The following is a 57,671-nucleotide window of genomic DNA, read 5'->3' on the forward strand; positions in this document are numbered from 1 at the left end:
AGGCTATGGGGAGTGTTTATGTCGCTATGATTACCGGCAGTTTATTGTCAGCTCATAGAATTTTTATATGTCTTAGGCTTCCTGAGCGATTTTCTTGAAGTCATCGAGGCTGACGGTCTGCTTGTCGAGGCTAACGGCGTTTTCGATGGCATCATAGAGCTTGGAAGTGAGAACCTGCTGGGTGAGCTGGTTGCGGATCTCCGCCTTTTCGAGCTGTTCCTTGGCGTAGCGGGTGATGATTTCCTCGTCGATACCGGCCATGCCGTACTGAGCAAACTGACGGGCGGTGAGGAACTTGGCCATTTCAAGGACTTCATCGGCTTCAACCTTGATTTCAAGAGCCTTGAGAAGGTTGGTTTCGATGATTTCATGCTTGATGCCGTTTTCCTGAGCAGCATAGGCTTCATCGGGATTCTCAGCTTCTGCGAAGAAGAGTTTCTTGATGGTCTCTGCGGGGAGGGTCATAGAACCATACTTCTCCATCATAGCCTTGTCGAACTGGTTGCGGAAAAGGATGTGGCTGTTCTGCGAAAGCTCATTGGCAATCATTTCCTTGACGGCAGCGCGATATTCCTCTTCATTGTGAACCTTGTCTTCGCCGAAGACCATCTTGTAGTATTCCTCGCCGAGTTCTGCGGGCACGCTGACGATGATTTCAGAAATTGTCATTTCGAAGTCGCCCTTGATGTCGCCTGCGATAGCCTTGTCAACGTGGAGCATGGAAGCGAGTTCGCCTGCATCGCCGCCTGCTGCTTTCCAAGGATTGAAAACAACTTTGTCGCCGGGCTTCTTGCCAGCGAACTTGGCTGTTTCTTCCTTGTCCTTGAAGTAGAGGGGGAATACAATGCCGTCGGTCACCTGAATTGCACCTTCTGCTTGGCTGACATTGCCGTTTTCGTCAAGCTGCATGATAGCACCCTTGACTACACCGTCTTCTGTCATTTCCTGACCGGGCTCCTGCTTACCGAAACGCTTGCGCATGTTCTTGTCCTGCTCGTCGATCATTTCGTCGGTCACTTCGATTTCATAGAAAGGATAGTGGTCGTCCTTAGAGGGCTTGATGTCGAGCTGTGGAACGAGGGCAAGATCATATTTGAATTCCTGATCGCCTTCTTCGAATGCCTCCTTGATTTCAACGGGCACCGGGTGACCCATCACGGGAAGATTGTTTTCAGTGATGAAATCAACCACTGCACGATAGACGGTGTCATTGATGACATCGCTTGTCATCTGTTTGCCGAAACGGCGTTTGAGTTCGCCGAAGGGCACGTGACCCTTGCGGAATCCGGGGATGGAGTGGGTGCGGCCAAGCTCTTTGAGTTTCTTGTCACATCGTCCTTATAGTCGTTTTCTTCAATCGCCACGGTAAGACGGACGTCTACGGGTGAAATCTCTTCCTTGGTAATTTTCATTTGGTAATGTATCAGTTTTTTATTAATATTTACTCTTTTCAGCGCTGTCCCTACGGACTGCGTTCAATCAAGGTGCAAAATTAACAAAAAATTCCCGAAAAGCAAAGATGGTCGCTAAAAGGGGTGTGAAAATTCATTAAACACACGTTTTTTACATAACTGCCACTTTGACAGCGTTTGAGTCGACAACGACAATGTAGATGCCCGGTTCAAGGTGAGATTCGGTTGGAAGGCTCATGCCGCTGAGCGTATATATTGAGAACGAAGTGTAGGGGCTGAGCACTCGGATGTGGCCTCCGTCGGTAACGACAACAGGACGTGATGCGGCTTCGCCATTGGTGATGATGTCGGTTATTCCCGATTTCGGACCTGAGACGTAGACAGCAAAAGCCCCGGCAGGGAGTGTAATGCCGTTGGCTGTCATTGATGGTGTGACATCGGCGCTCGCGGCGACAAGGCTATATTTGTTGTCGGAGAGGAATGCGGTCGTGCCAGTGGCGGGATTGGTCGGGAAAGGTATTGTCGCGCTTTCAGTCACTTTGGCAGAGGCCGGGTTGACCACAAGGTAAAGTTCAGAAGTCCCGTCGGTCAGGGATATGTAGCGGGCTGTGGTAGAGCTAAGCTCGACACCGGCTGTCGCATTTTCACGGAAAAGTGCAGGATAGTCGGCGCGGATGCCACAAAGGGCCTTGAATGTGGCGAGCAGACCCTGACGTGCAGGCGACGAACTGATGTCCCAAGTAACTTTCTTAGGGCTTGTATCGTTGCCGGAATTGTTTTTGGTGGTCTGGTTGTTGGCTATTTCTTCAAATTGCCATATCATGTGTGCGCCGGGCGACAGGAGCATCTGGGCGGCCATAGAGCCGATGCGCTGGCAGAGTGCGGTAAAATCGCCTTTGACCACTGATGTGCCGCTTGTTGTCCCGTAGGCCACGCGCTCTTCATCGTGACTCTCGGCATAGCTGACGGTCGAACCCCATAGACGGTTGCCGTCTTGCGGTGCATAGAATCGGCTCAGAGATGTGTCGCCTGTGCCCATGACATAGTTGCGGGCACTCCAGTTGACGTTTGCCCAGTTGATTTCGCCGTCGCGTGCCATGTCGTTTTCCTCTTCGCTTCCGGCAAGATTCTCGTTGATGAAGTAAGCATCAGGATTAGTGAGCATCATACTTTTATGGAGGGCTTTCATGCGGGCTACACGTGTGGCGTTGAAACGGTTTGTATTGTTGTCGTTCGGAGTGCCCCAAGTGTTGGTGGCAGCGTCGAAGGTGTTGCCGTATGAATCGTTGTTGCCGAGTCCTTTCACAAGGTCAAAACGGAAACCATCGACCTTATAGGCCGTCATCCAGTAGTCGAGAGCGTCGCGCCACTGTTGCTGCACCAGCTCGCAGTCCTGATTCCAGTCGTTGAGCACACTGTAGGCATGAGGTGCAGAGCCGTTGTAGAACGGTGAGATGTTGCGGCGCACCATGTCAAACCACGGGTGTGCCCCGTCGCTCTGGTTGAACACGATGTCGAGAATCACGGCCATGCCTCTTTCGTGAGCGCCGTCGATGAGTGCACGGTAGTCGTCGGGAGTGCCGTAGGCTTTGTCGGGAGCCATGTAGAAGTTTGTGTTATAGCCCCATGAGTTGTTTCCTGCGAATTCCATTATCGGCAGCAGCTCGATTGCGTTCACTCCGAGTTCTTTCAGATAGTCGAGTTTTGAAATCACACCTTTAACAGTGCCCTCGCCGAGCGCTTTGCCTTCAGTGCCTGTAAAGTCTCTGATGAGAAGCTCATAGATGATAAGGTCGCTTTGCGGGACTCCTTTGAAGTCGGTCACTTTCCAGTCGTAGACATCGCGCTCGCTGTTGAATATAGCCAGAGGCACGCCGGTGATTTTTTTAGACGGATATGCCGGAAGGCCGGGAAAGACTGAGCTTGAAATATATTGGTCGTTGTTTGGATCGAGCACAAGACGCGCGTATGGGTCTCCGACATTGATGCTGCCGTCTATATTATAATAATATATGTAGTCCTTTCCTTTTTCAAGATTGTCGAGCGTCAGCCAGAAGTAGCGGTTGCCGTTGTAGTCCTGATAGTTCATCACATATTCCGGAGCTGCGGTATAGTCGTTCCACGAACCCATCATGACTGCATTGGTCTTTCCGGGAGCGGCGATGCAGAATGTCACAGAACCATCGGCATTGATTTCCGTTCCCATCTTGGGTGTGCCGCCGGATAGACAGCTTCTTTTGATGCGGGAAAATTCTTGGGGAATACTTGTACGAATATGTCGCCTCCGCAACCGGTCTTGCACTCTGAACTGCCGTCGGAGTTACGGAATACGAAAGCAAGTTTCTCGATGTTCTCATTGGAAGCCGTGATGTTATAATATTCGCGCAGGTCGGGAATGCGCATTTCCCATGTGAACGGACCGGTGTATGTGAGCTTGTATTTCTCGGTGTTTGTACCCCAAGTGGGTGCATTTTTCCACTGTCCGTCGCTGAGGTTGGTAATGACACCCGTATGGGCGTAGATGCCTGTAGAAGCCGAAGCGCCGACAAGACCTCTGTTTCCGCCGTCAGAGTGAAAGGTGATTACAATGTCTTTGGAGTCTTCAGTGATGATTGCCGGAGAGGTCGTGATGCTCTGCGCGGATACGGCGACGCTTGCACTTATGGCAGACATCGCCCAAAGGTGGCGTAGATTTAATCTCATGTCTGGAAAGATTGTTAAGAAATGTTTAATTGAAAAGAATGTCTTGTAGGTATGATGTATGGAAATGTGTGTCGTGGAGGAGAGATGGAGTTTCGTTGCAAATAATTTAAGTAAAAGGAGAGTGGGAGAGACTGTTTTTCAGAATGGAGCAGGTCAGATGATCATCGGGTCAAAATCGTCGGCTGCTATGTTGTCGGCCGATTTCAGAGCGTGGATGATGTTTTTGAGATTTTCCATATATCCGATCACCATCGAGCCGGTTGCGGCCGGTGTTAGTCGGAACATGGCGCTGAGTTCGGTATTGCTGTGCTTACGTCGGTAGGCACGGATGGATTTCAGTATATCCTGTGCTTCGTCAAGTGCTTCTTCCCGTCGGCCGAGGCGCACGAGACTCATCAGGAACGGGAATGATATGGCAGGGAGGAAAGGCCACTGGCCTAAGCGGTATTTCGCATGGTAGAGCCTGACGACATCTTCAAACCGAAGGGCGAAATAGCACACTTCGAGCATGAACGCGATGTCGTTTTCAAATCCTTTTATTTCATCATAAGTCAGGCAGACAAGGGCTGCCGATCCAAACTGCCCGTGGACAACATGCCCGCGCGCCCATTCGACAGCATCTTTTTCGGTTATGAATCCGGCCGATATGATGCTGCGCACGTATGGTTCGGCTATATTGCGGTCAAGGACAAGAAGCACGTCTATGGCCAGACGGGAGTGTAAATGCTCTTTGAGATATGATGTCAGCATTGCTACGGCCTCAGTCTGACGGCCACACTCGATAAGTGCGGCTGCATAGGTCGAGATGTCCGTCTCCTCGGCTTCTGACGATTCGATTACTTTGCCATAGATTGAGGCGACGACTTCCGGTCCGCGTTCGAGTCGGTAGAGGGCTGCGCCTTTTATGCGTAGCGCCATTATCGAGCTCGCGTCTATTGCGAGTGCATATTCTGCTGACGAGAGCGCTCCTTCGTAGTCCTCGCGGTTTATCTGGACGGTCGCAAGACGCAGCCAGAAGTCGAGGGTAAAAGGTTCGAGCATGGTAAGTTCCTCGAAGAGCTGTGCGGCAGTTTCAAGGTCATCGTTTTCTTCGGAACGGTCGGCGAATTCGTAAAGGAATGTCTGTGGATAGGAGCACTTTGACTGAATGCGTTCGCGGTTTGACTTCAGCCAGTCCTCAAGGTGCATCTCCATCGCATAGTCAGTGAACTGTATTATCTCCTCATCTTCAAAGTCGGTTGTGGTGTCAAGAATAGCTTCGAGTTCGGCAATTATTTCCTTAGAAGTCATGCTGAGGTCTGAATTGCGGGCACGCAGACTTAACAGTTTGTTAAGGATACCTTCCTGACTGACGCGGTTGTTGAGTTCGGTCGTCACTTCGACATCACCGAATGAATAGTATAGCCATGCACGGCGTGTGGCCAGAGCTTCGCTCTTGGGATAGTGGACAGCTCCGTAGAGCAGCACCTCCATCTTTACGATATAATTGTCATAGTCAGATGCGTAGTCAAAGATTTCCACAAGGTCTGTTTCGTCGAAAAAAGCCTCTGTGTTGCCTCGTTTGACCACTTCTGATTCAAATTCTTCGTATAAGTCGCGTCGGTCGTTGCGTTCGTCCATGTAGATGGTTAGAAATGTTAAGTATAAAGTATAAAGGGGAAAAGGATTGAGTGTTATAGGAGGGCACAAGGCCGGATGCTCCTTGTGGCTTTAGAGGATAAAGTATCGGACTACCGTTGTTTAGTCCGATACTTTATTATCAGTTTTCAATCCTAATGCTTTATCCAGTGGATTTTTATGCTTTCCAGCTGTCTTTAAGGGCGATTGTCCGGTTGAAAATCAGTTCTCCGGGTTTCGAATCCTGATCGAGAGTGAAATAACCGATACGCTGGAATTGCAAAGGAAATCCCGGTTTGGCGATTTCCGCAAGGTAGGGTTCAACCTTTATGTGTTCTACGACTTTCAATGAGTCCGGATTGAGCATTTCGCGGAAATCACGTTCTGTTTCAGCGGCCGGATTCTCGACGTTGAACAGACGGTCATATATGCGGGCGGTAGCGTCGATTGCATGTTCGGCGGAAACCCAGTGGAGGGTACCTTTGACCTTACGTGCGCTTCCGGGCAGTCCGCTGCGGGTATCGGGATCGTATGTGCAGTAAATTTCCTCGATGTTTCCGTCAGAGTCTTTCTTTACGCCGGTACATTTGATGATGTATGCGCCTTTCAGACGGACTTCGCCGTCAGGTGCGAGACGGAAGAATTTCTTGGGCGGATTTTCCATGAAATCATCACGTTCGATATAGATTTCACGGCTGAATGGCATCTGGTGTGTGCCTGAACCTTCTTCTTCAGGATTGTTTTCCATCTCGACTGTCTCAACCTGCCCTTCAGGATAGTTTGTGATGATTACCTTGACGGGATTGATGACAGCCATGCCTCTGGTAGCAACCTTGTTCAAGTCGTCACGGACGGCATGTTCGAGCAACGAAATGCTGTTGAGGGCTTCGTATTTTGTATATCCGATAGCGTCGATGAAGTTTCTTACGGCACGTGGCGTGAAACCGCGACGGCGCAGACCCGAGATCGTCGGCATGCGGGGATCGTCCCATCCTGCCACGAGCCCTTCTTTCACAAGCTGGAGCAGCTTGCGCTTCGACATGACCGTATATGTAAGGTTGAGGCGGTTAAATTCAATCTGACGGGGGCAGTAGCTTTCGTCGGCAAGTTCTTTTACGAAATATTCATACAGCGGACGGTGAGGAACAAACTCAAGTGTGCAGATAGAATGTGTGACCCCTTCGAAATAGTCGCTCTGTCCGTGTGCGAAGTCATACATCGGATAGACCTTCCACGTAGTGCCTGTGCGGTGGTGCGGAGTCTTGATTATGCGATACATGATGGGGTCGCGGAAGTGCATGTTGGAGCTTGCCATGTCGATCTTGGCACGGAGCACACGTGCGCCTTCCTCAAACTCTCCTGCGTTCATGCGCTGGAAAAGGTCAAGATTTTCTTCTACCGAACGGTTGCGGTAAGGGCTTTCCGTTCCGGGTTGTGTCGGTGTTCCCTTCTGGGCTGCGATCTGCTCAGATGTCTGGTCATCGACGTATGCCTTTCCCTCCTTGATCATGCGTATGGCGAGATCGTAGAGCTGGGGGAAATAATCGGATGCGTAATATTCACGGTCGCCCCAGTCAAATCCGAGCCAGTGGATGTCTTCGCGGATTGAATCTACATATTCAACGTCCTCCTTTACAGGATTGGTGTCGTCGAAGCGTAGGTTGCATGTACCGCCAAACTTTTCAGCGATACCGAAGTCCATGCAGATGGCTTTTGCGTGGCCTATATGGAGATAGCCGTTGGGCTCGGGCGGGAAGCGGGTGTTGAGGCGTCCGCCGTTTTTTCCTGCCTGAAGATCCTCAAGGACGAGCTGTTCGACAAAATTAAGGCCTTTCGGCTCTTGTGGGTTGGTGACTTGACTATTATTTTCCATTTACGGGAGAATGTTAAAAATATGGTTCTGTCTGTATTTAATATGCAAAGATAGTCACAATTTTTTGAAAACACCCAACTTGGGGCATAAAACCTGTTTAAAGCTATTGATGAAGTTATATTAGGAGGTTTTCAGGTAGGGATTATAACTATGGGCAGTGATATTTCCCCGGTGGATAAAACAAATCAGTGTTTCAGCGTGTTAAATTTATGATAATTTCATGAATTTTAAGGCGGGACATGCGTCCGGCCTGTGGTAAACCTGAATAAAAACCAATGAATAGATTCAGTTCATCTTTTTGCAAGGCTCAGGCCGTTGTGCTCGCCGTTGCAGCAATCTTCACGGGATGTGTACAATCAGAAAAAGCTGACGTCGCACCTCCGGTCAAGGTAACAGTGCAATCTGTGAGTTTAAGCAGCTATGATAACCCCGTATCTTTCTCAGGGACTGTTGAAACAGCTGAGACATCCACTCTCAGCTTCTCAGTGCCCGGGACTATAACCGGGATATATGTCGAGGAGGGCCAGCATGTGACGAAAGGGCAGGTGCTCGCCCGGGTCAAGAGTGATAATTATGTCAATGCAGGAAATATCGCGGATGCCGAACTCGCCGAGGCTCGTGATGCCTATGCCCGTCTGAAAAAGCTTCACGATGCCAATGCTCTGCCGGATATCAAATGGGTAGAGGTCCAGAATAAACTCAAGCAGGCCGAGAATGCCGCCGAGATGTCGAAACGGGCTGTGGCCGATGCAACACTCTGTTCGCCTGTCAGTGGAGTTGTCAGCCGCAAGTTTGCCAACGTGGGCCAGACTGTCATAGCGGCAGCTCCAGTAATCGAGCTTGTAGCTGTGGGCGATCTCCGTATAAATGTTTCTGTCCCGGAGGGGAGGATAGGAGAAATTTCAGAAGGGCAGAAAGCTATGGTTAGTTTCAAGAGTCTTGGCATAGATTCGGTTGTCGGACAGGTGGCCCGTAAATCGGTGGTGGCTGATCCACTTACACGGGCTTATGCCGTTAAGATTGCAATTCCTGCCGGTGGCGGACGTATTCTTCCCGGAATGGTAGGTGATGTCTCCATCGATTTATCAGCCAAGTCAGACACTGTTGCTACGGCAGATGTGCTGCTTCCTTCCCAGTCGGTACTTCTCGGTTCGGACAATCGCACGTTTGTCTGGGTTGTGGAACACGGAAAGGCTGTCCGTCGAATTGTCAAGGCTGATGAACTGGCCTCCGGAGGAATACTCGTGACCGATGGACTTTCGGCCGGTGACAGCGTGATTGTGGCAGGCATGCAGAAGGTCGGGACTGGAACTCCTGTCGTTGCAGAACTACAAAGGACTGAAAACTAACACCTAAATGCCCGTCTGAATATGGCACAGCAATCAACTCCACAAAATTCCGTACCGAAACCATTGGCAAAACCTTCGCCTATCGTTTTGGCAGGAATGAAATACAGCAAAGAAATTATACTTATAACCTGTATTTTCATCGCTTTCGGAATCTATGCTCTGAAAGTGATGGATAAAAACGAGTTTCCGTCATTTACTATCAGAGAGGGAGTAGTCGGAGCAGTTTATCCCGGCGCTTCTGTCGAACAGATTGAACAGGAAGTGTTGAAACCTCTCGAGGATTATGTGTTTTCCTACAAAGAGGTCAACAAGAAGAAAACCCATTCGCAGGTTTCCGGCAGCACTGCAATAATTTTTGTAGAGTTAGACGATGATGTTGACGATGCTGACAGCTTCTGGAATGAGTTTAAAATCGGAATGGAAGCTGAAAAGCTCAAACTTCCGCCGGGAGTGCTCGGGGTCGAGACTCTAAGTGACTTTGGCGAGACATCGGCGTTGCTTATAACCATGCAGAGCAAGGATAAGACATATCGTGAACTCGGTGAGTACATGGATGCTCTAAAGGACCGTCTGCGGACAATCGAGAGCGTGGGGACAATGTCGGTCACAGGTAAGCAGACCGAACAGATAGCCGTGTATTTCAATCCTGAAAAGCTCCAGCACTATGCTCTGTCGGAGAAAACCGTCGGTGCTACTCTTCTCGCGCAAGGATTCCAGACAACAGGCGGTGCACTTCGAAACGGCAGCTATACACAGCCGATAATTGTCGCGCGTCCTGTAAATTCAGTTGCAGACGTGGCCAATATGGTTGTGTTCAGCTCTCCTGACGGTAGTGTTGTCCGCCTCGGAGACGTGGCCGAAGTCAAAAAGGAATATCCAGAGCCTGACAGTTATATTACGAATAACTTTGACAAATGTATATTGCTGAGTGTTGGGATGAAGGATGGCTACAATATCGTCGAGATGGGCAAGGAGGTTGACGCGCAGCTTGAAAAAGCCCGCGCTGAGATGCCGGAATCTGTCACGCTGTTCAAGATAACGGATCAGCCTGTGGTCGTCAACAGCTCGGTAAACTATTTTCTTGTGGAACTGCTGATAGCCATAATCGCAGTGGTGGTCGTAATCATGATTCTTCTTCCTCTGAAAGTTGCGCTCATTGCCGCTGCCACTATCCCTGTGTCGATATTCATTTCACTTGGATTGTTCTATGCGTTTGACATCGAGCTTAATACTGTGACTCTCGCCTGTCTGATTGTCTCGCTTGGAATGATTGTGGATAATTCAGTTGTGATTATCGATGATTATGTCGAATTAATCTCTGAGGGAATGGACCACATGTCGGCGACGCTTCGTTCAGGGACGGAGTTCTTCAAAGCTATCTTTTCGGCTACACTTGCTATTTCGGTTACATTCTTTCCATTTCTTTTGACTGTCACCGGCATGTTCAGGGACTTCCTGACTGATTTCCCTTGGGGTATGACTATAATTCTCTTTGTCTCTCTCATGATAGCGGAGCTCCTCGTCCCATTCATCCAGTACAAGCTGATAAAAGAACCCATATATAAGGAACAGCAGGAAGCGCTTGCGTCGGGAAAGAAAAAATTCAGTTTTTTCAATTCCATGCAGAAAGGCTATGACATTCTGATCGGATGGTGTTTCAAATGGCCTAAGACCACTATACTTCTTGGTGTATTATGTGTAATCATAAGCGCATGGATGTTCATTTCCACTCCACTCCAGCTTATGCCCATCGCCGAGCGCAACCAGTTTGCCGTCGAAATATTCTTGCCTCAGGGAACTTCTGTCGAACGCACGACTCTGGTTGCGGATTCGCTTGAACGCATCCTTGCCGCAGATGAGAGGGTTGTGTCGATCGCTTCGTTTCACGGCTGCTCCTCGCCACGTTTCCAAGCGACATACGCCCCGCAGGTCGGTGGATCGAATTTTGCCCAGTTCATTGTCAATACCAAGAGCAATCAAGCTACGATTGATGTGCTTAACGAATATACCGGGAAGTATGAGAGCTGGTTTCCGGACGCATTTGTACGATTCAAGCAACTCAGTTACTCTACGGCCGACTATCCTATTGAAATTCGTTTCACCGGGGCTGACGAGGCTACTCTCCGCAGTGTCTGTGACTCGATGCTTCAGGTCGCCCGGCGTGTCCCGGGACTGAGAAATGTGAGGTCGTCACTTGACAATCCTATGGCTGCAGCTGTGATTAATCCGGACGTGACACGCGCATCCCGTCTGGGGCTAAACAGTGTGCTGCTCGAAACCACTCTTGCCATGCGTTACAGTTCCGGTCTGCCTGTCGCTACAGTATGGGAAGGTGATTATGGTATCCCTGTCACGTTAAAGACTAAAACATCTGACCGTGCGACGGTTGAAGATCTTGTCAATGAACCTATGCCGGTGATTGGTTTCGGCGATGTCCCACTGAGTCAGATTGCAGATGTCAGACCCGAATGGCATCCCGGCATGCTCACCCGTTACAGTGGTGTGCCTTCGGTATCGCTGATAGCCGAGGTGCAGCGCAATGTCAATGTGATTGACCGCACAGAGGCATTGATGGACAGTATCAGCCATTATGATATTCCAGCTGATGTCGAACTTACCCGTGGTGGAGAATGGGATAACACTATGAGCACTCTTCCCCAGATTCTCGGCGGATTGGCTATAGCGGTGGTGATAATATTCTTTATCCTGCTTCTGCATTATGCAGCGGCTGATACGGCACTCCTGTTGCTGGGCTGTCTATTGCTTTGTATTCCCGGTGCGGCTGCGGGTTTGCGTATTCAATCTACTGATTTGTCTCTGACCTGTGTGCTTGGATTGGTTTCCCTGATGGGTATACTTGTCAGAAATGCGATTGTCCTTCTTGACTATGCCGAGGAGCTACGCAACGATGGCGAAAGTGTGTTTGATGCGGTGTTTAACGCTTCAAAACGACGTATGCGCCCGATTTTTCTGACTTCAGCCGCGGCTACTATGGGTGTCCTCCCGATGGTAATGGGCGACAGCGCTTTATGGAAACCTATGGGTGTCGTGATTTTCTGGGGTACACCGATTACAATGATATTCATTCTCACAGTAATCCCCGTGGCCTACTGCCTGATGAAGAACCGTAAGAAGAATGCGGGCAAGCCACTTGACGAACCGCTCGAAACCCATTTGCTTTAGTTTCACCAACAATAAATTTCAATCACAGATGAATAATCTTAAACTTGCAGTATTAGTGATATCCTTGTCGGTTATGGTTGGTGTCAGGGCTGCTGAGACAGATTCGATACTGACTCTGGAGCATTGTATAGAGGAGACTCTTGCCAATAATGCGGCAGTGCGTAATGCGGCCAACAATACAAAAGCGGCTGTAGAGTTGCATCGGGAAGCTTTTACGAAATATTTTCCTGAGGTTTCGGCTACTGGAGTGGCGTTTTGGACTCATAATGACGTTTTTCAGTATAACCTCCTTGATATTATTGAAATAGGATTTATCAATAAGGGCAAGATGGCCGGAGTGCAGGCGATGCAGCCCGTATTTATGGGTGGTCAGATTATCAGTGGGAACAAGCTTGCTGCTGTCGGAGAAGATGTGGCCCGTCTGCGTCAGCAGCAGAGCAATGATGAACTCCGGCTTACCACTGAGTCTCTTTATTGGAAACTGGTTACTCTGAAAGCTACACGTTGTGCACTTGAGGCGGCTATAGCTACTCTTGATACACTCGACAATCAGGTGAAAGTGGCTGTGGACGCAGGCGTGGCTATGAACAATGACCTGTTGAAAGTGCAGCTTAAACGCAACACGTATCGTACGGAGATGGTCGACCTCGACAACGGGATCAAGCTTGTCAAAATGTTGATAGGCCAATATATGGGCAAAGGTACAGACTGGAATTTCGATGTCGCATCCACAGTGCCCGAAATGATTCCTGACTTTCCGTCAAAGCTTTATATCCCGGGGGCTAATGCGTTGCCGATGACGGTCGATTATAAGCTCCTGCAGAAGAATGTCGAGGCAAAGAAGCTTGAAAAGCGCATCGAGATCGGAAAGAATCTACCTCAGGTCGCACTTGGGGCAGGATGGTTCTATCACGATCTGCTTAAGCAGAACCACAATTTCGGCGCATTGATGATTGGTGTGAATATACCTATTTCCGGTTGGTGGGGTGGCTCACATGCAATAAAAAGAAAGTCTCTTGCACTTGAAAATGCCAGAAATGAGCTTGAGGATCTTGGCGAAAAGCTTGAGATCAGCATGCAGGACAAGTGGAACAATGTGACAGCGGCACATCGTAAGATGGAGATTGCCAAAGAAGGAGTAGGGGAAAGCACCGAAAATCTCCGGCTCAACCGATTGTATTATGAGGCCGGTATGTCAACGATTACCGATGTGCTTGAAGCGGAAGCGAGCCATAAGGAATCGATTGACCGCTATATCTCTGCCTACGGGGAATTTCGTGTTGCCTGCTCTGCCTATATCATAAGCACCGGACAAACGGATGAAGATTGTAAAAAAATGAGTAACAAGTAAGACTAATAAAGCGACTTGGCCACAGCTAAGTCGCTTTATTAGCCTGTTTATAGGAACAATGATTCGGTAAAAATCGCGGAAGTAAGTGAAAATTAAGCGTATGGGATAATGTCATAGATACAAATGAATCGCCAAAACGTTCAATATAAAAACATTAGACAATATGAACGGATTGAAGATTCTCAAAGACTTCACCTATCGGTGTGAGTCTATATTTGAAAATACTATTTGAGTTACCTTTGTAATCGTATTCGGGTTGAACCGCGTGGGCGTTGCCTGCAAAGTTGCCTGTAATAGTAATTTTAACTCTAATAATCTCTCCAATGGCGACATTCAGATTTGAACTCAACGGACGACCGACCAGGAACAAGACGTACGTGGTGTATCTTCGTGTGACGGTAGGCGGCAAAAGAAAACTTATCAAGACGATGGTCGAGATTGCCCGTCCATGCGATTTTAATGCAAAATGCAAAGGTGAGAATTGGATACGTGGCGGTGTCCGCGACGCAAAGGTGCTCAATGCACAGCTGGCTGATATTCTCGCCAAGGCGAAGGAAACGTATAAGGAACTCGACAAGGAGGGTGAGGTCACGACCGTCGCGCTTGCCAAGGAGATGAACACAGAGGTTGTTTCTCCTTCATTCATGGCTTTTGCGCGCGAGCGGGCTCAGATGATATACGATAATGGAGGCTGGCGCAACTGGCGTAAGTATTGCGGGCTTATCAATAAGCTGGATGCATTCCGAAAGAAGCGCCGTATGGCTGACATTACTGTTGCCGACATGACGGTTGAGCTACTGACTCGCTTTGACAACTTCCTCCATAAATGGGAAAATGAGCGCGAGCCGGGAAAACTATTGCATCCAAACACTATCGAAGTGCAGTTCAATATCCTTCGCACGCTCGTTCATCGCGCTATTGAGGTCGGTATAATGGAGGCTTCAAAAGATCCGTTCCTCGTATTCAAATACAAGGGTATAAAGACCATCAAGGAAAAACTTGATGACTCGGAAATGGAGCGTATCATCAATCTGGAATTGGAGAACGGTTCGCTGATATGGCACTGCAAGAATTATTTCCTATTCAGCTATTACTGTGCCGGAATCCGAGCTGCAGACCTGATTCAGTTGCGATGGGGCAACGTCACCGCCTCCGGAAGATTGCATTACCAGATGGGCAAGAACCATAAGGAGCGTGACCTTCTTCTCGTTGAGCAGGCTATTGAAATCCTGCGTCATTATCAGCGGGAAGATGAAAAGGCAACGGACTATATTTTTCCACTGCTCTCAAATGATGCCGAATACGCCGGATATGTGACGCAAGCCGACAAAGACAGAATGCGCCCGGAACTGCGCCACAAGATGTATCAGGATATTTCATCAAAGAATGCCCTTATCAACAAATATCTCAAAAAGATTGCGGAGAAAGCTGAGATAGAGAAACCACTGTCAATGCACATCAGCCGTCACTCGTTCGCTCATATAGCGCAGGAGTCAGGAGCCGAGTCATCAGCCATCAAGAATATCCTCGGTCATAGCAACCTCGCCACAACCGAACGATATATGGGTAGCTTCGACACCTCCAAGACCGATGAAACTCTACGCAACGTCTTCGCCAAGAAACAATCCTCGGCAACAGCGACGGAGGAATCAGGGGCGACAAAAGAAGAGCAAGCCATCGAATTGCTAAAGAGTATGACCCCGGAACAAATCATGGCCGTGATTTCAGCAATCAACAAATAATCAGTAAATTTGCAGTATTATGGCAAAGGAAGCAATTATACGACAAGATACAGCAGATTATAACGCGGCTGTTCAGACAATAAAAGAAGCGATTCTTCGCAGTCAGTATCAGGCTGCGAAGTTGGTCAACCGGGAAATGCTGTCTCTATACTATGGTATAGGCCGGTATATCTCAGCGAACTCTCGTGAGGGCTTCTGGGGAACTGGAGCCATAAAAACTATCTCAGAGCGACTTCGCAAGGAGCTGCCGGGACTAAAGGGCTTTTCTCAGACCAATCTCAAATACATGAGAATTTTTTATGAGGAATGGTCGCCAATTATTGAAGCCAAGAACCATAAATCGTCAGCCGTGGCTGACAAAATTAACACAGACTCTCTTTTGCCTGTTAAATCGTCAACCACGGCTGACGATTTGGAAAGATTTCTCAATTTAAGTTTCAGCCACCATATTATAATCTTGGCAGAAGAAAAGAATATTGAAAAGCGTTGGAAATATATCAGTCTGGCAATTGAAAATAAATGGGATAAGCGTTTCCTTAAAACACAAATAAAGGAAAATGTTGCCGATAAGTATGGGGCTATGCCATCAAACTTTGGCGTAACAATCAAGGACAGCCGCGATGCAATCAAAGCACTCAACATGTTTAAGGATGAATACCTTCTTGACTTTATCAATACTGAGGAAATCGGCATAAGAGATCTTGCAGATATCGATGAGCGAGTTGTGGAACAAGAGATAATCCACAATATCAAGAAATTCATAATGACCTTCGGTCGTGATTTTGCGTTCGTCGGAAACCAATATCATCTTAAGGCATTTTCAGAAGACTTCTTTCCCGACCTATTGTTTTTCAATCGAGAACTGAACTGTCTGGTCGTTGTGGAGCTTAAGACCGGAGATTTCAAACCCGGTTATCTTGCCCAGCTTATGACATATCTTCGCATTTTGGATGATAAGGTGAAAAAGCCGCACGAGAATCCCTCGATCGGCATAGTGTTATGCAAGAACGCTAATAAAGACTTCGTAGAGTACGTTATTCAGGATTATGCCAAGCCTATGGGCGTAGCAACATATCGTCTCAGTGAGGAAATGCCGGAAAAATTGCGCGAGGCACTGCCGGATGTTGAAGAGTTAAAGAAATTACTCTGATTAGGAATTGTCGTCTCTTTTCAATTGCAATCGTCTCAAGTCAGATTTAGCGCCATATAGAATGACACCAATAAATTCATTATTGTCATCAATAGTGGCACCGATGGCACCAATCGTGTCACCAATAAATTTGAGATTGGCACCAATAATGGCACCGATAGTGTCACCAATCCGGCACCAATGGAACAATGCGGAACAAAGACCGGAACAATCCGGAACGATAAATGGAACGATGAGTAGAGAGAATTAACGTCGGCAAGGAGATTGCTCCCTGCCGACGTTTTCTTTCGCTGTTCTTATTTGTTCTGTATGGTTTGTTGCCAGCGATGGTCGAACTGTTTGGCCAGTTCCTGAATGTCGAGGCATACAGACACCAGCCTCATCGTTGCTTCTCGCGGTCTCTCGATGGCGGCATTGCATTTCTTTTTGCTGAAATTCTCGCGAAGCGTCTTTACCAATGTGTCGTAACTGACACCGTAAGTCCGATAGAGTGCGTTCAGCGAGGACAACTGATTGATGAAAATCCGTGTGTTTTCATCGACAACAAAGACCTTGAAAGGCTTCTGGAAAAGAAAGTTTTTGATGAAGGCAGCCTTGTTGATGGCTCTTGACAGCTCGAACATTGAGAGGAATCGAGCATTTTCCTCTGCGTTGAACCGCACGACGTAGCGGTTCACGGAAGGGTCGGCCTTGGGTCTGCGACCTCCGTTGTTTGAGTATTTACCCATAAAAATAAGAGATGGTATCGCAGATTTCGTCGCTGAGAAATGCCGCAGGCGTTGAAAGGGGTTCCCGACTTTGGAGGAAACCATTCCCTCGGAGAGCAAGGGTTGCGAGGCACCGGTTTTATTTCGAGTGCCTTGCAACATACCTTGCTCATCCATGTGGATGCCGATTTTCAATGAGAAAGCACATCCGGCCTTGGGTGTTTCCACGAATGCCATACTAAAGATACGAAAAATTTCCGAAACTGCCAAATTCCGCTTTCTCCCGTCTGAATGTGGCAAAAATTCGATTGAACAGGGAGTGAAATTCGACGGTCAATGGAAGTGAGTCGTTTGAAATTTGCACCTACTTTCTTGACCGCGCAAGGGGTGTCATACACGAATTTCGGCGTAACAGACGGCATTTGACGGCAGATTTAGGCCCCCGATATATTCAGATATTTGGACTTGCGTATCTATTGATGTTAACTTTGTTGTATTCTTATGTAGAGACAAGGCTGTCTGTTTATGCACTCTTTTGAGCATACTTCCTATAATAAGAATGTATATACGACTTGATAAATACCTATGAATCAGTTCGCTTTTATGTGTTTTAATATATCCTTATAGGCATAAATCATGATTGACTTATCTATAAATGGAAGTTTGATAGTGCTGATGTGAAAATATAGGAATATCCATTTGCAAGAACGCAAAAGCATATATCTGTTTGTTTATTCATTCAAACATTTATACGTATAAATGCGGATTTGCAGTCACGCCGCTTCATAGCCACAAATCGCGACACTTTCAGGCAATGCGAGGCGACATAATCCCGATGGGTCTGAAAATTTGGACAGACAGACGGCGTCATGCTATCTTTGTCGTAGAATTTCAGCCTCCTCAGATTCCGCCAATGGAACTTTTGAGAAAAGGCCACAGAACTTGTGCTTGCTGAAATTTGCTTCCTGCTACATACCAGATTCTTTTGAATCAGCATATTTACCCCAAACACATACGCCGTCACATTCAGTTGATGAATTTTGGAATGATTGACCGCCCTATGTCTAAAGGAATATGCTGTTCAGAACGAAACGCGAACCTATTATCTAGGCTTCAACTGTAAGCTCGGACAGCCAGAGGTGTGTAGTAGTGAAAGCGTCCAATAGAATAGTCAAGATGTATGTTAACCCCAGAAATAGTGAATTATGGCAAAAAGATATGACAACGACTTTGATGCAGATGCCTTTGTGGAGAATTTCCGCGCTAAGGAAGCTCCGCCTTCCGCTCCTTTAAGCAACACTGATAATTCAAATTCCACGACACATGAACCTCTCTCCTCGGTACAATCCAACCATAAGGGACGTTCTGCATCAAAATTCCGCAATTCGGCCCTAACGACACAAACGGAAGAATACAGACGAAGATTTATTGATGATCTGACGTATCTATGTCCACCCTCCGGATGCTCTAATGTAAGAATCTGCCTTGAATTTGTGAAGCAGATCAGACAGTTGCAACTCATATGTGGAAACCGCAAGGCCAATCTTACAACCTTCATCAACAACCTGCTCAGACAGCACTTCGACGAATGCAAGGAAGCAATCGTAAAGCTCTCTAAAGTATATGACACCCCCCCTTGAGTAAATCTCAGTTAAACTCCGCCCCGACATCGCTCATGCTTATGATTCCGCAGGAGGAGTGGCAATCACTGCATGAGAAACTCGACCGTCTCATTGAGATAGTCGAGAAAACCCAGATTGGAAGCCCCGGCAAAGACTGGTTTGAATCCGACGAAGTCCGCGAAATCCTCGGCATATCCCCCAAGACGTGGCAAAACTACCGCGACCAACGCCTCATCCCCTTCTCCCAGATAGGTCGCAAAATCTACGTCAGCCGCGCCGACCTCGACGCCTTCCTCCGCTCGCATCGGATAGGCACTCGGAAGTGATACTGTAACTGAAATCCGCCTAAAATGAGACGGCAAATGACTATGTTTTACAGCATATACGTTTGCCGTCTCATTTATCTTTAGTAACTTTGCGTTCAAATTTAATAAATCAATCAATGGAGACAAAAGTTGAACGACAGAAACTAAACAGAATAAAAGCAGTATTAGCCGAAACCGGCCACACCGGCAAATGGCTCGCCGAACAATTAGGCAAAGACCCCGTCACAGTCTCCAAGTGGTGCACCAACACCTCCCAACCAGACTTATATACTTTAAAAAATATTTCTGAGTTGATTAACACCAAAATGTCTGAACTTCTAATAGATAAATAACTATTGCCGTGGCTAAAAAAAACACTATAATTGGATTAGTTGATGCAGATTTATTAAACGGAGGCACCCGACATCCGAATTTATTGCTAATGAAACTATCCGGTTTCCTCAAAGATAATAATCTTATTGTCGAATTGATTACTACGAACACGATAGATATTTCAAAATATAAATTAATCTATATATCTAAAGTTTTCTCATTCTCTCCAGATCCTCAATTTTATACTACTGCCACCAAATACCAGAAAAGAAAGTTTCGGATTGGTGGCACAGGTATGTATGCAACCAAAACAAAGATACCCGAGTTCAAGCAATTTCGCGAACGTGATATGTATCAAATAGAAAGGGATTCATTTTTAAGAACACTACCCAATAAATATGGTATTGAAGAAAGACCATTTGGTATAGATTTAAGTCGTCAAATGCCGGATTATAATCTATATGATGATTATATTGAACAAAAGATTAAAGAAGGGCGAAATCCAAATTATTATAACGACTATAAACATTACTCTATTGGCTTTCTCACTAGGGGCTGTATCCGTCATTGCCCTTTTTGTGTGAATAAACTTGAAAATGAGGTTACCGCATACTCGAAATTAGAATGGTTTGTCAGTAACGAAAAGGATAATCGTGGTAAATTGATTAGACCGTACATCTATTTATGGGATGATAATTTTCTTGCAGCACCTAAGGAAATATGGAAACCTCAATTAGAGGAATTGATGAAACTAGGTCGTCCTTTCCAGTTTAGGCAGGGATTAGATGAAAGGATTATTGCGGAAAGTCCTGACGGGGAGGAAATTGCCAAAATGCTTTCTCAGTGTAAATATCATGGAGATTTTATATTTGCCTTTGATAACTGGCATGACAGAGAGAAAATAATTAAAGCATTGAAAATATGGAGGAAATATAATCCCAAGAAAGGCACTAAATTCTATTTGTTCTGTGGGTATCGCATGGCACCAGACAATATAAACCGTTTTTATGAGGATATTTGCTTAATCTTCAAACGTATCGAAATTCTCATGAAATTCGGATGTGTTGGATATGTCATGAGACATGAGGATTATCATAGTTCTCCAATACCCAACTTGTATGTACAAATTGCGAGATGGTGTAATCAGCAAGCATTTTACAAAAAAATGTCATTTTGGGAGTTTGTATATCGTAATCAATCTTTTTGGGAAGAGACAACTAAAAAAATTGTCGGGCGGCCGAAACAAAAAGGCTATGATGATTTCATGAAAGATGTAAAAGCCGGATATTACGATAACGTCAAAATGTGTCTTCCTTTAAGAACTATTGTTGAGTTGTTTGAGATGTTTCCAGAACATGTTGATGAGCTACTATATTTGTTCTCCCTTAAATTCGAAATACTCAAAAATTCAAAATAATAAGGAGTTGTGCCATGGCTATTATATCTCACGATTATAAGGATCTAGACATGTTAGAGTCTATCATAGTAAAAAATGATGGGACACCTCTGCATGGTGAAATTGATATGTATCGGAGAATATACAATGATTGCCAAAAAAGTAATTTGTTATGGCACTTTTGGCACGACTTGAGATTGCCCTTATCCATTAACTCACAATCAGAAATCCAGATAGATTTTTTGTTGGCTTGTGCATATGGTATACTAATAGTAGAGGTCAAGGGAGGTCAGGTCGGCATAGAAGATGGCAAATTTTACTTTATCATGGATGGGGAGCATTATATGAACAGGTCCCCATTTACCCAAGCAGATGATTACAAGTTCGCTATTATAAACAATAACATTCTCCCGAGTGGTGTATTCGTGGCTACAGCCTGTGCATTCCCACATACCAACATGCCGTCAACAAATAGTGCATCCATTCTTGATTTAAAATATAAACTTTGGACTGAGGCAGAACAACTATCCTCAAAATGCTCTTTCGCAGAATTTGCATTAGATGTTATATACAAGGAACGGCAAATGAAGAACTGGGGAGACATTTTTATGTCTGACAAAGAATTGTCTATTGCAGTATTTCCCTTTTCTCAAAACAGACCAACATCCTGGAATTATTCTGAAGAGAACTATGCTACTATAGTTAATTGGCTTGAGGTTCAAAACCTTGAGGTTTTCCGCGCCATTCAACAAAACAAAAGAATTATTATGGAGGGAGGCCCTGGAACGGGTAAAACTACGATTGCAAAAGCATTCATTCGAAAATATAAAAACTTAAAAGGAGTCTACCTATGTTGGAATAACCTCCTTGCATCTAAAATTAAACACGACATAGATATCGCAAACATAAAGAACTGTCAAGTAGATCAATATATCTCTTTCATCTCAAAACTATCTACGGGGAAGGATACCATAAATTTTGAGGATTTTCAAGGATCACCCAATAGTGTCCGGACTAAAATTAATGAAGTTGTAAAAGCCTACCGGAAACGAGAAGGTTTCTACCCCTTTGATTTTATCATCGTAGATGAGGCACAAGATATATTTGATAAGGGAATCAAGGAAGTAATCAATACACTAACATCAGTTGATTCGCGAGGATTATCCAATGGTCGATATCTGGTCTTTTATGACACAGAGCAAGGTTATAGAAATGATGATCGTCAATTGAAAGTATTTGCAAATGAAATCTCTGATTTTGGCGCACATTACATATTAAACGAAAACAAAAGAGTCCCATCCAATAAATGTCTGGTTCATTGTGCTAATAAAATCCTACATGCTGAATCATACGAGGTTCGCAGCATCATTGATGATTTCTCATTGTCAGATCCTTCGTGCATTAAGGTTATTAGATGTGCTACCTACCGTGAGGGAATTCGTCTTCTTAAAAATATTTACTCAAGAGCCAAATCTAATAAATCCATTGATGACTATGTGTTGTTATCTTCGTCAACTTTACGATACGGGATTGATTCGTTCTATGATAGGTTAGCTGACATTGAGTGGATAAAAGAACTGACACCGAGAAACCTACCATTGCAAAGTGAGAATATATCATTAACAACCATATTGTCATATAAAGGCCTGGAAAATAAGCATATCATTCTTCTCCTAGACAATGATAAAGTGAGCGATAAATATGAACTATATATTGGAATGTCAAGAGCCATTCTTGATGTTGAAATCATTTATTTAAAGAAATGAACGATAATTTCAAAAACATAGTAAATAAAGGCTCAGAGCTGGTTGATGCCATTATCAGCCTTATGGTTCACAGTCAGAAGTCTAACGCAAGACGGCTACTTTTGCTTTTGAATGAGATTATTGATTTTTATTTATCTAGGAAAGATGAAGATATTCATTTCCCAATTGTGCACATACCCAATTGTCCGGATTGGGCGGAGTATGTTTTTGTAGAATATCTCGTCTTGAAATTGGCGCTTTCATATAACGATGAAAACATAAATAAATTGAAAGCATTGAAGAAAGCTCCAATAATGCTTGCAACCAATGATAACCGGTTTAATAATAGACTAATAAAATATCGTCAATATGTTTCTCAAATATGTAGAACAGAGATACCAACGTATTCCTACACCGGGAAAAATTTATTGTTTACCCCAATCCAAGTGCTTAATGCATCACGTGGCAATAAAAATGAATATCTAAGTAATCTTACAGGTGGATATAACAATCTTGACAATGATTCAAATTTGACAATATGCACCGAAATTGGACAAAAAGAGATCGATGACATTACTTACGACAACGAACTCCTTGGTGAGTCAATTTCCAATCTATTTGTTATATATCGTAACACTGAGCAGTGTAATTCTCTAACAAAAAGTGGAATTGAACGAGCTGGTTTGAATAATGTCAAAAACTGCTTTGTTTTCGAATTTTCACCAAAACCACAGCGCCTTTATAAAACTAGGGCGCGAATGATAAAATTTGGGCACTCAAAATTTGAATGTCTTGCTACAGAAAAAGAAGCATTGTATAATGATGACTTCATTACATTTACAGAGGAAGAATCTTTGTATTTGTTTGAGATACCTCTTTTTAAACAACATGTATTCATTGAGGATGACCAATTTTACTATAATGGTATGATTGGCGAATTTGTTGGAACTTGTGATTATCCTATACTTGAACGAAATCACCTATCACTGTGCCTTAATGGAGAATTATGTAATCGATATCTAAAAAGAGCTCAGTCGGCTATTGATGGAATGGATGATGAGTTAGCTTTATCTATAGGATACCAGCAAGAAATAGCCAATAATAGAATAATTCCTGACATTTTGAAATTCATTGGAGATGATACAAGGGTCGCTTTTATATTACCTCATGATGTTACCAAGCAAGAAAAAGAGGGATTGAAAGTCGTTTTTGGCATTGGTAGAAAATTAAAATTTTATTGCGTATCCGAGTTAAAGCCAAAGAATGGTAAAACCGCTATAAAAGAAAAGTGTATTGTAAATCTCACTTATAGAGGGCACTTTACAAATAGCATCTATCACAAGTATCCTAATTCTTTTGATCCATACATCTTGAATGAAGGACAAAGGATATTAGATATTGCTCATGGATTCTCTTTTAACAGTATACATGAGTGGGATTTATATGAATATAATAAATTACTGTGTCAATATACAGACAGTCTGTTTAGAAAACAATATGCTTTTACCCTTCCCCAACCGCAGCATCCTGTGAGCATTAAGGAGAATTATGATGCGGAACCTGATGAAACACAGACTAGGAGCAACAGTACACAAACCAATTTTATCACTTTTTCTGATGGAGAAAAAATATCTGTTCTTGATACAGAGCTCATAATATATGAGAAAGACTCTGTTATTGCGATTGAGAAGTTCTCAGAGTTAAAAGAGCATCTGGAGAATCTTAAGGACGTTAAATTACAGAAACTTTCCGCTTTGGATGAAGTAATTGAAGAATTCATGGAACATAAAAACCAAAGAGCAAACGAGATAGTTCAGGTATTGCGTGCCTACTACTTGAGTAGAGGACGTTTATCAAAAGTTGATGAACAATCAGACAATACAATTTGGAACATTCTTTTAAGAAAAAAAGTAGAGTCAATGGGTGCTGAAGCAGTTTATAATGAACTTATGGAACCATTAAATGACCGGGAGAGAATAAGTTTATATGCTTTCCGTGCTTGGTATTCACCTGAAAGTAAAATGCTTCTACCATTAGTGCGAAAGACACAGAAACGTCTAATTGAATACCTGGACCTTTCTATGAAGTATCTTGACGCAATGAGAGCTATAAAGCGTGCTACAAAGGCAAACTCGAAAGCAAAGAATCAGATGATAGACCATTTTATGATGGATTATCTTTTTAGTGAAATTTCGGATGAAGTGTTTGAGGAATTTGAAGAAAGCCCAATCAATGAATCTCTCCAAATTCACAATATCAAGGATTTGGAAACACTAGTAGAGCTAATTAAAGAAAAGATAGACCTCAAAACAATCGCGATGTGTATTTAGGTTGCCATTCGGAATATCTTTAAGGCATCTCATATTTGCAGAATTGCCCAAGATGTAGTAAATTTGTAAATATTAAACCAAGCAATATCAGGAAATTAAGAATGTCAAACATTATAGATATCAAAAGAGACTCTTTAGAGGCTTTTATTAGGGAACAAATGATGGGTCCCAATGGATGCCGAGGGAAGTTTTCATATCATACGGACGCTGAGGATACTGTATGTCAAGAGGAAGTGGTAAATACCACTCCCGGTTCAATCTATAGCACTGCGATTCTTTTCCCTAAACAAATTCCTGTAGAAGATTGCCAAGATTCAGGCGAGGATAGAGCTAAATCTGATGAATCATTTGACACAGATGAGGTTGCTACAAGCGAGATGGCTCCAGTAGAGGCACCGCAACAAGAGACTAACTTCGAACTCTACAGACAAGAAGAAATTGACGATGAAGATATTTATTCTTTAAGCCGAAGATTCCCTCATGCTATTGGTATGTCATGTTGCTTGGCCAAAGAAGCTTTGATAAATGGGAACCTTCGGATTTCTATCTCGGGTAGATATTATAAAAAAATTACTGGGATAGACCGCCGTAACATTAGGGTCAATCTTACAGACAATGACAAGCTCTTTAATGATTTCTGGGACTCGACTCAGACTGTTCATCAATACTTTTTATTTGATGGGAAATCCCTCTCGATCAAAGATATTAATTCTAAGAATATATCTAATGTCAAACAGCTTTTAAGAGATTTAAATCAAGAGTTAGCATTACGAATCGCTAATAGACTTGACATTGTAGAGAAGGTTAAAGCTCCATATAGATTTTTGCTTTCGTATCGCGAATATCTATTCAACCAATTACGTCAAGTTAAAGACGGGCAGTACCTTTCTGACGAAATTATTAATAAATATCGAGAATGCATACTTGAAATTGAGAATTACGAGACAATCATCTCATATTTTGACGACTTGCTCTCCATGTATGACAAAAAGAGTTTCGGATTCTGGAGATCTATATCTTTTACAAAGGAGATTGACTTATCTAGTATTCCGTTAGACAAGCTGCAAGGTCATAAGACAATCTTTAAACCGGAAGATTATCCGGCTCTAAAAAATATCATTTTAGATACTGTCTCTAACCGCAATGTAGAGGGCAGCAATTCATCTGATAGATATATATCATTATCCGCTTGGTTACAAATAACTAAAGATAGCCGAAGTGATAATGACGATATAGTTTATTTGAAACTACTGATTCAGAATGATTCAACGCCCTTCCAAGAAGACAAACATAATTATTTCTCGATAGTAAATGAGCAGGTTAACCTTTTCTGTTTCTTTGGCATAAAAGGGTCTGTAATCAGCGATTATCTTTTGCCATATCGAAAGAATGAAAATTATGAAGACATCTCAAAAGCAGAAGATAAACTCAACTACCTATATCGAGAAATAGAGGACTATGGTGTAGGCCACATGTGTTCAGTTGATTGGAATAAAGATTCAAAAGGCAAAGTAAATGAAGTTTTCATTGAATTTATACCGTCTTTTGAAACACCTGATGTTGAACCAGTGCCTAGAAAAAAGTTTTCTGAGTATGTTGCGACAGACGGTGTAATGGTTCCTGCCCCATTTTTAGAAGACACCAATGTGCTTCAGTTTAAGCGATTATCATCGTTTTCAGAGGTTTCTGACAATGAAGTCATAAACGAACTGAAAAAATTCGTCAACTCTTATGGTTTGTGGATTCAAGAAATGAGAGAACGATTGGATGCTGGAGATCTCGAATTTGGGAATGCCAACTTGGATGAGTGCGAATCGGATTATATGCGAATGTTCTCTAATATTAATGATATTTTGTCATCAAATCCAACTGCGCTTAAGGCTTTTAGAGTAATGAATTCAGCCATGTATATGCAATTATGGCATAACATGACCAAAAATCAAGAAATAGTAAGAGAGCTCGGCCGCCGAAAACTTAATGCTGATTTCTACAAATCATCAAGTGATGAAATATTTAAAGAAGGTGAACACGCTGCTTGGCGACCATTTCAGTTGGCTTTCATTTTGCTTAACCTAGATGGCATTTTCAATAATCCGAAAGATCCTCAGTGGAATAAAAGGAATGAACTAGTAGATTTAGTCTGGTTTCCAACTGGTGGTGGTAAAACGGAAGCATATCTTGGACTGATTGCCTTGTGCATATTAAACAGAAGAATCTCTCATGGGGATAAAGGTGGAGGAGTATCTGCGATAATGCGTTACACACTTCGTCTTCTTACCACACAACAATTTCAACGAGCCTTAAGGCTTATAATGGCCTTAGAGCAAATCCGACGTTGGGAACCCAATTATTATGGAGGTAATGCTATCTCAATAGGCCTTTATGTAGGAGATGCTTCCCTTCCAAATACAAAGAGAGATCTAAGAGAAGAAGCAATCAAATGGTCAGGAAGGGGAACTACAAACAATACCAAAATCCCAATGGATTTATGTCCTTGGTGTGGAAAACGTTTAAAATATGATCCCGGTGTACAGCAATTCTTTTGCGAGAATAGGAATTGTACATTCGGTAGAAAAGCGGTGCCAGTAGAACTCTGTGATGAATCAATCTACGAAAATCCCCCGTCACTATTATTTGGAACCGTTGATAAATTTGCTGCTATTGCACGCAGAGTCTCCACTTCAAATAGAGAAAAGACAAAGGATTCCCGCAGAATTTTTGGAACTGCGGCAGGTTTCTTGACTCCAGATTTGATTATTCAAGATGAACTGCATTTGCTGTTGGGGCCTCTAGGAAGTGCCGTTAGTTTCTTCGAAGGAGCTATAGACCAACTATGCAGCAGAGAAGAAACTCTCGAAAACGGGAATAAAATAACCTTACGTCCCAAAATAATATCATCTACCGCTACCACAAGAAATACGGAATTACAGATTCGTGCTCTCTACGATCGTAGTGTAAATATTTTCCCAAAAAATGGATTAACGCACGATGATTCGTTTTTCTCTTTTTATAAGAGAGAGAAAGTTGATAATAAAGAACAATATTGTTCCAAGAGAAAATATATTGGCATTATGCCTACGGGAAGAACGCAGATGACAACGCAGATGCGTTTAGCTGCCATTATATTCGTCCACCGGGCAATATTTGAACTGGAATATGGGAATGAAGTGGACTTTGATAAAGCAGCAGACAATTATTATTCAGTATTATCTTACTTCAATAGCCTTCGCGAAGTAGGTAAAACTGATGCTTTATTCTATACGGAATACGCTAAATACACAAAACGTTTGTTTAAACGAGTTCTTAGATATGGCAATCTTATTGATTGTTTCTATTCGGGAGACAATTTAGGTAAAGCAGAGCTTACTAGTCGACTGTCTGGAGAAGAAATAAACGGAAAATTTGCTGAAGTAGGACAGCGTTGGGAAATGGCTCATCGTCTTCCATTTAAGGATGAGGATGGCAATTGGAATAAAGCGGCTGTTCCTCCGGATTATATTTTAGCGACAAACATGATTTCAGTTGGACTTGATGTGAGCAGGTTCAACACTATAATCATGAATTCGATGCCTCGTAATATTGCAGAATATATCCAAGCAAGTTCTCGTGTTGCCCGAAGCGTAAAGGGATTAGTTTTGACCCTACATAATCCTTTCCGTTCAAGAGACGTTTCTCATTTTGAACGTTTCAGGGAATTCCATGAGAAGCTCTACTATTATGTAGAGCCAATTTCGATTACCCCGTTCTCGAAGAAATCTGTGGAGAAATATCTCCCTTTGTATATGGCTTCAATTATTCGACATTTGATGCCCGAATTAGCGAATAATAATGATGCTTCTCAGATTAATAAGAACAAGCTTAAAGATAAGGCAATGGATATCGTGTCAACATATTTTATAGAACGATATGAGAGAAGTCAACGCCTTCCAAATAAGCTTGAAAAACAATTGCTTACTACGATTCAGTTAAAAGATATTGAACAACTTATATCTTCCGCATTGGATCAATGGTGCATTATGGCAACCGATCATCCGTCAAATCTTGTGTATGAAAACAAAGGAGTTATGCGGAATGACAGGACCTCATTATTTACATCTCCCAATGATTATGAGGAAACTAAAAATGTAAGTAATTGGACTGTTTCTTCGTCCTTAAGAATGATTGAACCTGAAGCAGTACTCAATGTACGTGTTTTATACCAAAGAGATTAAAATATGGAGATACGAACATTAACTCAATATAATCAAGGAATAGGGAAGTATAAATTACTTTCTTCAAACGCTGGTGTTGGTGCTATTTTACCCACCAAGTCAGGTGGATTTGTAATGCCGATGTCATCTTCATACTGGGAATTTATTAGAGTCGTATCAGACAAATTAAAAAATAATCCTGAGACTACAATTGATCAAACCCTTGCTGATAATCTGGGAGTGGAATTTATAGATGATCCAAGGTTTATTATATTCCTACGAAATTCTGAATCCTTGACTAAACTTCGATGTTTAGTTGGCATACCACATATAGAACTTGATGGCTGGAATAAATGCAATGTAACAGCTCATCCTTTAAATCAACGTTATATAGAAAGGAATCCACAAGGAACAGGGCTAAAAGAAGGGATGTTTACTGTACCGGCTATTACATTCCCTCGTTGGTTCTTTTCAAAGCGACCAAGTCATGACCTAATGACTGTTGACGATTGGTTTAAAATGTGGAAAGAGCGAAGATGCAATGATGGTTTACCAGAGTACTTTGCCCCTCCAAGAGATCCTAAATCGCCTACCACTAAATTACATAAATCAAGATTGCCTGAGGGAAAGAATCAGGTCTATAATTTGCTGGAACAAGTATCCATGGTGCTAATTTGCAGGAACGGCCATATGTCAGATATCCCTTGGGATAAATACTTTTGCGCTGTGAAAAAGCTAGGCAAAGACATAGTTCACAAAGAAGGCTTTGATCTTTTCGGCTTTGACACAGATGAATACCCATGCCCTGAATCAACTAACGGTAAGCATCAATTACAATGGCATGAGAATAGAGCTCATTCAGAAAGCTTTGGTATGCTAAAATGTGGCTGTTGCGGACAGTCTACAAGCCTCGAAGGTATTATGAACCTTCAGCCTTCGTGTCCTGGGCATCGTCCTTGGGAAGGAATCGGAGCTAGGGATAATGTGAAATGCACCCATCGTGGTCAGACTGTTAATATGAAGTGGGCACTTGTAACCAGTAATAGCGTCTACTATGCTGAGAATTTCAGTAGCCTTTATCTACCAAGTTGTTATTTAGACTCTGCTACCAGTCTCAGTGATTCGGAGCAAAGATTTCTTAATCTGCTTACAACCAGGTGGTACACTAGATACAGCCAGCGTAATCCTGATAAAACGCGGAATGACTATATAAACTCAATAACTACTGAGGATTTGATAGATAAAGCATCCGATAGTGGATATGATGTGACAGCGCAAGATATGAATCGCATCGTAGCTGCTTTCTTATCGGCTGATGCCGAGCCATCATCTTCAGATTCAAGAGAGGAATATCGTTTTTCAGAATTCTCTGTATTTCAGAACAACAGCAAATCCAAAGAATCTTCCGATAAGCTGGAGTTCAAGGATATTGATTTACCGGAATCCCTAAAGCCATACTTCTCCAAAATTCAACAGGTAGAGACCCTTGGAGTTAGTGCTACTCAAATAAACTTTTCAAGAGTACAAATGCCCCAACCGGAAGTGGTCGATGGAGTGACTCGATATCCTAGTAGTATGAAAATCTTCAAAGAACCGAATGAGGAGGTTCTTGTTATGCCTGCCAATCAGACATTCGGAGAGGGGCTGTTTTTTAGTCTTAACGAAGACCTAATATCTCAATGGGTTGAAAGAAACTCTGCCGTATTCCAAAAACGATATCCGCAGAATCGCCACATGGAGAATATTTATGAAAATGTGGCAGCTATGATGCAAAAAGGTGGAGTCGAAAAATTTTATCTTTTGCATACGCTCTCCCATATAATCATGAAAGAACTCGAATTCTCTTGTGGATATCCTACTGCGAGTCTTAAGGAGCGCCTTTACTTCTCCGAAAGGATGTGCGGCGTTCTTATATACACAGCGGATGGCTCGGAAGGCAGTATGGGTGGACTCGTATGGCAAGGACAACCAGATCTCATAGAGAATATAATCAAGACCGCATTAAATAGAGCAATCGATTGTTCTTCAGACCCTATATGTTGGGAGAATGACAGTGATCCGCTAAACTATGCAGCTTGTTTCTCATGTGCCATGGTATCAGAAACTTCTTGTGAACAACGCAATCTGGGGCTTGATCGACGCATTCTCGTTGATGATGAATTTGGATTTTTCAAAGACCTTTGTTTAAGATAAATCAAACATCTCTATCTGATACTATAATGGGATAAAGAACCATATTTATGAGCAAGAAGTCGATACGGTTTTTCAATGACCGTGAGGTGAGGGCGGTCTGGGATGACGAGAACAACTGCTGGTGGTTTTCGGCTATTGACGTGGTGCGTGCTATCAATGACGAGCCGAACTATACGAAGGCGGACAACTATTATCAGCATTGTTAAGAAAGATATATGGATAACGGACAGATTATATTATTTCAGACGCAGGGTGGCGAGACGAAGATTGAGGTTCGGCTTGCCAATGAATCTGTATGGCTTACTGCCGACCAGATGGCGGAGCTGTTTCAACGCAACAAGTCGACCATTTCAAGACATATTAAGAATATCTATGAAAGTACTGAATTAGAGCAAAATCGAACTGTTGCATTTTTTGCAACAGTTCAAAACGAGGGCGATAGAAAGGTTGAGCGCAATATTGCGTACTATAATCTCGATATGATTATCAGTGTGGGGTATCGCGTAAATTCACATCGGGGCGTGCAGTTCCGGCAGTGGGCTACTCAGGTGTTGAAGGAGTATATGATTAAGGGTTTTGCGCTGAATGATGACCTGCTGAAAAATGCCGGACAAGGAAACTACTTTGATGAGTTGCTCGCGAGAATCCGAGATATACGCAGCTCTGAAAAGGTGTTTTACCGTAAGGTGCTTGAAATATATGCCCTCAGTATAGACTATGACCCTCGTACTTCCATCACGCAACAGTTTTTCAAGACAATTCAGAACAAGATGCACTTCGCCGCTCATGGCCACACTGCTGCCGAAGTAATTTATGACAGGGCGAATGCCGAAAAAGATTTCATGGGTCTGACAACGTGGCGTGGGGCAATGCCAACCAGGCATGAGGCAGAGATTGCGAAAAATTATCTTTCAGAAGAGGAGGTCGATATGCTAAACCGCATTGTCAATCTTTATCTTGACTTTGCCGAGCTGCAAGCCAAGAGCCATGTGCCGATGTACATGAAAGATTGGATTCAGAAGCTCGATGACTTCCTGAAGCTGTCGGGTAAAGAATTGCTCACTCATGCCGGAAGCGTGTCAGCCGAAGTTGCCAAACTCAAAGCCAACGAGGAATACGACAAATTCCGCGAGCGTGCCCAGTATAAGCTCTCCCCGGTCGAGATTCATTTCCTCGAAGCCTTTGAAGCCGAACAAAAGCGACTCCGTGCAAAGAAATAAACACAAGAATAATGAATGCATCTAAAGAAATATCACAACTGATAGCCAACGCAAACGAAGATGATTTGCGCGACATTGTTTCAGGATGGGTCGACAAATATTCTGATTTTAGGGATTATGTTCGGAATTGCCTGTGTCCTCCGGTAGAGGACGTGGATTTTGGGCGTAAGCTCAGTCAGGCGATTGACCGCGAGACCAAAGAGTTTTTCTCGCGCCATGATGTCAGAGAGGCAACAGACTGGGGGAATGTCTATAATGACTTGATAAAGCCATGGAGCAAGAATGCAGACTCACTGTCCAGTGAGAAACTGTATGACCTATGTGATGTCATCGTCAAAGAGGTCGGAATGCAGGTAAGAGACGAGGATTTTTATGGCGATGATTGGTATGGCGATGATTTTTCAGGCTATATTCAGGATATAATGGATGTGCTGGGAAATGTTGCTGGACTTCTGATTATTCGCGAAGATGTCAACCATGAAATTCTTGATTCTTTAAAAAAACTCATTAAAGCGGCTAAAAAGAAGGATGTGATAGACAGCTATATTGATTCGCCATACGATTTTATTCTTGAGCTTATTTCGCTACGACAAAAGGCAGATGAAGTCACATGTGGTATATACGATGCGTTGATTGACGAAAATCTGGGTGATGAGGCCGGAGCTTGGGTATGCCGTAAAATTGATTTCATCCGTTCAATGGGTCTTGAAGATGAAGCCCATAAATATATGGAGGATGAAATCGAATATCCTGATGTATGTCTGAAATATTATAATGAGTTGCTTACCGCCGGCAACTGGCAGGAAGCAATCGTTCTGCTTGACAAGGCTCAGACAATTAAAGACAACGGCTCTTACTTTTATTCTCCCAGGACTCCGAACTGGCTTGAACTGAAACAGCAGCTTCTTGTTGAACATGGCACCCTGGAAGAACGCATAGAGAATCTGAAACGACTCTTCCATAACAGCTACAACGATAAAGAGAAGTATTATCGCCAACTAAAAGAACTCGTTGACGCAGACCGATGGAACGAATTCTATCATAATCTTCTCTCTAATGTAACCGGTTATAAGGTTCTTGATGAAATCGCCCCATTCCTCATTGAAGAAGGTGAGTTTGACTGGTTGTTCCGCCTTGTGTCGGAATCAACGGCAAAGGATTCGACTGATTATCGGACTCCGTTAAAGTACGCCGGAGCATTGCGTCAGACTCATTTTGAAGAAATGCAGGCGATCCTAATCCGTACAGTCCGTGCATACGCTGCCGACCGTTTTCCTCCAAAGAAAAAGGTCAATTCATCGAAGTACTCATATTTTAGGGCAGATTTGGAATCGTTGTCAGAACTTGGGTATGCAAAAACGCAAAAGGAGATTGTCGAATTTTTACTGCAGGAATATCGATTCCGTCCATCTCTTGCTAAAGAATTGAGGTCTATAAAACTAGTTACGGACAATGAGTAAGAAGTCGATACGGTTTTTCAATGACCGCGAGGTGAGGGCGGTCTGGGATGACGAGAACAACTGCTGGTGGTTTTCGGCTTCTGACGTTGTACGTGCTATCAATGATGAGCCGGACTATACGAAGGCCGGTAACTATTGGCGTTGGCTCAAGCGTAAGCTCAAACAAGATGGTGTTCAGTTCGTGAGTGGTACTCACAAACTGAAAATTGTCGCTGCTGACGGTAAGCAATATAACAGTGATGCGCTGTCGGCTGAGGATATTATTCTTCTCGCCAAGCATTATCCCAACAATCGTGCGAGCAAGTTTCTTGATTGGTTTACGTATAGTGACAACACCATTGACGGGCAGAGCCGAAAGAAGGCATACACTTTATTTGAAAGCGGGCTGTTAAACTCTCTTGAACCGGGTAGCATTAAATGTCTGCAACAGATACATGCCTACCTCTTTGGTGGTCTTTATGAGTTTGCCGGACAGATAAGAACCAAGAACATATCAAAGGGTGGATTCACGTTTGCCAACTGCCTCCATTTCCCGACTATCATTCCGACCATTGAACGTATGCCGGAAACGACGCTTGACGAAATCGCCGACAAGTATGTCGAGATGAACGTAGTGCATCCATTTATGGAAGGGAACGGACGCAGCACCCGCATCTGGCTCGACCTGATGCTCCGTCGCTCGCTGAAACTGTGCGTAGACTGGAGCCGGATTGACAAGAACGAATATCTGACCGCGATGAGAGAAAGCGTTATTGACTCAACCCATATCAAAGCCTTGCTGAAAGGTGCGCTGACCGACAAAATCAACGACCGCGAAATGTTTATGAAAGGCATCGACTACTCATATTACTACGAGGAAGAGTAGATTACCGAGCGTTACTTTTTATATTTCAATTCTAAATCCTTCGCTTTTGCTCTGACGCAAGAATCAGTTCGAGTAGATAGAGAGATTGTCTTAAGAGCTTCTACCTCCCATCCATTTTCGAAAATCTTTCTTGCTTTGGATCTCCGTGTATTTTGAGCGTCCGGTGTGTATTTGTTAAATTCCGGGTATTTCTGACAGAGTTCCATAACAGAGATATTCTTATCTTTGATTAAAGCAGGAAAGAGTATCTCAACATATGCCTTCATTCCAATGGCTTTGATAAGGCACTTTAATTCATCGTTATCGATAGGTGTCATAAATTTAATTACGTTATATTTGTTATTTGCTTATGCAAATTGCAAGGAAAGTTGCGCGGAATATTTGAATTTTGCCTGTAATTTGCCTGTAGAAAATAAAAGAAGCGACTTAACTTGGTGATTTACACTTTGTTAAGTCGCTTTTATGGTGCCCAGAACAGGAGCACGAATATTAGATTGTAATGGACTAACATAGAATTTGGTTAAATTCTTGATATTATCGTATAATGCTGTATTTAACTATATTAGCGCAATTTGGATGATTTTGAATAATTCGGAAAATCTGTCTTGATTTAGTTAAATCCAATCTTGGTTGACACGGCGTTGACACGAAAGTTATTGTGTATGTCAACCGTATTGACTAATTTTGTGTTGGAAATAATAATCACTCTCCTATGGCAACACTCACTCGTAATATCACGAAGGGTACCAACCCTATGGGGAAGGCGGAGCTTCTGCTGCGTCTTTCCGTATCGCGTAATCTTGTAGTCCGCCTGAAGACTGGACTTTGGATGGATCCCTCGCGCTTTGACAAGGGGATATTCTCTTTACCCAAAGACCCGACGGCACGTGCCGAGATTCGCGCGATAGAGGACAGGCTTATCGACATTGAACGATTTCTTATCAATCTCTGCGAGAAAACGCCGTCAGACACGCTGACAAAGGATTTCGTTGTTGCTCAGTATGATTTGTTTCTGCATCCAAAACCGGAAAAGCAGAAACGGCAACCGCGTAATCCAAATTTCTTCGACATATTTGAGGATTACATCGAAAAGAAAAATATTTCGGAATGGCGCATCAAGCATCTGCGAGTCCTGAAACGCGCATTAATGCGATATGAGCTGTATGTCCGCGCAAACGGTCGCGGCCGCTATAAAATCAAACTTGATGATTTTACAGTCGATGATGTCAACAGTTTCGAGAAGTTCCTGCGCTCAGAGCATGAAATCCACGAGAAGTATCCGGAAATATATAAGGCTGTTCCGGCAGACACACATACAACGAGAAAGAAACCGAAGCCCCAACCCAAAGGCGACAATACCATCATCGGTTTGTTTGGTCTGATGCGGGCTTTCTATCGCTGGTGCCGAGACCAAGAGTTGACAACCAATGACCCGTTTGCAAAATACAACGGCAAGACAACCGAAGTGTATGGCACCCCCTATTACATTACTCTTGAAGAACGCGACAGGATTGCAGACTACGACCTTTCTGCGAATCCGTCATTAGAGGCACAACGCGATATTTTCATCTTTCAGTGCCTCATCGGATGCCGCGTGTCTGACCTCATGGCAATGACTCCGGCAAGTATCATCAATGGAGCCATCGAGTATATGCCTCAGAAGACAAAGGGCGAACGTCCGCAGGTTGTCAGAGTGCCTCTAAATGCAAGAGCCCAAGCCCTCGTTGCCAAGTATGCCGGACGCGATGACTTGAACGGCAAACTGTTTCCCTTCATCAGTTCGCAGAAGTATAACGTGGCCATCAAAAAGATATTCACGACCTGCGGAGTCAATCGCATAGTCACCGTTCTCAATCCTACAACCGGGGCAGAAGAGAAACGTCCGCTGAATGAAATAGCCAGCAGCCACTTGGCACGACGCACCTTCATCGGGAACCTCTACAAGAAAGTCAAAGACCCTAATCTCGTCGGCTCACTCAGCGGCCACAAGGAAGGCAGCAAAGCCTTCGCCCGTTACCGAGACATTGATGAGGACATGAAGAAAGAACTTGTCAACCTCCTCGACTGATTTTTCTTTTCCTCAGCCCCTATACATCGGTTTAGTTCATCGGGCATATATAGTGCCCGAACTGAACTAACCTTATGTTATATGTTTATGATTTCGTTTTCATCAAACCATCCCTTATCAATAGCCTCTTTCTTCACATTTTCAGGGACATATGTATACATCACGACTGCTAGTGCATTCTTTGCCCTAGTACATGTGACATAAAACAATCTTTTAGTACGTTCGATAGAAGTTTCTTTACCTTCCATTAAATTCCTTTTGTCTGCATCTGATAAACCTTTTACTCCAAAAAGTTTGTCATAACTAAATAGAAAACCCTTTGCCTCAGAATCATCAATAATAACCATTACACGATCAAATTCAAGACCTTTAACGCCTTGGTGTGTATCGAATTGTGACTTCTGATTTACATAATCATCATATTTATGTATCATAGAAATTGGCAAATCCATTACTTCTACCCAAGCGCGAATGTCCTCTGCTACGGTTTCATCTAACTCGGATAATTTCAGTGTATACGCTTGCTTGACAACATCCGGCACTTTTAACAATTGAGATTTTATGATTTCTTCTGTAACTACTCGTATGGTTTTATTTCCATTTACAAAATCTGTCAAGCGTGTAGCTGCATCTCTACATCTTAAATAGAGTTCGTATGGCTTGTCCTTATTCTGTCTGCTCAATAGTGGTGAGTATTCTTTCAATATTTCTAAGGCTTGTCGTCCCCCGTCATTTATTGATTTTACTATGGGAAGAACTTCTTTAGTAAAAAATTCTAATTCAGGTACAGTACCTTGAAGAAAGGTCATCTGGTATTTTGAGACTTTGCTAAATGGTGCAAAAAATTCAGCAAATCCTAATCTTCGAACAGCCATCATATGTTCCAGAGTTAGAGACTTGACATCGGTGTCTTCTCCGACCCATTTTTCATCATTTGTTTGCTCGAACATGATATGTCTAATATTTTTCTCCACCTCATCTTTGTTTTGGTCATCACGTTGTTTGACGATAAATAGCCTTACAAAGCCATCATTAGCATCTTCTCGTGGATTCTGTTCAGCATGAATATCTATATCCTTGCCAATACTGTTGGCCAAACGAATTATTCGTCGACCACTGCGATAGTTCATTCTTTTAATTGGTTTTTCCCATCCGGCAGGAATTATGCTTTCGATATTTTCCTTGCCATCAGTATAGATGCGTTGCTTCTGATCACCAAGTAAACCCAATGTGAAAATACTAGCGAAGTTTTTTTGAATTTCAAAGAAAGCATCGACTAGTTCCTTTTTTGTATCTTGGCTTTCGTCAATCAGAAGAATCGGATATTTTTGGGCAATGATTCTTTGTAACAATGGTATGTCCTTAATCATCTGGGCAGAGATTTTAATAACTTCTGCGTGTTTTAATGCATTATATTCTGGATTACTTCCATTGGGATTATATATAAAACGCTCAATGGTCTTTGCTTTTTCGAATCGTTCATTTAGGTCATTAAGTTTTTCTTTATTAGATAGATATGTTTTAGTCGTCTTGTTTTTCGTGTCATTTAACTTCTTCCTTAAAGTTGTCATTTCTTCACTGAGATGTTGACAATATAAAGATCTAATATCCGTTTGATAATGTTTGATAACATCCCAAACAAAACTGTGAATCGTTGAGATGCGGAAAATCGAACTGTAATCCAAACGATTTATTATTTCATCGGTCGCGGCATTAGTATATGTAATGACTGCTACATTTTTGCCCTGTAATAACAAATCTTTTCCAATGCGATCGCGAATTTTTCTCAGTAATAGAACTAAAGAGAACGTCTTTCCAGAGCCAGCCCCAGCAAAAAGAAAGAAGCTTTTGCGAGGAGTTGAAAAAATACATTTCTCTAGCATTTCATCTACTTGCGTATCGATACTATTTCCCATTTTTGTTCTCTTTAGAATCCAAATAAGCCTTTATCCAATCAAGTCCTTCCTGGATATACTTTGGAGGGATTAGATTGTCAATTAATTTGACGTTATATAGCAGAGAAATGGCAAAGTCAGCTTTTGAGAAACCTCCTTTAATTTCCAACTTCTTAAATATTTTTTCTTGAAGTTCTTTAGCGGAATTACTATTCTTCAGTAGATTTGCTACGGTAGTAATTGTTCCCATTTTTTTGAGTCCTTCTGTACGGAATAATTCAAGGTTCGTAAAGATCAATGCGTCCTCAAACGTATAAGGACATATTTCTGTTTCGGTATCATCATCTTTATTCCACTTGACCTTCACTGGAGTTTGGTAGGCAATCCTTACATTATTGATCAATTTCTCTTTATCATCAAGCACTAACAAATCGTCAATCTGCTCCTTTTCTGGAAGCCAATCTAATATTGAAGGATTTCCTGTGTTATATCCACTCCCTTTAGCTGTAATTACAGCCGGATGGGTCTCTTTCCCATCGACTCCTATTTTTGTTTCAGTCGCATCTATATCAGTCACAATTAGAGTCGCGATTCCAAGTCGTTCAATAAGTTTTCGGAACCTATGGGCATGTCGCCCATTCACCTCTATGACTGAAATATAATGCGAGTCCATTCCAACTTTCGATAGGAATCCAGGTACAAGTATTTTTTCAGCGGGACCTTCAACTAATATTGTCGCATCAGAGAAGAATATATCGTAATGAGTCAGACGAATATATCGTGTTACAAATTGTTGCGTTTCCTTATCGGACCCAAATGTACTTGAAAGATTAACTACTTTTGAAATAGGAAGTTTATCGTCAGCATCCATAACTCGTCTGAAATAACGCATACAGTTTAAATCAAGTTCGTTTACAACATGATTTGAATGGGTGCTTAATACAAGTTGTGTACATAGCCAAGGATTATCCTCAATGAGTTTATTGTTGCATAGGGCTTCAAAAGCCTTTTTTACAAATACTTGTTGAGCCTGAGCGTGAAGATGCGCCTCAGGTTCCTCTACAAATACCACATGAATTGGCTCAATTTTCTCATCTTCGCTTAATTCTCTTAACCATCGATCTCGAAAATCTATAAGTTTTAGATAAATCGAGATAAGATTTCTATATCCTAGACCATTATATTTTTCGGGAAGTGTAAGACCTTCCAGTCCGTGTATGGCAAATTGGACTGCTGAATCATGCTTGATGGCTTCTTCTATCTGAATCTTGCTACTTATTCTTATCATTGGATTTTGAAATCCAGGATAATTGATATTCTTCAATTCACCAACAGGATCCTTAAAAGTCCTTCTTAGTTTTTCGTCATATGTCTCATTGGCCTTTGTTATACCTCCAATAAGAACCAGGTCATCCGAAGTTAAATCATCTTCTTCGAGACATCTGCTTTTATAGTATTGTTGGAACTGCCGTGATAACGTATCAATATCATTGTCAGTTTGTCCTTCTGGATCAGAAAAATCGCGTGATGCTAGAATCGTATCAACTCTGATTAGCTTATCTAATGGATTGAATCCAAGTTCATCATCGGGAGTACTCTGAACTCTTTCTTCATCATCTGGATCAAGGGCATAGTCTATGATATAATATTTAACATCAAAGTATTTTCTAAGATTTGCCCCTTTCCCTAAGAAATCACATAAATTTCTTGGATATAATTCCGGAGAGTACGCTTTCGCGTACTCCTCAGTCGACTCTAAAAAATTAGCTTTTATCTTGGCTTTTTTGTAATCGGTGTATAACGTTGTAACATCCTTGGGTACATATTGTCCACGTACTCCTACTACTTTACCGTCCCATGTGCTAAGTGAAGGTATCAGGTGGTTTACACGATACTGTTCTCCATCGTTCACTTGTATCCAAACATCCATTGATGGCACAATGTCATCCCATTTATGAGAGTCTAATAATGCCTCATCAACAGTGTCATTTTCCAACCACTTTTCGCCTATTGCATCAATTAATGCCCAATTAGTGGCTGTAAATTCCTTAAGTGTGAATTTTTCAGTATTTTTAAGGAACCAAACAATAGCACTAATGGCAGAAGTTTTTCCACTGTTATTAGCACCAACAAATACCGTCTCTCTTTCTCCAAAGTCTATATGGCAATTCTTTAATTTACGGAAATTCCGGATATGAACTGATTGTATTCTCATATGTTAGTTCTCCCTTTCTTTAGTCTTCTGGAAGACAATTTTTCCCAGATGGTACGCCCTAATTTAACTTCTTCTGACGAATAACCGTATTTCTCAATGAGTATTTTTTGGTCTGTAAAATCAAGAATTTTGTCAATAGATTCTCCTTTACGAAGCATTGCATCTATCTCATCAAAAATCATATCATTGTCTTCATTATAAGGTAGATATATGGACTCTACCTCGCTGGGCATCAGTTCCAATACGCCACCTCCAAAGTTCCTGCCTACTATTTCGGCATGAGCAAAAGAGAGTGAATTATAGTAGCTCGCTACAAATGCCTTGTGATTAGTGCCTAGCTTAAAGAATACACGATGCATTGTATCTGTGGTATAAGCTTGAGCACTGTTTAATACAAGACGAGGGAATAGATGATTTCTTCGTAGGAACAGAGCGTCTGAGAGTTTAACCGAAGGGATTACAAACCAGTCATCGCGGATGCTGGTCTTGTATCCTTTATTAATCCCATCTGCCTCGCCGGAGGCTATATATTCTTTTGCGCCGTCATGATTAGCAATTTCCTCTTTTGATCTAAACACAAGTAAGTGTGCACGACTACCTTTATTCACATTTTTCTGCCAGTCGTGCGTTGTGAAATCAAGACTTGACACTTGCACGCTTCTTCCGACCATGGGTTTTGCAAAATCATCTAATCCATAGAAATCAACAATCGATTTCGGTACTGTAAAATACTGATTGGCACCTGTCGTAATGCCGACTTCTACAGAAGCATAGTCTCCAATATGGTGTTCCGCATTTGATGACAAATTCTCAATGAAAGAGATTTCCTCTTCTGATAGAAAATAATATGACCACTTATCGGAATCCTTATTGACTGTTTTTTTGTTGAAATGCAGTCCTCCATTAAGCAGGAATTGTAAAGCTGAAATATCCTTGACATCAACATGGTCAATATTATGTCTTCCACTTCCATCTTTTTCACAAAGCAGCAAAACCACTTCTTGTTGAATGTCATCAAATACAAGCTGCTCAAATGAAATGATATTCACTTGGTTAAAGGTCTTGATAAGATGATTTCTAAGTTGCTTGGCATAGGATACTTGTAGTATATCTGCTGGCACAACAAAAGCAATTTTTCCTCGCTCCTTCAACAATAAAGAGCTACCTACTATGAAGGTTACCCAAGCATTTGTCAATTTTGAGTACTTCAATTTAGCCTTCTTAAAAATATCAGCAGCTAAAGATTGCAGCGATTGGTCATAATATTGGTAACGAATAAACGGAGGATTCCCAACCACAAGATCAAAACGTTGATTTGTCGTCAAGCAAAATTCATGAAAATCACGATTTTGAATCTCTGCGTCAGGAAGATCAATCGCCAATGCCTTATTAGCCTCTTCCTCATCTAATTCTATGCCAAGAAATGATGTAAAATCCATATTGAGATTTTGCATCTGCTCAAAGAATACACCATCTCCACAACTGGGTTCCAAAATATCAGGATGCGTCAAGCCTGACATTCCCCATTGTAACAGGAATGCGGCTATCTGCGGAGGTGTATAATATCCCCCTCTCAATTTCTGCTCGGTTGCATTTTCAAATAGTTGCATATATCTCTGATATTTTGGGTATTTGATAATATTCTTCCTCTGTCAGACAGAAGAGCTTTTGAATAAGAACCTCCATTTCATTCTTCTTAATGGAGAAATTTCTTTTCAAGGGTGTAAGGATTCGGTTGTTGTTCCCGGCATTGACAATTCTATCCCCAATTGAGATAAGTTCTTGTTGTAGAGCAGATATGTCATCATGCAATTGTTTATCAACCGGATTGGTAAAATCAATTGACCTAAAAGGTAATTGCTTGAGGACTTTAGTACCTCTTGCAATGAAACCACCCCGAAATATCTCACCATACAAAGATGAGACCCATTCAAGAGGTCTTGATGTGAGTAGTGCTTGGAGGTAATAAATTGAGTATGGAGAGTTCTCCGGCAAACTGATAATACAATATCCTGCGGTCCCTCCAGATGAAACCAAAGTGCCATAAATATCTACGGCATACTTTTCTCCTTGAGAGAGCACTCCTACAATTAGTTTGCATGGCAGTTCGCATGCTTCAAGACTCTGATGCCTTCCGTATCTATGCCATTCATTGTCATTGTCCGGGGTGGGCTTAATGTCACGAGTCTTTCTGTCCAGTTCGTGCTTAAAAGCCATTATGTAGGAATATCCTAAAGGATATTTTTCAGCCAATTCCTCCAGTGATACTATCTGCAACTTCCCATTGCCGTCTTTAATATAGGGGAAAATTACACGAGCATTCGGTCTGAATGAATTATAGGAGCTCAGACCATCCTTGACAGTCTTAAAATAAGGCTTGGTAAGACTCTTTTCTATTTCCCATGTGGAGTTACCTCTCAAAAATGAATAAGTGGTTGCAGTCTCGGCGATAGGCTGAAAAATATAGGTCTTATTAGCACTTGTCTGAATACCGTTAAAGATATTATCGCTTCCAACTGCATCTGACAAGGTATAGCCATCTCTTTGAATCTTTTCAAAAAGTTGGTCGAATTCCATTGGTAATAATGCCCATGTATCAGAACTGATATAATCTGATGAGCGTTCAGTTATGTCATTAACGTCAAGTCTGGTTCTCCAAAGAGAAAGATCACGAACTTCTTCATACTTGAAGTTGGGATTGTTTTCCTTGGTTAAAATCAGCAGACACGTATATGTGGTTTTGCCATTGAATACTTGGTTTGCACCAAAGGAGATGAGTTCTGCGAGATGATGATTTATGGCAATTAAGTCTCTCAGTTTAAGAGCTGCACCTACTTTCATGAATTTGCTAGGTATGATATACCCAAGAGCTCCATCATCTTTTAAGAGTTGAAGCCCACGTTCTATAAACAGGAAGTACTTGTCATACTGTTTATAGGCCGAATTGTATTTTGACGGATATAATGGATGCTCTAATGGAGTAAGATTCTTCATATCCTCCGATGACATATATGGAGGATTCCCAATAACGACATCAAATTTCAATTCTCCGAAATCGTACGTGTTAATAGACTCTCTGAGGTTTGTGTTTTTTACATCATCAGGCCCCAAAAGGCTGTTCCCGAAAAATATATTTTGAGATAAACTTGGCAATATCGGCTTATGACCGGATAAAGAGTTTACATTCTCATCCTCCAGCACCTTAAGCAATAGCCCAAACTTAGTCGCTTCTGTCGCATTGTAATCTTTATCTACTCCAAAAATACAGTTAGTAAGTATTTTAACCTTCATAGAGTAGGGCAAACGAAAACCGTCTATACCAGTGCGGCAGAGTTCTTCCGGATTATTATGAATATAGTAATCCAATGTAACGTCACACAATAATTGGAATAGTTCCAGTAAAAATGCACCAGAACCGCATGCGATATCAGCAAATTTCATCTCGCATAGTTGGCCCAGATTTTTACCTACAGCTCTAGGGAGTACGGCACGCCTAAGTATCTCTTGGATTATATATGTCGGTGTGGTAACAACGTCTCTATCGACATTTTCCGGCTTATCAACTAGCGCCAACGAACCATCGACATCTGCAATCCGTTTAGAGAGGAATATTTCATAAATCCGACCAAGAATATCTGATGACAAAACGGCAAAAGAATATGGAGTTTCAGGATAATACAACTGCCTTACAATATCCCAGAAAGTCGAAGATATATTGCCGATTAATTGTGGTGCCAGAAACTCATCAAAGAGACCGGAATTATACTTTAGGTCGGCCTTATGGAATAAAGATACTAATTCAGTAGCATCTCCTTTTTCTGCAATATACAGTAATTCTTGATAAGTCTCAATGTTGCGATCCTCACATACACGTAGAAATAGGAGTTTATTAATATAGCTTTGCACGATGTCCGATAATTGGTCGAGCGGCATCTCTGGACTCTCTCGATGTATTTCATTCGCTAACGCAAGTCTCCAATTATTTATCTGCTCAAGAAATAACTTATCTATTGGCTTGTAATCGATATTGCGTTCAATATGCGCCCAGTTCTTATCAAAATCACCATTATATACACTGTCCTGACTCAGCAAGGAAGAAATCTCATCAAATTTTTCCGCATATTCAGTATAATGATAGCTCTTGATGAGACACTTTTTTCTACTATCGTCACCATTTACAGGTATGGTTGTATCGTAGATGTACAAATACTCAAAATTAGAAAGCACAGAAATATTAAGTCCTGCAGTATAACCATATCTGCGCACTTGTCTGGCTGGACCATCTTCCACCTCAATTTTGACATGCGGTTTCTTGGCTTCCAAAAAGAATTTTCTTTCTGAAAACAGTCTAAAAGTGTAATCTGGTTTCTTAGTATTAGTATGGGCATTAGCTTTTAAGGGTTCTTCCAAAAGAACCTCCCTCTCATTAGTGCTCTTACCCTGAACGTTTTTAATATCCCAACCCAACAATTCAAACAGAGGGTCGAGGAAATCGCTCCGTAATAAGGTTTCGTTATATCGTTCTGATTTGTAATAGTCAAAATCTTGTCGAAATCTTGATACCAGATCAGCAACTTTTATTTTCTTTTCCATATTCAGCTATACTTTCTGAAACAATAGATAAAACATCATTTGCTGATGACTCACCAGCAATTACATCGTACACTTTGTCAGCTAACCATAATTGTCGTAACTCGTTTTCATCTATATCATAGTATTTAGCCAATATGGGTATATGTTCTTCTTTTGCAAATCTTTCTCCTCGCTCAATGCGGCTATACATAGGTGTATCTATGTCGAGCAGTGCCGCTATCTGTCTTTGTAGATAGTGATTCTCTTCTCTCAACGACTTTAATTTCTGTGCGAAATACATTGTTGTCAAATTTTGATTTGTCAATTTATGACAAAATTAATGATTATTTTTGATGCAACCAAATTTCCTCAACATTTTCTGTCAAGTAGAAGCTGATGGAAGGTATAAGAAAGTGCCATCGGCAACTGCGTTGGCTGTCGATGGCATTGAATGGGGATTGTTGTCACATGTGGAAGCCGCCGTTGAGGTGCTTGCCTCGGCGTTTGGCTCGCCATGCATCAAGGGCTTGCTTAGGCGTAAGCTCCGGATGTCTCGCCTTGAACTCAGAGAATGTCTCAGTATCGCCTCCGGATACTGAACAGCATCCACCTTCGGGAGCGGACGGTTGCTGAGTATGGCTAAGAGATGGGGCAAAGGAAGAAGTTGAAGTCTGCTTAGGCTCGTCTGGATTTGATGAAAATACTTTGGGTACTTTGACTTCCGGTACGAATTTCAAATAGACGGTAGAGTATTCTCCCTTACATCCATCGACGCGGATTGCTTTGCCTGTAACGTAGTCATTAATCTGCTGTCTAGAAAATTTCACTCCTCGGAAATTGGTTATCGGGACAATGGAGCCGTCGGCATACATCCATTTTGAGTCGGGATGCAATGGGCGATTCTCTGAAAGATGCTTTCGAATATTACTGTAACTGAAACGCCGGTCAATCTTCGATGCAGAAAACCGTTTCCCTTTTCGGGTGTACCACAGGCCTTGCACCTCATTGGTGCCACGCCTGTATTTGTACTCTATACCGACACCTGACGCTTTGAGTTTAGCCTTGAATTTGTCAAAATCGCAGATGCTACGATCTTTCCATGCGTCATTTACTGCATTGAAAATCTCATATCTGATTTTCTCGACACCACGAAGTTGGTCCACATTCGTATGCTGCTTACCGTCGGAAATATGCAGTCCATACTCCTCAGTCAAGGAACGACAAGCGTCTTTATTGCGACTATAGTCATTACTGTCGGAGATAGTCTCCCCGAAATTATTAATTCGGCTATACACCAAGTGGCAGTGCGGATAATCCTTGTCGAAATGCCTGACCAATATATAAGGAGTGTCTTTTATGTCCATTCTCTCCATATATTTTCCAGCGATTTCAACCATCATTTCCTCTGTCACCTTGTCCTTATCCAAGGCGTGAAAGTTGAGAGAAATGTGTCCGACCGGGTCTTTGACATTCGGGTTCATAGATATGTTATCCTGTAAAGAGGCGGTGATTTCCGCTCGCCCACCTGACAGAAATACATCTTTAGAGTCGATGATTTTCCATTCATCACAGGGCGAACCATCCGGTTTGTCCTTCTTCTTTCGGGTGACATAATCAATGCAACCTCCGGCACTTCCGCCGTTGCTTATCTTGCCCATCATATGCTGTCGGGAGTATTACGATAGGTTTTGATAAGCGACAAAATAAAGTCCCGGCATTCGTATATGTCCCGAAAAAGTTGGACAAGGTTCTCATTTGTTGAACCTCTGTTTAGAATAGATGAACAGAATTTGGCGATGCGATTGAGATTCTCGGCTATGCCCTGAAGATCTCTTATCGCCTTTACGTCTTTGGGTTTTAGACGCTCCGTCACCGTACAATGGATTGATGCCTGACGGATATATTCCGAACGGTTCAATCCAGCAACAATTGCCTTGTTCATCATTATCTCATATTTGTCGAGGTCGTATTTCACCGGAACAACGATTGACTTTCGTTCCTCGGCGGGTAGTTTGGGTCGACCTTTGGAAGGTCGGGAATTGTATCTTCTCATAATAGCAGTGTGTTTAGAAGTCTGTGACCATCGGGAGCGGTTGGGCGAGTCGTTTTCGGATTACATGTAATACGAAAACATAAACTCGCTCCAACCCCAACCGAACACTGACGATAGTTTCGAGCTGCGCGAAACTAAGCCCGCTTTTAATGGTCGTGATTAATCATGTTTAGACAGTTGCAATCAAGCAATCAGAGTTTGCGCCAGATTTCGTGGTCGGCGGCGTAGTCGTCCATGTGGCGAAGAAGCACCGAGTCGATGAAGCCGGAGATGGTGGTGTCGATGCCTCCGAGTCGACGAACCATCAACGCGATGCGGTTGTATAGTTCCTTGCTGATGCTTGTCTGCTTGCGCTGTTCAAGTATCTTCGGAGCGAGGTAAGCTGACTTGTATTCCTCGTACTCCAATTTGCGCTGTCTGATGCCGATGCGCTGTTGTTTCGGCTCGATTGCCGACAGTGGTGCAACTGTTGTGTCGTCCTCGGTGGTTTCGGTGTCCGCATTGTTGACAGCGGTGTCACTGATGACTTCGACACTGTTATTGAAGATGTTTTCAGTCATTTCGGACGACTGAGTTTCTGTAAAATTCTTTTTATTACTCATAATTGTAAATTTTGATTGTTTGTAAAACTTGTTGTCAGATACTCATTCAGGTCATTGAAACCTGAGTAGAGTGTGGAGCGGTCAATCACTTTTGTACCGAATCGTTTTGTCAACTGACCCAATGCTATTTTACCTGCAACATCGTTGTCAAGATAGCAATGGATAGCTTTGTAATCACGCAGATGGGGGATTGCCTTGTTGACATTACTGACCGAATTGAGAATGATTGCATCCGTTCCGATGATTCCGAGTTTCAGTGCCGACAGATAGTCAATAAATCCTTCAAACACTGCACATTCCGCTGACGGGCCATCGCGTATGCGCCGTATGGAGATGTCTTTCGGCGATATGCAACCTTTGAAATATCGGTTGCGTACCTCATAGCCATCTGACTCGTTGGCAAAGGCAACAGAATAATATTGTTTGCCTCGACAACAGTAATGAATCTGTTGGCAATGAGCCTTTGAAATCTTCGTTGGAATGCCACGCTCTTGTAGGTAAGCGACAAGTGCGTGACTCTCCAACGGCACAACTCGAATGTCCTCAAAACTCGGGGCAGAGTGTCGTGGAGCAAAAGGGGAGCGACTGTCTGCATCGATGGCATAGGGCAACTGTCGGCGATGCAATGAATGAGATAGCGCATATCGGTTGACTGATATATCTCGGCTGCAAGGTCTACGATATTGCCTCCTTTACCGATACCGAAGTCATACCAGCAGTTGAGCGTAGTCTCCACCTTGAACGATGGCGTATGCTCCTGTCTTAGCGGTGACTTATACCAGAGTTTGTCCCCACTCCGTCTGACCGGCTCATGCCCGAGTCGGGACATGAAAGTGGCTAAAGGGATAGTTTTTATCTCTTTAAACATGGTGGTAAAAATGTTAGGGGTAGCAGTTCAGGTTCAGCGCACATATATACACACCGTACCGAACTAAACTCGATTAGTAGTAGAAGTCGCGGTTGAACTGATAGGCTCCGTTCTCTTTGACGATCATCCGCTTGTTCATCAGGAAGGTCTTCAGTTTGGTGACCTTGCCGTCGCCATACGGATAGCCGCAAGATGCGTATGCCGCCTTGATTTTATCCTCGCAGTTCTGACACCCTTTGATGGCTCCGTCGGCGAAGGCGAGTTCAAGAGCCTCACGGTGCTGGTCGGGCGACAGCTCGTTGTAGGAGAACACCTGCTGCTTGGAGGCTTTTCCGAAGGTGTGGTTCTCGACAATCTCCGGCAGACCGTAGTCGTTGACCCTGAAAGCGAATGGCGCGAAGTCCATTGACCGGATACATGATGCCGACACCTCGGTCACTTCATCATCTGTCGTGCTTTTGGAAACCTGCAATACGGTCTCGGCCTTGTTGTTCAGCTCCGTGCCGACATGACCGCGCACGTTGTCATCGCTCTTGTTAAGGTGCAGGACAGTGTGGATGTGTATCTGATACTTGTCCGTCCACTCCATCAGCTTATTGATGAGCCTTGACGATTCGGTGGCGTTGTTGATGTCAAACATCAGGTCGCGTACACCGTCTATGATTACCAGTCCGACATTCGGTGTTGTGGCAATCGCCCGGTCGATAATCTCCAGTCTTATGTCAGGCACCTGTGCCCTAAGCTGGGCAAAAATAAGATTGTCGGGATGACGGTCGAGCGGCAGACCGGCAAGTTGCAATGCCCGGCGAATCACCTTCTGACAATGATAGGGACTCTGCTCGGTGTCGAAGTAGAGGACAGTCCGCTTGTTGTCGGGAAATTCGGCTACATATCGCAACACCTCCCCGTTTATCAGCGCAGCCGCTACGATGGCACTGACATTGAAAGTCTTCTTGCTCTTCGCTTTCCCAGTCGATGCCGAGAAGTTTCCGAGGGTGCCGATAACGGAGCCGTTGCAAAAGAGAACCTCCGGTGCCACGGCAATCTCGTCCGTCACTCTGATTTGCGAAGTATGCCACAGTACATCCAATTCGTTGGCATCCATCATCGTTTGCCGCGCTCAATGATGAGACATTCCACATCCGCCTGGCGGTAATAGACCTTGCGGCCTATCTTCACAGGCACGATGTATTTCTTTCTCTCCCAGTTCCACAGGGTGGTGGGACAGATGTTGAATTTTTCCAGCACTTCCGCTTTGGGCAGAAGTTTTTCCTGCGACTGTTTCACCATCGGCGAGAGCAGTGCCTCCTTCGCCTCGCTGATAAAATGGTCGGCAAACTCCACAAGGTCTTCGATTTTTATGTTGAGGGTAAGACCGGTAACCCCACTCTTGACGAGTTCAATAATGTTATTCATACAAGTTTTGTTCCGCCGGATGATGGAAGGCATGGAGCGATGGCGGATTTAGGTCATCCCATACCTTTCGTCACGATTGACGTGGATTCGTGGTCTTTCCAATTTGAAAACAGGCATGGCGATAGCGTTCTCGACTCACTTGGGTCAAGGCAAATGACATGACAATATCAAATATGGAAGTGGGAAGTGGCCATTAAAACGATATACATTCCGTGGGCTCTCTGGCTCTCCCAAAGCCTCAAGCATTACTGGGAACAAAATTTACGGCTTCTTCTTTGCCAAAGGAAGAAGGCTGGCGCTTAACCCTGCGCGGGTCATGAAAAGTCGGTCATCTGCCTTCGGTCTCCGGATACCGTCATCATTCTGACCATTGGTTGGTCGCAGAGGTGCCGGATTGTGAATCCGTTTCTCCCTGCACTTACTCGACAAATGTACCGCCATGTGAGATTGTTTCGCCTCTTGATACCGGTTTCCCGATATTTCCGAGATTTTGCTCAACATTGCCCAACTTTTTTATTTCTGGCGATTTTCAATGAGAATAATCTCATCAGCGGATTGTCTGCCAGTCTATCATTATAACTACCAAATTTGCATTTTGTTCACGCAAATAATTGATATATTGGTAGTTGTCTGCTGTTGTCCGGCTTTTGTCCGCTGTTGGGTCAGGCCTTGCGACAAGATTAGACCAGATTATCAGATACGATAGAATCTCAAAACGAGCAAATGTTAAAATTCAAATGTCCGATAATTTTTTTCGTTGAGACACCCTTTTTGACCATGATAACGGGTACAACTCCGTTATCAGCATCCCACCTCTGAATCCCAACGATAGCGTCTTTGGCAACACCACCATCATCAGACTGCACCAAAACAGTATTCAGAGGCAGTCAGTATCAGGTGTCACGCATCTGGTTGACCTGCGTCTGATATTGCAACATTGGCAATTTACAGATAGTTTTCAGCAAATCAGACACATCCCCAACATGCCCCAATCTTTCCCCAAGATGCCCCAACAAATTTTTCATGTCTGAACCATCGGGTGTAATCGGGTGTTGGTTGATTCATCCTGAATTCGAACTCTCAGTCGGAATAATCAGCTTTGGCGAGACCACCGTCTCAGCGACCATCCATCAGTCCAACACCAGTTCCGGCAGATTTGCTCACGCAATTTCGCCGAGTAATCAACATGAAACAACTTTAATACAAACTTGAACAACAAAAGCCCCGACCGCCACGTCACATCGACGCAGCAGCCGGGGCATGTGTGTGAATTTGTTAATGAACAATCAAATGCGATATTTTAGCTGCTGTTTATTCACCACTGGGAATAGAATATCTTCAAATTCACGAGGCTTTTGCAGATTCAATATTTCTTAAACGAATAATTTAATTATACCAAGGCATTCATCCGTTGCAAGAGTCAACAACCGTTTGCTTTTTATATCATCACCCCCTTTTAAGAGAGATTCAAATTTCCGGAATTCTATGAGATAGTCATTTAGCGGTTTTATTGTACTATTTGCGAATCTATCTATGATGTACTTTGTTTCATCTGTTTCGCGATATCTCAAGATGGAGGCTATAACTGGTTTTGACTTTTCAACATTTTGAAAAGCGTTTACAACTTTTGCCGAAGGGAAGCGCTCTACGACTTCTTTGGCTTTTGAGAATATTGAGCGTGCCAAAGACTCAACACTAAAGCCGCTTGCGCTCCCTTTCCCTGAACTTGCGACTATTCTATCAGTGATATCACCATCTCCATCTTGCATTCTAAACGAAGCTGACGAACCTCCCCAATCATAGGTAATTTGTGCTTCAAGCAATGTCCAAGTTCCAATAGGTAATCCCTCGACTAAGTCTTTATTGAGAATAGAAACCCTAAATTTTCCATTCCCATTCCATTGACTTGCAAGAGCAACATTGCAGATATAGTCGTAATTTGATTGATCCTGGGATATGGGAAGTTTAGTAATCAGTTGAGAACAACCATTGATTTTTATTCCAAAGATATATTGTTCATCAATAAGTGCCATTACTGTACTAATAAAAGTTAAAGAATTTAATTTTGGTTTGTTTAAGTTGCACTGACCCGATTTATTTCAGTTGAAATCGGGGGTTGCGCGGAGGTTGGTTGACACTGCGTTGACACGGAGTGAAATTAAAAATCGCAAGTGATTGATTCTCAATCACTTGCGATTTATTGTAGTGCCCAGAACAGAAGCAACCAAATGAAAGGGTATGCACTGTTATGCAAGCAGGTTCGAGTTTTGGAAAAATTAACAATATGTTGATATATAGACTATTAAAAATCCATCGTTGCAAAAATAGGTGTCATTCGTTTCCAAGAAAAATCGCTAAATTTCAAATAGGAGGACAAAAGGAGGACAAAAAATTTGGAGCGTAATAGATTAATTGCTAACTTTGTAAAAAGGACAATCAACTATTAATTCCGACTAACTCGTCTAAAAATGGCTGATTTTCCGTCCTCCACCCATTAAAATTTTTGTCCTCCTATGGCAAGTATCAAGCGTTATATCTCCTCCAAAGTAGAGGGTAACGGCAGGTCGGAAATAATGTTTCGGCTTAGCCTGTCGAAAGACATCAAGCTCCGTCTAAAGACCGGAATATATATTGAGCCGAGTCGTTTCAATCCTAAGACCGGTGCAATATCAAAGCCTCGTGCCAATCAAAAGGAAATATCCGAAATAAAGGACACTGAGCGCAAAATCAGAGACCTTGAAGATTATATCTACGACCTATGCGAGGCGCATACGTTGGCAGAACTTACAAAGGACTTCTTCGAGAAAGAAATTTATCGCTTCCATAATCCTAAGAAAGAGCGTAAGCCTAAAGAAGTGGAAGCGAAGCTGCAAAAGAAATTCGTCGAGCTTGTCGAGGAATTTCCGGATAAGCGTGGACTTTCTGAATGGCGACATCGACGTTATGGCGTACTGAGCCGTAGTCTCCATCGCTTTGAACTGTATCGCAAGATCAAAAGACGTCTCCCGTATAAACTTGATTTTGAAATGTTCACTACCGAAGTGCTTGAGGAATATGAGGAGTTTCTTCGTAATGAGCCTGCCATTTTCGACAAATACCCCAAAATCTTTGAGGAGTTCCCGGCTGAGACACGCAAAGCTCGCAAATCACGCCGTCCTTTTGAAAAAGGCGACAATACCATTATAGGCATATTCGCCTGCCTGCGTACATTCTTCAAATGGGCTAATGAAGAAGGGCTTACAAAGAACAGCCCATTTGCAAGATACCACGGCAAAACCACTGAAAGATACGGCACGCCTATCTATATCACAATCAAGGAGCGTGATATAATCGCGGATTATGACCTGTCAGCCAATAAGCCGCTTGAAGTGCAGCGCGATATATTCATCTTCCACTGCTGTATCGGTTGCCGTATATCCGACCTCATGCGTCTCACCCCGGCCAATATCATCAATGGCTATGTGGAGTATATAGCAAGCAAAACCAAGGCTGATCGCTCAGACGTTATACGCGTTCCGCTGACTCAGAGGGCAAAGGACATACTTGAAAAATACAAGGATGTGGAGAAAGACGGAAAGATTCTGCCATTCATCAGTTCGCAGAAATACAACGTGGCTATCAAAAAGATATTCAAGACTTGTGGCATAACACGCATAGTCACAGTCCTCAATCCCACGACCGGAGAAGAAGAGCAACGGCCTATTGATGAGATAGCCAGCAGCCACCTTGCCCGCCGTACATTTGTCGGCAACCTTTACAAGAAAGTGAAAGATCCGAATCTTGTGGGAGCGTTGAGCGGACACAAGGAAGGCAGCCGGGCATTTGCAAGATACCGCGAGATTGATGACGACTTGAAGAAGGAAATGATAGGATTTATCGAATAATCCGGATTTTGAGGGGAGATAATCAGCTATGGCTGAACATTTCCCCTCTATTCATAGTTGACAAATCAAATATTTTTATTAACTTTGTCAACCAAAGGATATATCAACATGAACAAGCAGACTAACGACATATTTTCGCGCCGTCTTAGACAGGCCCGTATGATGAAAGGTTTTTCGTTGGAGAAACTTTCTCACTGTGTCACTCCAGCCATAACCCGGCAGGCCATAAATAAGTATGAGAAAGGATTGATGATGCCGGACAGTCGTGTGCTGATAGCACTTGCGGCGGCTCTTGGTGTCAAGATTGATTACTTTTTCCGTCCGTTCACCGTGGAGGTTGACCGTGTGGAATTTCGTAAGAAACCAAAATTCCCTGAACGCATGGCGATGGCTGTGAGGGAGAAGGTGCGGGAGGAACTGGAGCGTTATCTGGAGGTGGAACAGCTTTGCGGTTGTTCTACTGAATTTTCAATGCCGCGCAAGCGTGTATCCAACACTGATGAAGCGGTACTTCATGCCAATGAAGTACGCAAGCATCTTGGCTTGGGATATGACGGCATAACCAACGCAATAGAAGTTCTGGAGGATAATGGCGTAAAGGTAATTGAGATTGCAGAGGATACCGACTTTGACGGATTGAGCGGTTATGCCAACGGCTCTATTCCTCTTATTGTGGTTAACGGCAACTTCCCTACTGAGCGCAAACGCTTCACCGCCTTGCATGAGTTAGGGCATCTGCTTCTTGATATTCCTGAAGATGTATCGTCGAAGGAAGTTGAGCATATCTGCAACGCTTTCGCGAGTGAATTGTTACTTCCTGTCAGTGTGCTTAAATCGAAGTTGGGAGATTCGAGGCATGACATATCTTTATCAGAACTGACTGACATACAGCGTCAGTTCGGCATATCTATCGACGATATTATGATAGCCTTGCGCTCAAATAATGTGATTTCCGACAAGCGTTATTCCGGTTTTCAGACTAAGAAGAACAGACTTCCTGATTTCAAGAAACTTGTCGAGACCTCACGTGTAGTAAGCGAGCGGTCAGGACGGTTCGCACGCATGGTTTATCGTGCGTTGGCCGATGAAGTCATCTCTTTTTCTAAAGCCGCTGTGCTACTGAACACCTCTGTCGAGAGCGTCAAGTCTCAGCTTCAATTAGTGTGAGAAGATGGAGATAATTGTCAACGATACAAATATCTTCATCGATCTTCACTCGATAGGATTGCTAAGTCAACTTTGCGATTTGCCTTACGAAATACGCACGGTGGATTTTGTGATGGCAGAAATTGTCGATAATCGACAGCAAGAAGATATGGGGCGTCTTGTCAAAGAAGGGAAGATTACGGTCGAGAGCTTTACAGCTGAGGAACTTATTGAGATTGTAAATGAACACGCCGCCGTGTCCGGCAACCTTTCCATACCGGACTGCTCGGTATGCTATTATGCCCGTAAACATAATATTACTCTGCTTACCGGCGACCGCCAGCTACGCAGATATGCCGAGTCCCATAATCTCACTGTTCACGGCATCCTTTTTATATTCGATGAACTTGTGGCACATTCGGTCATTTCTCCGGAGGTGGCCGCAGGAAAATTGAAAGAATTATACTCAATCAACGTGCGCCTGCCGAAGTCCGAGATTCAAAGACGGATTGACCGTTGGGGTAACGACACATGAATATCATGGATATAGTAGATATACAGCACTCCATCGGCAAGATGATTTCGGACCTTTGTCTTATCCGAAATACGGTCTGCACAGCCTCGGCTGACGGATTGAACGGTCTGTCAGAATATTTGGCTGACAATCAGCTTGAATATGAAAAAGCCATCAGAACCGAGGTAAAGGATAAAGGAAGTGATTATTTTGTAGGCCAGTTATACCGTAGTCTATCATCATATCTTGCGTGGTATGCTGAGAATAACGATGTTCATTCTGACAATGCCGCAGTATCGAAAAGGATTTATGACAGGATAGTTTTCCTCTGGATACCTCCGATAGAAAACCTGTTCCCCGGAGTTATAAAGACGAATGAAAATATAACGATACCAGCCTGTGACAATAAAGATCCAAAAGGTTACAATAGCCCATACGAACAAGTCGGAGAGCACTATCGCAGTATAAGATACGACATTATTGAGAACAAAAATTATCCGCATCTTACAAATGATGAGATATACCGCAGGCTGAAGGAATTGGCTGCACCCATATCTGCCGAAGGTGTGAAAATAGCCATGATTCTCAATATAGCTATAAAACATCGTCTGTTGCTCAAAAAACCGCAGGGAAAGTCACTTGTAAGAGAACTTGGAATGACCTGTACCAATGCCGCAGTAATAAATATAATCGCAAGTCCCGACGAGCATTTCTATATTGACGAGTGGGGAAGAGAAATGGAAGCTAAGTTACTGAAACAATAGCCGTTCATATTCAAAACATATCATACCGTCCTATCGCTTAAACTTTAATCCCTTAAATTTAAGCAGAGGATATAAAAGTTAAAGGAGTCCTGTACGTACAGGGCTCTATTTTTGTGCCATAATTCTAAAATCAAAGGATATGGCAGCAGAAATTATCAATTCCATACTTGATGGACCCAAGGGAATATATCTTGTGGTCGATGCCTCTGATATGAAAGTGGCATTCCGAGAATTTCTCCAGATGATTCGAGAGTCTGAGGACGAAAAAAGAGCCTACGATGAAGAGTTGGCTACGGTGACGCGAGAGGAAGCCTGCAAGATTTTCAACCGTTCATACAGCACACTTCTCCGATGGGAGAAAGACGGTTATCTTGTGCCGGTGAAGATAGGGAAAACTCCACTATACAAAATGTCGGATATAAAGGACGTGCTGAATCAAAATTTCGGTAAACCGTGAGAAATCAACCCGTAAAACTTTAGCAAGGTGTGGCACATTACAAAATAATCAAGGCTCCACCCTGGGATGGTCTTACATTCCTTTATAACCTGACTGTCGATGATAGCATATTGCCTAAATGCACGCAATGTCGCATCTTCCGTAAGCACGGATTATAAACCGCATCTTTCAACGGAGGGTGAATCTGATACGATGAATTGTCAAGATGCCATCACATGGCTTCATCGTAAAGGGACGCGTCAACCCATGAACAGTGGGGCAAGTAGTATTAACACGCTTGCCATTGTACTATGGAAGGCATAAAACACTTGCTTATGAAAGCAAAATCTTTACCCGCCGTTGATCCGTCAAGACTCTACACCCGGCAGGAAGTGGCAACAATGTTTGCCCTTGCAGACATCGAATTATTCAGCTATGTCAGTGGTCCTGAAAAGCTGGAATATGAAATTAGTGAAGATTCGCCTTATCCTC

Annotated in this window: 44 protein-coding genes and 1 pseudogene (1 of these 45 running past the window's edge); 24 read left to right on the top strand and 21 right to left on the bottom strand. The window is 43.0% G+C overall.

Translation table 11 applies throughout. The annotated features are described in order from the left end of the window. Positions 1-72 precede the first annotated feature (72 nt). From E7747_RS08770 to E7747_RS08795, 6 genes are all read right to left on the bottom strand, one after another. The gene (locus E7747_RS08770; protein ID WP_136415479.1) at positions 73-1,293 is read right to left on the bottom strand and encodes a trigger factor; all 1,221 of its coding nucleotides are present in this window, start codon (positions 1,291-1,293) and stop codon (positions 73-75) included. Then, the gene (locus E7747_RS08775; protein ID WP_136415481.1) at positions 1,227-1,412 is read right to left on the bottom strand and encodes a hypothetical protein; all 186 of its coding nucleotides are present in this window, start codon (positions 1,410-1,412) and stop codon (positions 1,227-1,229) included. The genes E7747_RS08770 and E7747_RS08775 overlap by 67 nt, the downstream gene beginning before the upstream one ends. Before the next feature lie 151 nt (positions 1,413-1,563). After that, complete coding sequence (locus E7747_RS08780; RefSeq protein ID WP_136415483.1) at positions 1,564-3,618, bottom strand: alpha-amylase family glycosyl hydrolase; 2,055 nt, start codon at positions 3,616-3,618, stop codon at positions 1,564-1,566. Further along, a complete protein-coding gene (locus tag E7747_RS08785; protein ID WP_136415485.1) occupies positions 3,585-4,115 on the bottom strand; it encodes a hypothetical protein in 531 nt (176 codons plus the stop codon). The genes E7747_RS08780 and E7747_RS08785 overlap by 34 nt, the downstream gene beginning before the upstream one ends. Positions 4,116-4,268: 153 nt before the next feature. Continuing rightward, positions 4,269-5,735, bottom strand: a complete 1,467-nt coding sequence (locus E7747_RS08790) for a tetratricopeptide repeat protein (protein ID WP_136415487.1) — start codon at positions 5,733-5,735, stop codon at positions 4,269-4,271. A gap of 175 nt (positions 5,736-5,910) precedes the next feature. Beyond that, positions 5,911-7,605, bottom strand: coding sequence for a glutamine--tRNA ligase/YqeY domain fusion protein (locus E7747_RS08795; protein ID WP_136415489.1), 1,695 nt, complete (start codon positions 7,603-7,605; stop codon positions 5,911-5,913). 275 nt (positions 7,606-7,880) lie between these two features. On the opposite strand from E7747_RS08795, the gene E7747_RS08800 reads away from it, so the two are divergent. The 5 genes from E7747_RS08800 to E7747_RS08820 all read left to right on the top strand — a co-directional run bounded on the left by E7747_RS08800 (position 7,881) and on the right by E7747_RS08820 (position 16,380). Next, entirely contained in the window at positions 7,881-8,954 is a 1,074-nt protein-coding gene (locus E7747_RS08800; RefSeq protein ID WP_136415491.1) for an efflux RND transporter periplasmic adaptor subunit, read from the top strand. A 21-nt stretch (positions 8,955-8,975) separates the two neighbouring features. Continuing rightward, entirely contained in the window at positions 8,976-12,137 is a 3,162-nt protein-coding gene (locus E7747_RS08805) for an efflux RND transporter permease subunit (RefSeq protein ID WP_228449114.1), read from the top strand. Positions 12,138-12,165: 28 nt separating this feature from the next. Further along, positions 12,166-13,488 (top strand): TolC family protein, encoded by a 1,323-nt coding sequence (locus E7747_RS08810; RefSeq protein WP_168185297.1) that lies wholly within the window; start codon positions 12,166-12,168, stop codon positions 13,486-13,488. A 323-nt stretch (positions 13,489-13,811) separates the two neighbouring features. After that, positions 13,812-15,230, top strand: a complete 1,419-nt coding sequence (locus E7747_RS08815) for a site-specific integrase (protein WP_136415495.1) — start codon at positions 13,812-13,814, stop codon at positions 15,228-15,230. Positions 15,231-15,249: 19 nt separating this feature from the next. Then, positions 15,250-16,380 carry a PDDEXK nuclease domain-containing protein gene (locus E7747_RS08820; RefSeq protein WP_136415497.1) on the top strand — a complete coding sequence of 377 codons (1,131 nt, stop codon included), beginning with the start codon at positions 15,250-15,252 and terminating at the stop codon, positions 16,378-16,380. A gap of 296 nt (positions 16,381-16,676) precedes the next feature. Here E7747_RS08820 and E7747_RS08825 read toward each other — a convergent pair whose 3' ends face one another. Next, entirely contained in the window at positions 16,677-17,324 is a 648-nt protein-coding gene (locus tag E7747_RS08825; RefSeq protein ID WP_136415498.1) for a plasmid mobilization protein, read from the bottom strand. Positions 17,325-18,292: 968 nt separating this feature from the next. Between E7747_RS08825 and E7747_RS08830 the strand changes: the two genes are divergently transcribed. From E7747_RS08830 to fic, 12 genes and pseudogenes are all read left to right on the top strand, one after another. Further along, entirely contained in the window at positions 18,293-18,727 is a 435-nt protein-coding gene (locus tag E7747_RS08830) for a DUF3408 domain-containing protein (protein ID WP_136415500.1), read from the top strand. After that, positions 18,724-19,035 (top strand): helix-turn-helix domain-containing protein, encoded by a 312-nt coding sequence (locus E7747_RS08835; RefSeq protein ID WP_228449115.1) that lies wholly within the window; start codon positions 18,724-18,726, stop codon positions 19,033-19,035. Before E7747_RS08830 ends, E7747_RS08835 begins: the two co-directional genes overlap by 4 nt. A gap of 116 nt (positions 19,036-19,151) precedes the next feature. Beyond that, entirely contained in the window at positions 19,152-19,367 is a 216-nt protein-coding gene (locus E7747_RS08840; protein ID WP_136415502.1) for a helix-turn-helix transcriptional regulator, read from the top strand. 8 nt (positions 19,368-19,375) lie between these two features. Further along, positions 19,376-20,764 carry a hypothetical protein gene (locus E7747_RS08845; protein WP_136415504.1) on the top strand — a complete coding sequence of 463 codons (1,389 nt, stop codon included), beginning with the start codon at positions 19,376-19,378 and terminating at the stop codon, positions 20,762-20,764. 14 nt (positions 20,765-20,778) lie between these two features. Beyond that, positions 20,779-22,509: a nuclease-related domain-containing DEAD/DEAH box helicase gene (locus tag E7747_RS08850; RefSeq protein ID WP_136415506.1), complete on the top strand. Its 1,731-nt coding sequence runs from the start codon at positions 20,779-20,781 to the stop codon at positions 22,507-22,509. Continuing rightward, entirely contained in the window at positions 22,506-24,818 is a 2,313-nt protein-coding gene (locus E7747_RS08855) for a hypothetical protein (RefSeq protein ID WP_136415508.1), read from the top strand. Before E7747_RS08850 ends, E7747_RS08855 begins: the two co-directional genes overlap by 4 nt. A 101-nt stretch (positions 24,819-24,919) precedes the next feature. Then, positions 24,920-29,029 carry a helicase-related protein gene (locus E7747_RS08860; RefSeq protein ID WP_228449116.1) on the top strand — a complete coding sequence of 1,370 codons (4,110 nt, stop codon included), beginning with the start codon at positions 24,920-24,922 and terminating at the stop codon, positions 29,027-29,029. Between the two features lie 3 nt (positions 29,030-29,032). Continuing rightward, a complete protein-coding gene (drmB, locus tag E7747_RS08865) occupies positions 29,033-31,201 on the top strand; it encodes a DUF1998 domain-containing protein (RefSeq protein ID WP_136415510.1) in 2,169 nt (722 codons plus the stop codon). Positions 31,202-31,248: 47 nt separating this feature from the next. Further along, a pseudogene (locus tag E7747_RS08870) lies at positions 31,249-31,398 on the top strand (cell filamentation protein Fic); the annotation flags it as partial. Positions 31,399-31,416: 18 nt separating this feature from the next. Further along, entirely contained in the window at positions 31,417-32,421 is a 1,005-nt protein-coding gene (locus E7747_RS08875; RefSeq protein ID WP_136415512.1) for a virulence RhuM family protein, read from the top strand. A gap of 11 nt (positions 32,422-32,432) precedes the next feature. Further along, entirely contained in the window at positions 32,433-33,881 is a 1,449-nt protein-coding gene (locus tag E7747_RS08880; protein ID WP_136415514.1) for a hypothetical protein, read from the top strand. Then, on the top strand, positions 33,874-34,746 hold the full coding sequence (gene fic / locus E7747_RS08885; RefSeq protein ID WP_136415516.1) for a protein adenylyltransferase Fic: 873 nt from the start codon (positions 33,874-33,876) through the stop codon (positions 34,744-34,746). The genes E7747_RS08880 and fic overlap by 8 nt, the downstream gene beginning before the upstream one ends. An 11-nt stretch (positions 34,747-34,757) precedes the next feature. Here the strand turns inward: fic and E7747_RS08890 are convergent, their stop codons facing one another. Then, on the bottom strand, positions 34,758-35,063 hold the full coding sequence (locus E7747_RS08890) for a hypothetical protein (protein WP_123614249.1): 306 nt from the start codon (positions 35,061-35,063) through the stop codon (positions 34,758-34,760). A gap of 395 nt (positions 35,064-35,458) precedes the next feature. On the opposite strand from E7747_RS08890, the gene E7747_RS08895 reads away from it, so the two are divergent. Beyond that, positions 35,459-36,814: a site-specific integrase gene (locus tag E7747_RS08895; protein ID WP_228449117.1), complete on the top strand. Its 1,356-nt coding sequence runs from the start codon at positions 35,459-35,461 to the stop codon at positions 36,812-36,814. Between the two features lie 77 nt (positions 36,815-36,891). Here the strand turns inward: E7747_RS08895 and E7747_RS08900 are convergent, their stop codons facing one another. From E7747_RS08900 to E7747_RS08955, 13 genes are all read right to left on the bottom strand, one after another. Beyond that, the gene (locus tag E7747_RS08900) at positions 36,892-38,730 is read right to left on the bottom strand and encodes a UvrD-helicase domain-containing protein (RefSeq protein WP_136415518.1); all 1,839 of its coding nucleotides are present in this window, start codon (positions 38,728-38,730) and stop codon (positions 36,892-36,894) included. Further along, positions 38,720-40,924, bottom strand: a complete 2,205-nt coding sequence (locus E7747_RS08905; protein ID WP_136415520.1) for an ATP-dependent endonuclease — start codon at positions 40,922-40,924, stop codon at positions 38,720-38,722. The genes E7747_RS08900 and E7747_RS08905 overlap by 11 nt, the downstream gene beginning before the upstream one ends. After that, the gene (locus tag E7747_RS08910; RefSeq protein WP_136415522.1) at positions 40,921-42,534 is read right to left on the bottom strand and encodes a class I SAM-dependent methyltransferase; all 1,614 of its coding nucleotides are present in this window, start codon (positions 42,532-42,534) and stop codon (positions 40,921-40,923) included. The genes E7747_RS08905 and E7747_RS08910 overlap by 4 nt, the downstream gene beginning before the upstream one ends. Further along, on the bottom strand, positions 42,521-45,517 hold the full coding sequence (locus E7747_RS08915) for an Eco57I restriction-modification methylase domain-containing protein (RefSeq protein WP_168185298.1): 2,997 nt from the start codon (positions 45,515-45,517) through the stop codon (positions 42,521-42,523). The genes E7747_RS08910 and E7747_RS08915 overlap by 14 nt, the downstream gene beginning before the upstream one ends. Next, positions 45,492-45,797 (bottom strand): helix-turn-helix domain-containing protein, encoded by a 306-nt coding sequence (locus tag E7747_RS08920; protein ID WP_136415524.1) that lies wholly within the window; start codon positions 45,795-45,797, stop codon positions 45,492-45,494. The genes E7747_RS08915 and E7747_RS08920 overlap by 26 nt, the downstream gene beginning before the upstream one ends. A gap of 163 nt (positions 45,798-45,960) precedes the next feature. Continuing rightward, complete coding sequence (locus E7747_RS08925; RefSeq protein WP_136415526.1) at positions 45,961-47,157, bottom strand: relaxase/mobilization nuclease domain-containing protein; 1,197 nt, start codon at positions 47,155-47,157, stop codon at positions 45,961-45,963. Next, entirely contained in the window at positions 47,154-47,549 is a 396-nt protein-coding gene (locus E7747_RS08930) for a plasmid mobilization protein (protein ID WP_136415528.1), read from the bottom strand. The genes E7747_RS08925 and E7747_RS08930 overlap by 4 nt, the downstream gene beginning before the upstream one ends. Before the next feature lie 191 nt (positions 47,550-47,740). Continuing rightward, on the bottom strand, positions 47,741-48,109 hold the full coding sequence (locus E7747_RS08935) for a DUF3408 domain-containing protein (protein ID WP_228449118.1): 369 nt from the start codon (positions 48,107-48,109) through the stop codon (positions 47,741-47,743). A gap of 38 nt (positions 48,110-48,147) precedes the next feature. Continuing rightward, entirely contained in the window at positions 48,148-48,441 is a 294-nt protein-coding gene (locus E7747_RS16995) for a toprim domain-containing protein (RefSeq protein ID WP_228449119.1), read from the bottom strand. Next, positions 48,405-49,019, bottom strand: coding sequence for a CHC2 zinc finger domain-containing protein (locus E7747_RS08940; RefSeq protein ID WP_228449120.1), 615 nt, complete (start codon positions 49,017-49,019; stop codon positions 48,405-48,407). The genes E7747_RS16995 and E7747_RS08940 overlap by 37 nt, the downstream gene beginning before the upstream one ends. Before the next feature lie 73 nt (positions 49,020-49,092). After that, a complete protein-coding gene (locus E7747_RS08945; protein ID WP_136415532.1) occupies positions 49,093-50,127 on the bottom strand; it encodes an AAA family ATPase in 1,035 nt (344 codons plus the stop codon). Beyond that, positions 50,124-50,435 (bottom strand): helix-turn-helix transcriptional regulator, encoded by a 312-nt coding sequence (locus tag E7747_RS08950; protein ID WP_136415534.1) that lies wholly within the window; start codon positions 50,433-50,435, stop codon positions 50,124-50,126. Before E7747_RS08950 ends, E7747_RS08945 begins: the two co-directional genes overlap by 4 nt. Positions 50,436-51,808: 1,373 nt before the next feature. Next, positions 51,809-52,468 carry a hypothetical protein gene (locus E7747_RS08955; protein WP_136415536.1) on the bottom strand — a complete coding sequence of 220 codons (660 nt, stop codon included), beginning with the start codon at positions 52,466-52,468 and terminating at the stop codon, positions 51,809-51,811. Positions 52,469-52,948: 480 nt separating this feature from the next. Between E7747_RS08955 and E7747_RS08960 the strand changes: the two genes are divergently transcribed. The 6 genes from E7747_RS08960 to E7747_RS08985 form a co-directional block, all read left to right on the top strand. Next, a complete protein-coding gene (locus tag E7747_RS08960; protein WP_136415538.1) occupies positions 52,949-54,319 on the top strand; it encodes a site-specific integrase in 1,371 nt (456 codons plus the stop codon). Positions 54,320-54,427: 108 nt separating this feature from the next. Next, positions 54,428-55,486, top strand: a complete 1,059-nt coding sequence (locus tag E7747_RS08965) for a helix-turn-helix domain-containing protein (RefSeq protein ID WP_136415540.1) — start codon at positions 54,428-54,430, stop codon at positions 55,484-55,486. A gap of 4 nt (positions 55,487-55,490) precedes the next feature. Continuing rightward, positions 55,491-56,000, top strand: coding sequence for a PIN domain-containing protein (locus E7747_RS08970; protein ID WP_123398908.1), 510 nt, complete (start codon positions 55,491-55,493; stop codon positions 55,998-56,000). After that, positions 55,997-56,743 (top strand): hypothetical protein, encoded by a 747-nt coding sequence (locus E7747_RS08975; protein WP_136415542.1) that lies wholly within the window; start codon positions 55,997-55,999, stop codon positions 56,741-56,743. Before E7747_RS08970 ends, E7747_RS08975 begins: the two co-directional genes overlap by 4 nt. Before the next feature lie 139 nt (positions 56,744-56,882). Beyond that, a complete protein-coding gene (locus tag E7747_RS08980; protein ID WP_123398911.1) occupies positions 56,883-57,200 on the top strand; it encodes a helix-turn-helix domain-containing protein in 318 nt (105 codons plus the stop codon). Positions 57,201-57,514: 314 nt separating this feature from the next. Next, on the top strand, positions 57,515-57,671 hold the 5' portion of the coding sequence (locus E7747_RS08985; protein ID WP_136415544.1) for a hypothetical protein. The gene runs 86 nt beyond the window's last position; only the first 157 of its 243 coding nucleotides appear in the window; its start codon is at positions 57,515-57,517; the stop codon falls past the right edge of the window.

The organism is Duncaniella dubosii (assembly GCF_004803915.1).
GTDB lineage: Bacteria > Bacteroidota > Bacteroidia > Bacteroidales > Muribaculaceae > Duncaniella > Duncaniella dubosii.

Excerpts from the sequence above, each read along its gene's own strand:
- E7747_RS08775 (WP_136415481.1), bottom strand. The coding sequence starts at position 1,412 with ATGAAAATTACCAAGGAAGAGATTTCACCCGTAGACGTCCGTCTTACC.
- E7747_RS08780 (WP_136415483.1), bottom strand. The coding sequence starts at position 3,618 with ATGGGAACGGAAATCAATGCCGATGGTTCTGTGACATTCTGCATCGCC.
- E7747_RS08785 (WP_136415485.1), bottom strand. The coding sequence starts at position 4,115 with ATGAGATTAAATCTACGCCACCTTTGGGCGATGTCTGCCATAAGTGCA.
- E7747_RS08790 (WP_136415487.1), bottom strand. The coding sequence starts at position 5,735 with ATGGACGAACGCAACGACCGACGCGACTTATACGAAGAATTTGAATCA.
- E7747_RS08795 (WP_136415489.1), bottom strand. The coding sequence starts at position 7,605 with ATGGAAAATAATAGTCAAGTCACCAACCCACAAGAGCCGAAAGGCCTT.
- E7747_RS08800 (WP_136415491.1), top strand. The coding sequence starts at position 7,881 with ATGAATAGATTCAGTTCATCTTTTTGCAAGGCTCAGGCCGTTGTGCTC.
- E7747_RS08805 (WP_228449114.1), top strand. The coding sequence starts at position 8,976 with ATGGCACAGCAATCAACTCCACAAAATTCCGTACCGAAACCATTGGCA.
- E7747_RS08810 (WP_168185297.1), top strand. The coding sequence starts at position 12,166 with ATGAATAATCTTAAACTTGCAGTATTAGTGATATCCTTGTCGGTTATG.
- E7747_RS08815 (WP_136415495.1), top strand. The coding sequence starts at position 13,812 with ATGGCGACATTCAGATTTGAACTCAACGGACGACCGACCAGGAACAAG.
- E7747_RS08820 (WP_136415497.1), top strand. The coding sequence starts at position 15,250 with ATGGCAAAGGAAGCAATTATACGACAAGATACAGCAGATTATAACGCG.
- E7747_RS08825 (WP_136415498.1), bottom strand. The coding sequence starts at position 17,324 with ATGGCATTCGTGGAAACACCCAAGGCCGGATGTGCTTTCTCATTGAAA.
- E7747_RS08830 (WP_136415500.1), top strand. The coding sequence starts at position 18,293 with ATGGCAAAAAGATATGACAACGACTTTGATGCAGATGCCTTTGTGGAG.
- E7747_RS08840 (WP_136415502.1), top strand. The coding sequence starts at position 19,152 with ATGGAGACAAAAGTTGAACGACAGAAACTAAACAGAATAAAAGCAGTA.
- E7747_RS08850 (WP_136415506.1), top strand. The coding sequence starts at position 20,779 with ATGGCTATTATATCTCACGATTATAAGGATCTAGACATGTTAGAGTCT.
- E7747_RS08855 (WP_136415508.1), top strand. The coding sequence starts at position 22,506 with ATGAACGATAATTTCAAAAACATAGTAAATAAAGGCTCAGAGCTGGTT.
- E7747_RS08860 (WP_228449116.1), top strand. The coding sequence starts at position 24,920 with ATGTCAAACATTATAGATATCAAAAGAGACTCTTTAGAGGCTTTTATT.
- drmB (WP_136415510.1), top strand. The coding sequence starts at position 29,033 with ATGGAGATACGAACATTAACTCAATATAATCAAGGAATAGGGAAGTAT.
- E7747_RS08875 (WP_136415512.1), top strand. The coding sequence starts at position 31,417 with ATGGATAACGGACAGATTATATTATTTCAGACGCAGGGTGGCGAGACG.
- E7747_RS08880 (WP_136415514.1), top strand. The coding sequence starts at position 32,433 with ATGAATGCATCTAAAGAAATATCACAACTGATAGCCAACGCAAACGAA.
- fic (WP_136415516.1), top strand. The coding sequence starts at position 33,874 with ATGAGTAAGAAGTCGATACGGTTTTTCAATGACCGCGAGGTGAGGGCG.
- E7747_RS08890 (WP_123614249.1), bottom strand. The coding sequence starts at position 35,063 with ATGACACCTATCGATAACGATGAATTAAAGTGCCTTATCAAAGCCATT.
- E7747_RS08895 (WP_228449117.1), top strand. The coding sequence starts at position 35,459 with ATGGCAACACTCACTCGTAATATCACGAAGGGTACCAACCCTATGGGG.
- E7747_RS08900 (WP_136415518.1), bottom strand. The coding sequence starts at position 38,730 with ATGGGAAATAGTATCGATACGCAAGTAGATGAAATGCTAGAGAAATGT.
- E7747_RS08905 (WP_136415520.1), bottom strand. The coding sequence starts at position 40,924 with ATGAGAATACAATCAGTTCATATCCGGAATTTCCGTAAATTAAAGAAT.
- E7747_RS08910 (WP_136415522.1), bottom strand. The coding sequence starts at position 42,534 with ATGCAACTATTTGAAAATGCAACCGAGCAGAAATTGAGAGGGGGATAT.
- E7747_RS08915 (WP_168185298.1), bottom strand. The coding sequence starts at position 45,517 with ATGGAAAAGAAAATAAAAGTTGCTGATCTGGTATCAAGATTTCGACAA.
- E7747_RS08920 (WP_136415524.1), bottom strand. The coding sequence starts at position 45,797 with ATGTATTTCGCACAGAAATTAAAGTCGTTGAGAGAAGAGAATCACTAT.
- E7747_RS08925 (WP_136415526.1), bottom strand. The coding sequence starts at position 47,157 with ATGATGGGCAAGATAAGCAACGGCGGAAGTGCCGGAGGTTGCATTGAT.
- E7747_RS08930 (WP_136415528.1), bottom strand. The coding sequence starts at position 47,549 with ATGAGAAGATACAATTCCCGACCTTCCAAAGGTCGACCCAAACTACCC.
- E7747_RS08935 (WP_228449118.1), bottom strand. The coding sequence starts at position 48,109 with ATGACTGAAAACATCTTCAATAACAGTGTCGAAGTCATCAGTGACACC.
- E7747_RS08940 (WP_228449120.1), bottom strand. The coding sequence starts at position 49,019 with ATGTTTAAAGAGATAAAAACTATCCCTTTAGCCACTTTCATGTCCCGA.
- E7747_RS08945 (WP_136415532.1), bottom strand. The coding sequence starts at position 50,127 with ATGATGGATGCCAACGAATTGGATGTACTGTGGCATACTTCGCAAATC.
- E7747_RS08950 (WP_136415534.1), bottom strand. The coding sequence starts at position 50,435 with ATGAATAACATTATTGAACTCGTCAAGAGTGGGGTTACCGGTCTTACC.
- E7747_RS08955 (WP_136415536.1), bottom strand. The coding sequence starts at position 52,468 with ATGGCACTTATTGATGAACAATATATCTTTGGAATAAAAATCAATGGT.
- E7747_RS08960 (WP_136415538.1), top strand. The coding sequence starts at position 52,949 with ATGGCAAGTATCAAGCGTTATATCTCCTCCAAAGTAGAGGGTAACGGC.
- E7747_RS08965 (WP_136415540.1), top strand. The coding sequence starts at position 54,428 with ATGAACAAGCAGACTAACGACATATTTTCGCGCCGTCTTAGACAGGCC.
- E7747_RS08970 (WP_123398908.1), top strand. The coding sequence starts at position 55,491 with ATGGAGATAATTGTCAACGATACAAATATCTTCATCGATCTTCACTCG.
- E7747_RS08975 (WP_136415542.1), top strand. The coding sequence starts at position 55,997 with ATGAATATCATGGATATAGTAGATATACAGCACTCCATCGGCAAGATG.
- E7747_RS08980 (WP_123398911.1), top strand. The coding sequence starts at position 56,883 with ATGGCAGCAGAAATTATCAATTCCATACTTGATGGACCCAAGGGAATA.